Genomic DNA, 48,733 nt, shown 5'->3' with positions numbered 1-48,733 from the left:
TTAATTTAAGGCTATTATTAAAGAAAATAATAAGTGTAAAAATGATTTTTAATCTTTATTTAGCATAGGATAAATCGTGTGGATATCAAAGGAATTTAAAATAGGAATTTGAAATAGGAATTAGAAGCTAATTCTTATTTCGTAATTTTTAGAATTATTTAGACCAAAAGCCTTTTTGGAATGGAAATTCGTTGCATAAAAGTTTATTAATCTTGCAACCTTTATAAATTGCTTTTCTTAGTTCTTTTTCATATTTTTTTAAATACTTTTCATCTATATTATTGTTTGAATTACAATGCATATAATCGCCCTTTTCACATAGCTTAATAAGTATTTTAACCCTACTATCTATATCTTCAATTCTTCCATAAGCATGGTATAAATTAATACATTTTTCTACATCTTTTTCGCAGTTTTTATCGGTATTTTTCAAAGCTATTTTAAGTAAGTCATCATCATCAATAATATAATAATCCTTACAGCCCATACAAGATTTTAAATCTCCACTTTTGCAAAGATTTTCACATATTAAAGTAGCTTGTTCTATATCACCATCACAAGAAATTGCATTAAATAATAAAGCAGCTTTATGTAAAGAATTTTCACTAGCTAACATAAAGGCTTTTTTGCCTTCTTCGCTATATTTTGCCTTATCAACAATAGCAAGGCTTATGCAAGAACTAATATAACCTAAATCACAAGCTTTCTTATCGTATTCAAGGCTGGTTTGATAGCTTAGTTCATCAAAATAGCTAAATGATATATGAGAATAAAAAGCACACGCATAGCCTGAATTATCTTTATCACATAGATTTTTTGACATACCTTTTACTACAAAGGGCTTATTTATATGTAAGCCTAGCCTAATTGCTAAAATACAAGCACTAGAGTTGTTATTTTTGCACGCATTTATAACGCTTGAAAAATTACTTTTATCATAATCTTTTGCATACAAGCTAAAAATTAGACAAAAAATAATACAAATTATTCTCATCAAACTCCTTTAACAGCTCTTAACTCCTTTTCTAAAACTGATTTTGGAGTTAAAGAGATGAACTTTTTTACCATTTTACCATTGTTATCATAAATAAACATAGCAGGAACTCCATAGACTCCCCCTACTACATTGCTTAAATACTCAACATCTAAACTATCATAAATAGTTGTAAATGTTACACCTTTTAAATTCTTAACAGCCATATCCTTATTTTTCATATTTCCTAAGACAGCTATTATTTTATAATTCTTGCTTAATTCATTTAATATAGGAATTTGTTTTTCGCAAACTCCACAATCTTTAGAATAAAAAAACAACATAAAAGGCTCACTAAGACCTTTTAAAGCCTTTTCTTTGGCATTATATTTTAAACTAAGTGGCTCTTTTGAATTAAGTGTTAAAAAATACTCATCCTTACAAGCACAAAAAATCAAACATAAAAGCATTAAAATAATTCTCATAAATATCCTTTGATTTTTTCTTGTATATAATTAAATCCCCTATCACCTAAGATTTTTTCAACATAAACGCCGTCTTTTAAGATAAATAAAGTCGGAACTGCAAATATTTCATACCTTGACCAAGTTATGTCTTGCTGATCTTTTAAAAAAATCATAGCATCATAATTATGTTCATTTTCGTGTTTTTTAATAGTTTTTAAATCATCAATTGAATTAATTGCATAAATTTTTATATTATTATTTAGTGCATAATCATTAAGGCTAGCCATTACTTTAAGACAAGCAGCACAGCCATTCTCCCAAAACTCAACTATTTCAATACCTTGCCTTGTAAGCTTAATATTATTACCTTTTGTATCCTTAGCTAATATTTCAGGAGCTTTTTCATTAAGGCTAAGCTTTGCATTATCACAAGCTACAAAAAATAAAGCAAAAACTATTAAAAATAATTTATTCATTTACAATAAGACCATCTTTAATAGTGATAATCTCATCAGCTTTTTTTGCTAAATCAGGGTTATGCGTGATTAAAACTATTGTTTTACCTTCGCTTCTTAATTGTTTAAAAATATCTAAAACAATTTCTCCATTTTCTTCATCAAGATTACCAGTAGGCTCATCAGCAAGTAAAATGCTAGGATTATTTATAAGACTTCTTGCTATACAAAGACGCTGTTGCTGACCACCACTTAGCTCGCTTGGCAAATGCTCTAATCTATCAGCTAAGCCAACTTTATCTAAAATCTTTTTTGCATCGCTTTCATCAATACTAGAATGATAATATTGAGCTAGCATAACATTTTCTAAAACACTTAAATATGGAATTAAATGAAATTGTTGAAAGATTAGTCCTATTTTTTCACGGCGGATTTTTTGCTTATCAACTTCGCTTAAATGAGTTACATTAATGCCATCTAAAAAATATTCGCCCTCACTTGCATTATCAAGCAATGATAAGATATTTAAAAGCGTTGTTTTACCACTTCCACTCTTACCTACAATACTAAGCCAACGACTTTTTTCTAGTTCAAAACTAAGACCTTTTAAAACATGTGCTTTATCAAATCTTTTGTGTAAATTACTAACTTTAATAATACTCATTTACTCTCCTCTTAAATTACCTACGATATCTATGCTTAAAGCTTTTTTGATAGGAAAATATGCAGCAAGAATAGCAAAAATAAAAGAAATTAAAATCGCTATTACAAACGCACTTAATCTAAAATCAATACTAGCATTAAAAATAATTGCTCCTAAAAATTGTGCTAATAAATACCCACCAACTGAGCCAAATAATGAAGCGATTAAGGTAAGTATGAAAACTTCACTAGCAAATAATTTTACTATATCGCTTTTAGCAGCCCCTAATGCAAGGTGTAAAGCGATTTCCTTTTTTCTTGAAAATATAATTGAACTAAGAGTAGTATTAACACTTGTTGAGCTAATTATTAAGATTACGATAGAGATTAAAAACATTAAGCCTTTAATTTTTTCTAAAATTGCACCTTCTTTAATGCTAACGCTAGGAATTGTTTTAAGCTCTGCATTTTCATTATTAATACTTGCACTTAGCTTTGATAGGTTTTCAAAATTATCATCAATTATTAAAGAAGCATAAGAATATTTATCCTTTACGCCTGAAAACTCTTTAGCTGAATCTAAATTAATAAATGCCATTGCATCAATTTCATCTCCACTAGAAATTATGCCTTTTACTACGAAAGTTTTTTCAACTAATCCTAAATCTTGCTTATAGTTTAAGGTTAGCTTTGAGCCAACTTTTTTATCAATTGTATTTGCTAAATCAATTCCTAAATAAATACTATCAGCTTTGCTGTATTCGCTAGGACTTAAACTACCTTTTAAAATAGTTAAAAATTTATTGATTTTTCTAAACTCATCAAAACTAACTCCAGCAACTAAAATCTGCCTACTTGAATAACTAGGAGTAAAGTATAAATAAGGCGAAATTGCTAAGATTTTTGAGCTTGTTATTTGTGATGTTATATTATTTACATCGCTAATATTTACATAATCGCTATCTTTAGCACTTAAAATCATATTAGCACCATAGCTTTTAAGCTCTTTGCTCATTTTATTATCTATATCAAAATAAATATTTAAAAACGCATTCGCAACAGCAGTTCCCATAAAAATAGAAATTAAAATTATAAGTAATCTTTGTTTTGAAAACCCTATACTCTTTTTAACCTGAGTTATGAAAAAATTATTTCCTGCCATAAAGCACCTCTACGATTTCTAGTTTGATAAAGTTTTTTGTAGCTATTAATGAACCAAGAATTGAAATTAAACTAGCAAAAAACATACAAATAAAAATAATAATAAAATTATAAGCAATGCTATGAGAAAAGATATTTAAAGCTATTAAATCACTTACAAAAAATCCAAAAATACTTCCAAACACACTAGCGACCAAACTTACACATAAATAATCAACCATAAATATCAAATATATTTGTAAGTTATTTGCTCCTAAAGCCTTTAATAAGCCTATTTCTTTTGAGCGTCTATAAACATCGCTATTTATAAGTGAAGCTTGTGCTACGCTTGCAACTACTAATGAAATTAAAAATATTATTCCCATTAAGCCTTGAATTTTTTTAACCACTGAGCTTTCAGCATCAGCAACCTTGCTAAGCGCTTTTGCACTTGCACCTTTGTAGTCTTCTTCTATTTGATAAGCAATTGAGCTAACATAAGCAGTGCAATACCATTTATCAAACTCAACAGCATCTAAGCTATCTTTATCATGTCTTGCACGCATTGCAAGGTCGTTTTCTGGAATTGTTAGCGCTGAAACTTCGGCTCTTTCATAGGTTGGTTTTGAACCTAAAATCTCATTTAATTTATCAATATTTATAAGCAATTTATTATCATATTCGCCTAAATTATCAATAATTCCTACGATTTTAAAGTTTTTAATTCCTGATTCAAATTCCACATCAATTTGATCGCCTGATTTAAGATTAAATCTAGTTGCAAATTCTCTTCCTATATTTGCTTCTAGGATATTGCTTTCATCATTTACAAAATCTTTATCACTTTTCCAAAAAGGAAATAAGCCTGTGATTCCTGTTTTATAATCTTCTTCGCCATCAATAGGAATATTTTTATCAAAATAAGTGCCTAAAACTTTAATCTCTTTGCCATTAATTTTTGCTACTTCATCTTTAAACGGAGCAAAAGCTGTTATATTATTTCTCCAAAAGATTTCTTTTATTTTGTGTAAATCTTTTAATTCTAAATATGTTTTATTCTCAAATGGTTTAAAAGTCTTATTTCCTACTTCAATACTAAGTGCTGAGCCTTGTGGCACAACGCTAATGTTTGCACCATAATTTCTAAGCTCTTTTGTAAGCTCATTACCAACGCCTAAAGTTATATTTAGCATACAAGCAAGTAACAAACAAGCTAGAAAAATAGTGCCAAAACTAAGGAGTTTTTGAGTTAAGTTGCCAAAAATTGATTTTTTTATAATTCTTAAAAACATTGCTTCTCCTTAACTTTGATAACCATTTAATCTAAAAGGTGCATTATCGTTTGAGCTTACATATTTGCTAGGGTCTTTTTTAAATTCTTCATAGCTTTCATCAGTGCTAAAATAATAATTTATACCTTTATACATATAAGATTTTTTAGCTTTTGAGTTTAAAAATTTATCTTGATTTACAGGGTCAATTACTTCAATTTCAACAACTTCGCTAAAATAATTTTCCCCATCTAAAACATCTCTTACTTTAATTAATAATTTATTATTTTTTTCATCTACTTCGTAATTTAATGGAATTGGATTACACCCACCTGCCTTACCTACACTTGGTAAAAATAATCTTACATTACAAGCAACGCAGATTAATTCGCCTTCTTTTAAAATATATCCTAAATCCCCACAAATCATACAAGAATCAAACACGGCAACAGGAGTGATTTTGCCAGCAAAACGATTGATTATAAAAAATCTAATCTTTTTACCTGAGCTTGAAATATAAGCATATCTATGTAATTTTCCATCGCTTACTTTATCTAATTCAAACTCAAAATGAGTTTTACTCTTTGGAGTAATTACTAAAGGCTCATCTATACTAATAGGCTTAGACGCAACTAGATCATAAAATAAAACGATTATAAAAGCTAAAACACTTAAAATAAATGTAATGCTAAAGTGAGTGTTTATTGTGCTTGTAAGGTTTTTGTTTTGTCTATAAACAATATCAAAATCGCATTGTTTTTGAGTGTATTTAGGGCGAAGTTTTAAGCATAATCCAACATAAATAATGCCTAAAATTAAGCAAATATAATAATAAAACTCAGCATAATGCTTACTCTTTCCTATATAGCTTAAAAGTGCATCGCTATCGCTTAAAGCTCCGATACTTCTTGTCTTCATTCCATATAAAGCAAGTTCAGCTAAACACTCATTTATAAACATTAAAGCCAAAATAATTGCTATTAAAATACTAATTTTTGATTTTACATGCTTAGTAGAATATACAAAACTTATAAAAAATACAGCACATATAAAAAAAGCTAATAAAATAAAACCGAAATTTAAAACCCCTTCAGTATCTATTAAATTAGATTCAAATATAACAAAATTTGCACTTAATAAAAAATATCTAATAGCACACGCAAAGGCTATTAAAAATACGCTTGATATTGCAAATATTTTTATATTTCTTAAAAATACTAATAATAAAGAAATTATCAAAACACTATCGGCAATGATTAATCCTATTCTGTTTTGCTTTTCGTAGTTTATGATATAAAATGCAATATATCCAAAAATAAAACCAACAAATGCAGAAATTAAAATCTTATAAACTGAATGATTTTTACAAGCAAATGATGTAAAAAAGCTAATAACAAAAGCTTCAAGAAATAAATGTATAAAATAAATACTCATTATTGTCCTTATTTTTGTATATTTTTATAGAAAGCTAAATTAGCTTTCTATTTTTTAAGGCTTATTTATCAGGTGTTCCGGTGTATTTGAACTTATATTTTACGTTAAATGTATCAAACCACTTATCAACACCTGTTTCTTTATCTACGTGGCGACCAAAACCTTGTTTTTCAGGATTGTCAATTACAAATTCTAATTCATAGTTACCTATTCCTGTATCCATTTTAATGTTTGCACCATAGTGTGGGCCATCATCAGCTACCATTGGCATAAGTTTTCCAACTTTTGTTTTACCATTATCTAGGTTTGTTAATTTATAACCTATTGTTAAGTATGGCATCCAAAAACCTTCTGGAAAACCATTTGGATTTTCTTTAAGAGCGTGAATATCAGCTTCTAAGTGAATATCAGCTAACGATGCAGCTAAATCAATTCCTCTTGGCTCCATTTCAATTGGTTGTAAATAAACTGCTGCTATTTCCATACCATGTAATTTATAGCTTTCTGCTCCATCAATTGTTGGGATTTCAACTTCACCAGCGAATGCTGAAGTAGCTAAGAAAGCACCTGCAACTAAACTAAGCAATGACTTTTTCATTGTTTCTCCTTTGATTTGATTTGCATATAAAGAACTCCTCCTATTAATAGAAGAAGGATTATTGCCTGTAACACTAAGCTCTCATAATAAGGGTAAAGCCCTAGCCATGTAATACTTTCAAATGGCGTTGATATGAGATGTGGAGTTAAGACCTTGCCCTCAACAAGTTCCATAATTCCTTTGCCTGTAAAGACAAAACACATATAAAAAATCACAATTGAGGTTAATAAGAAAAATTGTTTTATAGGTATTCTAATAGCTCCTGCTTTAAGTAAGAAATATAAAATTACTAAAATAACTAAGCCTAATGCTAAACCGCCTATTACAGCACCTAAACCAGCACTTGAGCCTGAATCTATAAGTAATGCTTGATAAAATAATATAGTCTCAGCACCTTCTCTAAATACTGCTAAAAACACGGTCCACCATAGAGTTTTTGCGCTACCACTTGTAATTGCCATTTTTGCTTGTTCTTTTAGATTACTTGCATATTTTTTATTTCTTGCATTACTAAGCAACCAAAAGCCAACATAAAACAACAAGGCTACTGCAATTAGCATTGTAACGCCTTCTATAAGCTCTCTACTTTGACCTGAATTACTAATAAAATATGAAACAATAAACGCTGTTATAAATGATAAAATAACGCCCGTTCCTAAAGCTGAATATGCTATGTTTAATCTATCTTTATTACCACTTTGAATTATGTATGAAATTATTGCAACTACTATAATTAAAGCTTCTAAGCCTTCTCTTAAAATAATTGTAAGCGATGATATGAATAAAAACCATACACTGGTATCACTAATCTTATCAAGTTGGCTTGCAATTAATTTATTTAATTCATCAAAATTAGCTTGTAACTCTTCTTTGCTTGCCTTGCTTTTAATTAAAGCTGTTCCTTTTGTAAATTTCTCTTCTATTGCTAATTTAACGCTTGAATCAATTGCACCTATTTTACTCTCCATGCCTTTTGCTTCAAAAATATCTAAATAAACACTTTGAAGAGAATTAATACTTGCTTTTTCACCTACATTTTCATAATCTTGAACGATTTTTGTAAGTGCGATTTTAATATCAGTTGCAACTTGAGTATAATCAACATTCTTTGTTTCATCAACATATCCAACTAGCTTTAATTTACCAAGATTGCTTTCATCAATTTCCGTCATTACTTCAAATATTTCATTAAGCAATTCTTCGCTTTTTTCTCTCATATCATTTTCACTAACTTTACCACTACGAATATCACTGCCAAAACTTCTTAATTTGCTTCTCATATTGATATTTTTTGTAGCATTTATTAGTATTTCTATATTTGTATTTATATAAATTTCTTCTCTTGCTGAACCTATTGTATCAGCAGCTTTTGTGTATTCTCCAAGCTTGTTATATTGCATTGCTTCATCAAATTTTTCACTTAATAAATCATAAACATGTTGAAGTCTAGGATCAATAGAAGCAGCAGCTTGAAGACTTTCAAGACTATCATACACTGGCTTTTGCATTACAGGTTTTTGCACTTCTCCACTCGCTTCTTTTGCTAAAAGTGCAATTTCAGCAGCTTTTTGCTCTTCGCATTTAGTTCTTGCATCACTTTCATTTGAGCCAAACATCATTTCGCCTTCAATACAAGACTTTAATAAATTTTCTCTTGCATTAATTTCTGCTTTTGCTTTATCATAATTTGGATCAGATGCTACTGCTTTTATCCTAAAACCATCTTGAATAATAGGCGTTACTTCTTCTAAATCTAATTTAAGACCATAGATTAAAGCTTCAATTTTATTAATTTTTTCGCCTTTTCCATAATAGCTTCTTAGATTAGTAAATTTTCTCTCCATAAAAAAGCCTTTTTTTCCGATATTTCTACCGATTGGCCCTTCCATATTTTCAAAATGCTGAAAATATGCTTCACTTGCAAGTTGTCTTGCTGTCGCTGCATCGCCTTTTTTATAAGCTTCTAAACCTTTATCAAGCTTTTCAATAATCAAATCTTTTTCTTTAAAATAATCAACATCATCTCTAGCAATTACTGAAGTTACTAAAATACAAATAAGAAATAATAATTTTTTCACAAGTAAGCCTTTATAATTTTTTCGCATATTCTAAAACTTATAAATAAATCAAATCTAAATGATACTTATTATTTTTTTCATAATTTATCAATTAGGAATAAAATTGATAAAAAATTTTTCAAGTTATTAACCATTTTTAATATTTCGCTCTTACAATTTCGCCACATTTTTTAAAGGAGAAGAAAAATGAAAAGATTATGTTTAGTATTAGTTGCCTTTTTAGGTCTTAATTTATGTGCTGCTGAAGTTGAAGCAGTAAATACTGAAGAATGCAAAAGTGCTGAGTGCGTAAATAGCACAAGCGAGCAAACAACAACAGAAAATGTTCAAGAACAAATGGAAGTAAAAGAAGAAGTTAAGTAAAACACAAATTTCTACGATTTAGCTTAGCTAAATCGTAGTATTAATTAAAAAATCCAAGAATATACGATTTTAAATTCTCAAATCCACTAATAAAAATAATAATAATTACAACAGGAATTATGTATTTTATATAATAAAACCATGCTTTATAAATAGGGTTTTTTAATTCATAATCATTGCTAATTTCTCTTAAAGCTTCATCTTTACCTAAAACAAAAGCAACATATAAAACACATAATAATGCAGTAATTACAAATAAAATATTTCCACTCACAAAGTCAAATGTATCAAAAATATTTCTTCCAAAAATTAAAACATCATCAAGCACACCATAACTAAGCAATGCAGGAATATTTCCTAAAATAAAAATTCCACCTAAAACTAAATTAATTGAAGTTTTCTTTGAGATTTTAAATTTTTCTTCTAAAACCGAAATAATTACTTGATAAATCGGCAAACTTGTAGTAAGTGCTGCCGTAAGTAATAATACAAAAAATACAATAGCAAAAATATTTCCAAAATGCATATGAGAAAATACAATAGGCAAAGTCTTAAACACTAGCGAAGGTCCTGCATCAGGACTTAATCCAAATGAAAAAAGCGATGGAAATATCATAAAACCTGCTAAAACTGCTACAAGAGTATTTACAATGCCTGTAATTACTGCTGTTTTTAACAAATCTTCTTTTTTATCAAGATAACTTGAAAGCGTAATCATCACGCCAAATCCAAGTGATAATGCAAAAAATACTTGTCCTATAACATATAAAAAAATGCTTGGAGTTATCTTACTAAAATCAGGGTATAAATAAAACTTAATTCCTTCTAATGCTCCATCTAAAGTAACATTTCTAATAACCATAGCAATTAAGCATAAAAATAGTAATGGCATTAAGTATTTAACCGATCGCTCAATTCCATCAATAACCCCACGCCTTAAAATAATCCAATTGATTAAAACAAATACAAAAGTATAAATTGCTATCATTAAAGGAGATTTTTCAATATGATTTACATAATGTAAGCTTGTTTGCTCAGCCGTTATAACTTGAGTTAAATCTAAATTATTCGTAATAATATTTACAATATAGCTAATTACCCAAGCACCTAAAACCATATAATAAGCCATAATTGCATAGCTTCCAAAAAGTCCTAAATACCCTATAAATTGCCATTTTTTACTAAAACAATCTACACTATTTTTATGAGCGCGTCTTCCTATAATATTTTCAACCAAAATAATAGGAACGCCTACTAAAAACATAGCTATTATAAATAATAAAACATAAGCACCGCCACCGTTTTCTCCAACCATATAAGGAAATCTCCAAGTAGCTCCAAATCCTATGGTAGCACCTGCAACGGTTAAAATATATGTTAATCTATTTGTCCAAGTTTGTCTTTTCATATGTATCCTTTGTGTAAAAAGGATACATTTTATACAAAAAACAATATTAATTGCAAGTAAAACTTAAATAAATTTTACAAATAAAAATCCTAATGCAACACTTAAGATAATCATTAAAACCCCTGGAATAAAGAAAGAATGGTTAAATACATATCTTCCTATTCTAGTAGTTTTCGTATCATCCATACCAACAGCACCAAGTAAAGTTGGGTAAGTTGGTAACACAAAGAGCGCTGAAACTGCTGCAAAAGAAGCGATTATTATCTTTGCATTTTCTGGATTTTCACTAAGTCCTAGAGCAACTATTACTGATGGAACGATTGCTTTTGCTGTTGCTGCTTGAGAATATAAAAGCATGCTTGCAAAGAAAAAGGCAAATGCTAATAAGAATTGATATTGCTCTACTAGATTTTTTGCAAAATCTTTTATTTCAGCTGAATGAGCGCTTACATAAGTATCTCCAAGCCAAGCAACACCTAAAACACATACGCAAGCATTCATACCGCTTTTAAATACACTTGTATCAATGATTTTAGAAGTATTAATTTTACTAACTAAGACAATAAAAGTTGCAATGCTAAGCATTACACACATTATCGCACTATCTCTTGGAATTATTATTTGCTCAGCTTTTAAGCCTGAAAGATAAGTCGCATAACAAACTACAGCTAAAACTCCGATAATAAAAATTGCAACGCTAAGCTTTGCTTCTTTGCTAATTATTTGAGTTGATTTTTCTTTTTTTACGATTTCGCCTTTTTTTAATAATTCTTGATAATACTCATCACTGCTTAAATCAAGATTGCTAAACTTAGTTACTAAAAATGCTGTTATTATGCAAGCTAAATATGTACTAGCTACCCAAACCCCAAGCATTGCAATATAAGAATATCCAAAACCTTCTAAAACCCCACTAAGATAAACAACAGCAGCACTAACAGGACTTGCTGTAATTGCTATTTGACTTGATACAACTGCAAGGCTAAGCGGTGCTTTTGGCTTGATATTTTGCTCTTTTGCGACTTCAACAATTACAGGAATCATAGAAAAAGCAGTATGGCCTGTGCCTGCTAAAATAGTTAGAAAATAAGTAATTGTAGGCGCTAGATAATTAATCTTTTTAGGATTTTTTCTAAGGATTTTTTCAGCTACACTTACTAAATAATCAAGCCCACCAGCAAGTTGCATAGCCGAAATTGCTGCAATAACTGACATTATGATTAAAATTACTGAAGTTGGAATCTCACCAGGCTTTATCCCACACAAAACACCTAATAAAATAACACCTATTCCACCGGTATATCCAATAGCAATTCCACCAAGCCTAACGCCTATGAAAATTACCGATAAAACAATTGCAAGGTCTAAAAAACCAAAAGAACTCATCAAAACACAAAATAGCAATAATGCTATCATTAAAAACGAATTGTTTTTCATAGCCACTCCTTTAAAATTATGCAATTTTACAATTAAAAATTTTAATAATAAATAAAAATTATTAAAAAATAAAAAAGAATTTGAATTAGGAAATTAAAAATTTAAATTAAGATATTTTTAATAATAATCAAGGAATTTCTTTGCGAAATTCCTATTTTAAATTCTTAGTTTTTCATCTCATTTAAGCCATCAATATCTAACACGCCACCATTACTTGCATTGCTAACAAGCGCTCTATACATTCTAAGCCATCTTGAATTAAGTGGTTTTTGTATAGGCTTAAACTCTGCTTTTCTCTTAGCCATTTCTTCATCGCTTATTAATAGATTTATAGTGCATTTGATAGTATCAATTTCTATAATATCGCCATCTTTTATAAGTCCTATTTCTCCACCTTCAGCAGCTTCAGGCGAGCAGTGTCCTACACTAAAGCCCCTTGTTGCACCACTAAATCTTCCATCAGTAAGCAAGGCAACCGAAGCACCTAAGCCCCTACCCATAATAAGACTTGTTGGACTTAACATCTCTTGCATGCCAGGGCCACCCTTTGGACCTTCATAGCGAATTACAACACAATCACCTGCTACTACTTTTCCACTGCTAATTCCTGCGATTGCTTCATCTTGAGAATTAAAGCAAACGCATTTTCCACGAAATACCTTATCTCCAACAATTCCTGCAACCTTAATTACAGCACCTTGTTTTGCAATATTTCCAAATAATACGCAAAGTCCCCCACGCTCTGAATATGGATTTTCAAGCGTTTTAATAGCCTTACCATCAGGATTAATACCTGCTATTAATTCGCCGATACTTTCTCCACTAATAGTAAGTGCGTCTTTGCTAAAGAATTTGCTTTTTTTGCTAACTTCATTCATTATCGCATATATTCCACCGCTACTTCCTACATCTTGCATATGAGTTCCTGGCAAGCTTGGACTTACTTTTGCAATATGTGGAGTATCTTGAGCTATTTCGTGCATTAATTCTAAGTTTATTTCATCAGCATAAGCTTCTTTTGCGATTGCAAGAGTATGTAAAATTGTATTAGTACTTCCACCCATTGCCATATCACAAACTAGAGCGTTTTTAAGGCTTTTATTATTTAAAATATTTCTAATTTTATATTTTTCGCTTAGCTCTTCGCTTTTTGCAATTTCGCAAATTCTTCTTGCTGCTTTTCTTAATAATTCTTCTCTTTCAGAGCTTAGTGCTAAAATAGTTCCATTTCCTTTAAGTGCAATACCAAGGCTCTCCATTAAAGAATTCATTGAATTAGCTGTAAACATTCCACTACAACTTCCTGCCCCTGGACATGCAGCGCATTCAATTTCTTTTAATTTCGCTTCATCAATTTTGCCAACTTCATACTCTCCAACTGCTTCAAAGGCTGTATTTAAATCAATCTGAGAGCCATCTTTTAGCTTTCCTGCAGCCATTGCGCCACCACTTACAAAAATGGTCGGAACATTTACTCTTAACGCTCCCATTATCATACCTGGAGTAATTTTATCGCAGTTTGGGATTGCTATCATTGCATCTAGGCTATGAGCGTTCATCACCGTTTCAACACTGCTTGCTATTAATTCACGGCTTGGAAGTGAATAAAGCATTCCGCTATGTCCCATAGCAATACCATCATCAACACCTATGCAGTTAAACTCAAATGGAACACAGCCGTTTTTCTTAATTTCATCCTTTATAATCTCTGCGTATTTATTTAAATAAAAATGCCCTGGGATAATCTCAATAAAGCTATTGCAAACTCCTATAAATGGCTTTGCAAAATCTTCATCTTTTAGCCCAACAGCTCTAAGTAGCGACCTACTAGGTGCTTTTGTATAGCCTTTTTTAATAACATCACTTCTCATTCTTGCTCCTTTTTAAAATATTTAAAATATTCATCTTTTAAAAGACCTTTTAAATCATCTTTATGTATAAAAACTATTATCATACCATCACTCCAAGGCGTGATTTCATAAGGCGAAAAAGATATCATTATGCCATCTTGATAAAAGACTGGCAAAGAATGTAAAAAGCTTTTATTTGCTTTAACATCTTCTAATGTATCTTTGAATATGCTGATTTTTCCATCATTATGTGCTTTTAAAAGCTCATTAGCAACTAATCTAGTAAATTTATTAACGCTATTTGTATCTTTAAAAACATCAGTTCCTAAGACCTTGCCATCAAATTCACTCTCACACCCATAGCCAAACTGAGCGTGAGCACCGCCTAAATAGTCACTATGTTCGTAGCAATAAGTTATCAAATCATCTTTTAAATAATTAATATAAACTACATTTTCTATATAGTAATCTCTTTCTTTTGCTTCTTTTAATCCTTCTTCATCAAAATAAGCTTTTTCATCATAATATTTGTAAGATTCTTCACATCCTTTAAAATCAGTATCAAAGCAGTAATAATAATATTTATTTAGCACTTTAAATTCATTTTTTAGCTTTTTTGCATGAGGTTTTAACTCTTTTATTAAATCAAGGTGTTCTTGTGTTTGTTCTTTATATACACTACTAAAAGCTCTATCAACTAGCCCTGTTTTATGAAAATTTTGTTTTTCAGTATTTGAAAGCATAACATCATCATTAAATAAGATATATTTTTCATTATCTTCATAAACGTAACTAGCAGCATTTAAAATCAAACTAAAAACAACTAAAAATATAAATCTCATATCCCCTCCTCCTTTTTAGATATTTAAAGTTTTCAAATTCCTAATTCAAATTCTAAATAAAAATATTGTGTGGTTCTTCAGGCTTGCTAAGCTCATAGCCTTGAGCCTTTTCTATCCCATAATCTTGAACTATTTTTAAAATCTCTTGGTTTTTAACAAACTCAGCTACCACTTCATAACCTTGCTTGTGTGCAAAGCCTACTAGCGTTTCAAGAACGGTTCTAGCATTATTATCAACAACCAAGCTTTCAATAATAGAACCATCAATTTTTAAATAATCAAACTTGATTTTTAATAATCTATAAAAGTTTGAATATCCACTACCAAAGTCATCAATTGCTATCTTACAACCCCTTAAAGAAATTGAAGTTAAGAAATTTGATAAATCATCGTATTTATCAATACTTTCACTCTCTAAAATCTCAACACATAAAGCTTCAGGGCGAGAGCACCTTGCTAATCTGCTCTCAAATACATCTCTAGTTTCTTTATTGATAATATCTGAGTTTGCTAGGTTTATACTAAATTTTGCTTCAGGATAATTTTCTATCAAATCAAAAACTTTATTAATAACTACTTCTTGAATATTTTTATAAAGACCCACTTTTCTTGCAACATCTAAGAAAAGTCCCGGAGAAACTATATTATTATGCTCATCTCTAAGTCTTACCAATACTTCATAATAACTTACTTCTTTAGTAAGTGAATTATGAACGCCTTGACAAACTACAAAAATCTTATCATTATCAAGGGCATACCTTATTTGTGCTACTACTCTTTGCTGTTCTGCGTGTTGTTTTTCTATACTTAAACCTTCTTTATATACGCAATAAGGCTCTTTTGTTTTTATGGTTTCATAACTTGCAAGAATTGCTTGAGCAAGTCTATTGATTACTTCTTGATTTGTCTTTCTAATATCACGCTCACTAGAAATTCCTATGTTTAATTCTAAGTCTTTAAGCTCCATATTTTGATTAATTTGAAGTTCAAACTTGTTTTTCTTACCCATTATAGGATTTACATTTTTTGCTTTAAAATGTTTTTGGATTAAATCAGCTGCTGCCATTGCTTCTTCGTGATTTTTATAAACTATACAAAACTCATCAAGTTGTAAATGATATATATTTGTAGTTTTTAAAACCTCATCGTTATCTTTAACATTTAAAGCATTTTTTAAAGACCTTGCAAAAGTTTTTATAATCTCATCAATCATAATTGTTGAATAGTTAAGTCTTAAATCATTGAAATTATCAATTTTTAGATATAAAAATATGTTATTTTTATTTGACTTATCATCTTTTAATTCTTTATCTTGTAAAGCTTGTAATGATAATAAACCAGTTAAACTATCGGTATCTAACTTCTTTTGCATATTATCAAGCTTGGTTTTATAGTCTTTAATTTGTAAAATCTTTTTGGTTACATCAACCTTATTAATAAGCTCAATATTATCACCTATGCTTTTTCTGAAAATAGAAAAAAACCTTGTTTCTTTTCTACCCGTAATATCATTTTCATTATATTCTTGAATTTTGTTATGGCTTTCTTGGATAAGCGTTCCATAATCAAAACCCTTTGCATTGTCATTTAAATCAATAACACCATGTAAAGAATCATAAAAGTTCATAGCTTGAGCTTTTCTTACATTTTCGCTTTGCTCTGTTGGTGTGTTTATATTAAAGGTAAAAGTATCATTTACATACTCAATATATAAATTCTTTTTGTTTTTTGTATTAATTAAAATTTGTTGAATTGGAGAGTTTAAAAAAGCCTTGTATAAAATATCTAAAGCCCTTGTTAAATCAAGGCTATATTTGAAAATAATAAAAGTAACAAACACAAGTAAAACAGCAAAAATAGCACCAACTAATATTAACTGCTCGTTTGTAGTTTCTAAATGTTCTATCTTTGTTAATACTTGAAGTTTTAATTGAGTTAGAATATTTTCAAAATCTGTGAAATTTTTGATTTCTTCTTTTTCTTCATGAAGTTGTTTAACACCATGCAATAATTTTCTTGAAAGAATTAGATAGGTTTTTTCTTCATCAACTGCTTTTATCCTATCTTCTAATAATTTTATATCATCGGTTTTTATTTTACTTTCTTGTTTTAAGCTTGCTATTGTGTTTTTATATTCTAAAATTAAATTATTATTATTTTCAATCAATGTATCGAGAAAATCAACATAGTTTTTAATAGAACTAATGCTTATTTTAGTTGCAAAAATAAATTCCAAAACATTTTGCTTTACATCAATTAATTTAGATTGAGCATATAAAACGTTAAAGCTTTTAAAATCACTTCCACTAGTTCCTAATAAGCTATTAAATTCTTTTACATAATTTTTTAATTTTTCTAAACTCTGTGATAATTTTTCTTCTTCTGCTTTGTTTAATTGCCTATTTTCTTTCAATAAAGCTATTAATTCACTTGTTTTAGTATCAATTTCACTTAATTTTCTTCCACTACTTTCAAAATTTGCATAAATACTTGGTCTTTCAATATTTAACATTAACTCTTGATTATCAAGCATAATTTCATGAATATGATTGTTTATATCGTAATTTACATCAATTTTATGAAGTTTTGTAAAAAATATTCCTGTACAAACAAAAATACCAACCATTAAAGCAGTTATAAAAATCTGTAAAATTCTTTGAACGAAAGTTTTTATTTCTATATTTTTATATTCTCTATTCATTATTATTCCAAAATTTTAGGTCTTTTTCCTTCTAAAGTTTTTAAAAACTCAACTATATCATCTACATCTTCATCAGGCATAATTATTCCTAATTGACACACCGACATTGCTCTAATCATATCGCTAAGATTTACAAAAGCTCCTATATAAGTGTAAGGCTCGGTTATTGTAACATTTCTTAAAGTTGGAACTTTTACTTTTCCATCACTAACATTACAACCTACTGAAAAGCTTTTATTAATTTCTGCCATTATATTTCCGCCAAAATTATTTCCATTATGGCAAGATGAACATCCGTAAAAGTTAAATAATTTTAAACCCCTTTTAGCCTGCATACTAATTGCATTTTTATCGCCTTTTAAATATAAATCAAAAGGAGAATCTAGCGTAACAAGAGCTTTTTCAAATTCTACTAAAGCATTTACTAAATTATCGTAATTAGCACTTAAACCTATACTATTAAATAATTTTTGATAAGCAACATTAAATTTAACCCTATTATTAAATTCTTTAGGAGTAATATCCATATCGGTTTTTAAAGTTCTTTTTACTTGTTCTTTTAGATCAGTTATGCTAGCGTCTTTAAAAAATAGATTTGAATAAGCTATATTTAAAACAGTAGGAGGATTGTTTTCATTATCTGTGTTTATACCTGAATTATTTGTGCCATTACCACTTAAGTTTAGATTATGACAGGAATTACAAGAAAGCTTTTTTGGGCTTAAATTAACATCAAAATATAATTGCTTTCCTAAATTAGCCAAATCTTTATCATAAGGAATACTAGCAATTGGTTTATAAACATTCTCATCAGCAAATAAGGTTAATAAAAGAGCAAAAATAAAAAATATTTTATTCATTATTATCCTTGCAATCTTTGCAAACGCCTTTTACTAAAACAGAGCTAACTTGAATTTTATCAATACTTGGAAATGCTAAATCTTGTGTATGATGACAAATATCACAAACAAATAAAGCATTATTACCCTTATTTATTTGATAATAGCCCTTGCCATCAAGCTCAATTTTATTTATTAATTTTGCCTTTTGAAACTGCTCCATTGTCCTATAAAATGTAGTTTTATTTGCCTTTGTTTTGAAATCATCAAAACACATAGGCTCTTTAGCAGCTAAAAGCTCATCTAACAATAAAATCCTAAGTTCTGTAATACCGATATCGTGTTTTTTTAATAACTTAACTGAATTCATCTCGTGAATAATAGCAAAAAAAATTAAAATTTAAACCTAATTTATTTTTTGCAACTAAGTTGCATTTAAGCAACTATTTACTACACTAGCAACTTTAAAACATTAATGAAAAGGAATTGCAATGAAGAAACTATTATTAAGCTCAATTGCTTGCATTAGCTTACTTGCTAATAATGTAGGCGTTAGTATTTTGCCACAAGCAGAAATCGTAAAAAAATTACTCCCTAATGCAAAAATAACAACCCTAATGCCAGCAGGCGCAGACCCTCATACTTATGAGCCAAAGCCAAAGCAAATGCTAGAATTAAGCAAAGCTCAAGTATTTTTAGGAATAGGAGTTGAGATTGAAGAAGTTTGGCTTAAAAGATTAGCTGAAAACACAAATATAAAAATAATTCAAATTGATGAAAATATCAAAAAAAACACATATTTTCATAAAGAATTAAACGAACATCACCATGAACACGATGATGACGCTCATAATGGAGTATTTGATGATGTTAATGTAAAGAATAGAGATTTAAGTGATTGGATTGGAGCTTGGCAATCAATTTATCCTTACGCTTTAAATGGTGATTTTGATGAGTATTATAAATTAAAAGCAGAAGATAAAAAAGACAAAAGCAAAGAAGAATACAAAAAGTATTATTTAGATGGTTATAAAACAGATGTTGAAAAAATCATAATCACAAAAGATAGCATTGAGTTTATTCAAAACAATAAAAGCATAAAATCTAATTACAAATATGTAGGATTTAAAATCTTAACCTACGAATCAGGAAAAAAAGGCGTAAGATATTTATTTGAAGCGACAAACGATAAAAGTCCGTTTAAATATGTGCAATTTAGCGACCACAATATTAAACCTACGAAAGATTTAGAGCATTTTCATATATTTTTCGGAAATTCTAGTCAAGAAGAATTGTTAAAAGAAATGATTAATTGGCCTACATATTATCATAGCGATATGTCAAGCGATGAAATAAAAGAAGATTTAATTCATCATCTAGCACACAATCACAAACATAAACACCATCATCACGAGCATTCAAGTATTGATGTGCATATTTGGACTGACCCTATTATCTTAAAGCAACTTGCAATCAATTCAGCAAATGCCTTAAAACAAATTTATCCAAAAGATGCAAAAAATATTGATGAAAATCTAAAAAAATATGAAAAAGAATTAGATGAATTAAACTTAAAAATATATGATTTAACAAAAAATGTGAATATAAAAGGCTTTATTAGTTCTCATCCTGCTTGGGGTTATTTTGCTAAAAGATATGGCTTAAATGAATATACTTTAGAGCTTGAAGGAAAAGATATAAAACCTAGCGAATTAGCAAAAATCATAGAAATTGCAAAAGACAAAAAAGCTTGCATAATCTTAAAAGCACCACAATTTGATGATAAATTAGCTAAAAGCATTCACAATGAAAGTGGATTAAAAATCATTGAGATAAACCAACTTTCAAACGAAATATCAAAGGAGCTTTTAAACTTTGCTAAGATTATTAACGATAATTGTTTTAAGCATTAATATATACGCATGTGCTTTGTGTTCTTTATACACACCAACAGCACATGTAAGCTTTAAAGGAAATTCCATTTCTTGGGAATTTTCTTCAAATTTTTCACAAACCTTGCTAGATGGCTACGATACAAATAATGATAAAACTTTAGATGAAAACGAATTAATCAAGGTTAAAGCTGCTTTGCTTGATTATTTATTGCCTAGAAAATTTTTAACTACTTTAAAATATTATGATTTGCCTTTTGGAGAAAGCATTGATATTAAGTTTATTGTAAAAGATATTAAAGTAAGTTTTGATAAAGAACTTATTTTAGAGTATTTTATAGATTATGATTTTACTCCGAAAATTGATAGGGTTTTGGTTTTAAGCGTTGAAGATCTTGATGGATTTTTTAATTTTAAAATAAAAGAAAACTCATATCAAGTAAAAGATTTTAGCATTAATGAAAACATAAATTTAAACGCTGTTTATTATGAATTTAAAGCACCAACTTTTATTCAAGCTACAACTACAAAAATTGAAGAAAAATCAAAAGAATTTGAAACAGGAATTAGCATTTATGAAAATATGCTTAAGTTTTTAGCTGCTTTACAAAGCAAGATGATTTCTTTATTAAAAGATAATAGCTTGCTTTTATATCCTATTGCTTTAATTTATGGCTTTTTGCACGCACTCTTACCAAGTCATGGCAAAAGCATAACAGCAGCTTATTTTATGAACTCAAAAAAACAAATATTATTTTTTAGTCTAAAAGTAGGATTTATTCATTTAATTAATGCTTTTATTATCGCTGGGTTTTTTTCTATTTTTAGCTTGTTTAATCTAAGCAAAATTTCAGGATTTTTAATAAGTTTATTAGCTTGTATTTTGCTTTATTTAAAATTATCAAAAAAACAAAGCGTAAATATAGTAGAAAAACCAAATAATATAAAAAGCTTTAAACTAGCAAATAATAGTAAAATCCTAAAAGTAGTAAAAAACGAAAAAGCACTTGATAATTTCTTGGCTTTTAGTATAGGATTGCTTCCTTGCCCTGGACTTATTTTGGTTATTGGTTTTATACAAAGTTTAGGTGCTGTTGCTTTTATAGCAGCAATTTTGATAGCACTTGGAATGAGCCTTGCTATATTTTTGAGTGCATTTATTGTAACTAGATTTAAATTTAGTAAGAAATTAGAAATTATAAGCTTAATTTTTGTTATATTTGTTGGCTTATATATAGGATTTTTTCAATGATAAAAGTAAATGATTTATGCTTTGCATACGATAGTGAAGAGATTTTAAGCAATGTTAGTTTTAGTATAGAAGATAATGAATTTGTAGGAATTATAGGAGCAAATGGCGGTGGAAAAAGCACTACCTTAAAATTATTATTAGGCTTATTAAAACCTAGTAAAGGTAGTATTGAAATTACAACGGATAAATTAAGCTATGTTCCGCAAATTGCTCAAATAAATCCTAGCTTTCCTATTAATGTTTTAGATGTTGTTTTAATGGGAACTATTCATAAATATTCTTTCTTTTTTAATACAAAAGAAGAAAAATCAAGAGCCTTAGCATTGCTTGATGATTTAGGTTTAAGTGGTTTAGCAAATAAAAAATTCGCAAGTCTTAGTGGCGGACAAAAACAAAGAGTATTAATAGCAAGAGCTATGATGAGCGATTCAAAAATTTTATTACTTGACGAGCCAACTGCTAGCATTGATGCTAAAGGGCAGATTGAAGTATTTGAATTGTTAAAAAAACTTAATCAAAAAGGCATAAGCATAGTTTGTGTTTGTCATGATATAGCTTTAATTAGCACTTATGCAAACAAATTAATTCATATATGCAGAACTTGTCATATTCATAAAAATACAAAGGGAATTGATAATAATAGGTTGTTGCATTTAGCAGCACATAAAAATAATTTATGTGAAATTGATATATGGGAAAATTATGGAATATCTAAATTATAGTTTTATTCAAAACGCAATTATTTCGGCAATTTTAGTAAGTATTGCTTGTGGGATTATAGGTGCTTTAGTGCTTACAAATCGTCTTGTATCAATGGTTGGTGGGATTACTCACGCAGCTTATGGTGGGCTTGGGATTTCGCTTTATTTTGGAATTAGCACAATGCTTAGCACCTTAGCTTTTGTAATAGCTTGTGCAATACTTATTGCATATTTATCAAAAAATTACAAAAATCAAGATGCTGTAATAGGCGTGGTTTGGGCTTTTGGAATGAGTGTGGGGATATTGCTAAGCGATTTAAGTCCTAATTCAAATTCCGTAGTTTTTAGCTATTTATTCGGAGCTATTTTAGCGGTTGAAAGATTTGATATTTTGATTATGATAATAGCTGATATTGCTTTTATTTTAATGGCGTTTGTATTTTATAGACAATTAATAGGAGTTAGCGTTGATAGTGAGTTTTGCAAGGCAAATGGAGTAAATGCAAATCTAATTTATTATATGCTAATAATTGCGTCTGCTATTTGTATAGTAATTAGCTTAAGGGTTGTTGGAATGGTTTTAATACTTGCTTTACTTTGCATTCCTAGCTATATCTCATCTATGTTTTGCACTAGACTTTCGTCTATGATGGTAGTTTCTGTTATCTTATCTCTTATGTTTTGCCTTGGCGGACTTGTGCTTAGCATTGCTTATGAATTAAGCAGTGGGGCTTGCATTATTTTGCTTGCTTGCTTTTGCTTTTTTCTTGCTTATTTGTTTAAAATATTTAAAAAGATTTAAGGAATTTGAAATAGGAATTTCTAAATTCAAATTCCACTCAATTTCACTTTTAATTCCTTTGTTTTATGAATAAAATTCAAATCTTTTTTGCTTTTTGTTTTTGATTGATTTTTTGAAAGGAATTTGAATTCGGAAATTCCGAATTCAAATTCTAAGATTAAAATGTATATCTAATAGTAGAGTTTATCTCATAATCGTTTGTAAGACTTGAGCCAAAGCTTCTTTCTATACTTAAATTAAGTCTTAGATTGTCATTAAATTTATATGAACCGCCTAAGCTAACAAAACCACGATTATTGCTATCAAGTTTTACGCTTGAACTTGCATTTATTCCTTTTACTAAATCATTGATTAAAATATTTGCTGTATGTTTTTTAGTATCTAATATCGCACCAACTCCAGCTCTAAAAGTAAAGTCATTTACACTATATCCAGCAAAAACTTGTGGTTTAATAATTAGTGGAACATAAGATTTTGTGCTGATTGTGTTTTTGCCAATTTGTGCTTCATATTTTCCTACATAACCTGTGATTAATTCTAAACTTGGCTCTAAATAAGTGTTTTGATAAACATTAAATCTATATCCACTCTCAACACTTGCTAAGAATGAGTTTTGAGATTTGATACCAGCTTTATCGTAGCCTGTGTGAATATATTTAAGCACTAAATCAGCAAAATATCCATCATTGCTAATATAACTTAAATATCCACCTACATTAAAGCCTTTTGATTTTGCATTTGAATTTACTTTATCATAGCCAAATAATGCACCCGCTATTAAATCGCCGTTATTAAAATCTGTTTTTTTATCAGCACCGATTTGGGTTGAGTAGTAGTTAAAATGGCTATTATCATTGCTAAAACGACCGCCATAAGCTCTAAACCATACGCCTAAATCTTCATTTAAGCCACGAATTTCTCCTAAACGCTTGTTCATATTATTAATGCTTACATTTAAAGAACTTAAAACATCGCTTGAGATTTCGCTTTTTTGCTCGTTTATAATAACGCTTGCAATTTCATTTGCTATTGCTTGTGCTTGTGCTTTTACTTCAGGAGTTGCTGTGCTTAAATCTCCGTTATTTTCTGCACTTAAGGTAATTAGTTTGTTTGCTAGCTCTTGCGTGCTTGCTTTATAGTTTTCTCCCATTTCTTCTTTAGACTTCTTGCCTACTTCTGTATTATTTGCGATATTTCCTTCAAGCTCTTTTAAATCTTGATTTAACTTATCAAGTTCTGCTTGAGCTGTTAATAAATCTTGCTTTGCTTTTTCAAGATTCTCACTTGCTGTATCTAATTCAACTTTTACATTAGCTTGATTTTGCTTAGCCACTAAAACTGCTGCTTGAGCTTCTTCGTAAGTTTTCACTGCCGTATCTAACTTAGCCTTTGCTTCAATTTGTTTTTTTGTGTTTTCTTCAATATTTGCTGCAGTAGCTGCTAAAGTTTGATTTTTAACTTCTAAATCAGCAGTAGCTTTGGTTTTATTATTAGTTGTGTTTGTTTGGTTGTTTTTAATATTAGTAACTTGTAATTTAGCACTATCTAATTCACTTTTTGCAAGGTCTTTTGCTCCTGCTAAAGGTGCTATTTCATTATCTGATTTTTTTAAAGCTTGTTCCGCAAAATTTTTTGCTTGTAGTTTTTCTTGTAATTGAGTTTCAATTAATTTTTTACCTTCTTCATCTGCAAGATTATATTTTTCCAACATTACTTCATGATCTTTTCTCGCATCTTCATAGGCAATTTGCAAACTTTTTCTACTTTCTTTCTTCTCGCTTAAAACTTTTAAAGCTTCATCGTATTTTGATTGTTTTTCTGTTACACTTAATTTTGCTTTTTCTAATTCAGTATTAAGCAAATTTAAATCTTCATTGCATTTCGTAATACTAGCTTCTAATCCAGCTATTTCCGAATTTAAATTCTCTTTTTGAGTATTTAAGGTATTACCTTGACTTACTAAACTTGTATGTTCTCTTTCAATTAAATTTTTTGCGCTTTCTTTATCCCCAGCATTAATTATTGCTGCTGTTATGTTTTTTCCTGCATTTTTATACGCTATATCTTTGTTTTGATATGTAGCATTAGCTACATTTACACTTTCTTGTTTTTGCGTTATTAAAGAAGTTTGCTCTTTAATTTTATTCTCTAATTCCGTTTTTTGACTTAAAAAAGTTTCTAAACTATTACCTACACTATTACTCTCTATTGCATATACATTAGAACCAAGTAGTGCCACTGCACAAACTGATGAAAATAATACTTTTTTCATAATTTCTCCTTGTTAAAAAGTTTTTAAAAGTTTAGCACTTTTTTTGTTAATCAGTTTAGGATTATTATTAAAAAAATATTGCTTAGTAATAAAATTTATTATTTATTTATTTTAATTGTTGTTTTATTTAATGAAAAGCTACAATTTAAATTACTTTTTTGATATTCAATATCATCAATTTTTTGCATAAAACCATCTTGAGTTTTTGTGAAATTTTTCTTTTGGAATATGCTTTTACACTCAATTATATCCTTTAATAAATCATCGTAATACCATTTTCCAAAAAACTTCTCATTAAAGCTTTTTTTAGTATAACATTCGCCGTCAAAACAGATTTTTTCATTAATTTTTAGAGTATTTACATATTTTCCTAGTGTGTATAAATCAAGGCTTAAATCACCTTTATGATTTCTTAAAAAGCCTTGCCCTTTAAACTTTATCAAAGGACTTTTTAGAGTAATATTAATCGTTGTGCTAGGCGTTTGCTTAACACAAGAACTAAGGTTTAGGGCTAAGATAAGCCCTAAAAATAATTTAATATAAAGCTTTAAATAAAGCTTATTTGCCATTTAAAAAATCCCTTAGATTATTTACCATCATTCCTACAAGTCTTGTTACACACTCACAAGCTGTCCAAGCAATGTGCGGAGTAATTATAAGATTTTGCTTTTTGCTAACTTTTAGCAATGGATTATCAGCTCTCATAGGCTCAAACTCAACCACATCAAGCCCTACTCTAATATTTTTATTATCAATAGCCTTTGCAAGTGCAGCTTCATCAATTATTCCACCACGACCAAGATTTAGCAAATACGCATCATCTTTCATCATTGCTAATTCTTTTTCGCCTATTAATTTATAAGATTTATCGTTAAGTGGAGCGTGAATGCTGATAACATCGCTAGCTTTTAGCAATTCTTCAAGGCTTGTTTGTTTAAAATCAGGATTATTATTCTTTCCGCTAAGGCTTGTATAAACTACATTTGCTCCAAACATTTGAGCTATTTTTGCAACATCTCTTCCAATTGCTCCAAGTCCAATTATTCCCCAAGTTTTGCCTTCTATTGTGTGAATTCTTCTTGAATAATCGCAAAATAACTCACTCTTAGACCACTCATTATTTTTGGTATATTCATTATAATAAAGCGTTTCATTCATTAGGGCTAATAATAGTGCATAAGTATGCTGAGCAACACTTTTTGTGCTATATCCAGCTACATTTTTAACTACAACTCCAAGCTCTTTTGCAGCATCTAAATCAACCGTATTCATACCCGTTGCACTAATTAAAATTAGCTTTAAATTAGGACAATTTTGCATTACTTCACGGCTCATTTTTATTTTATTAATCACTGCTACCGTAGCACCATTTAGCCTTTCTAATACTTCGTTTTCAGCGCTTTTATCATATACAACAACTTCGCCAAATTCTTTAAAAGCGTCAATATTTTCTCCACCTAAGGTATTTGCGTCTAAAAATACAATCTTCATTAAATCTCCTTTTTATAAATTAAAGCTTGTTTTAAATCTTCTTTATTTACTTTAAAACCTAAGCTAATTAGATTTTTTACATCGCTTGAAGCTAAAATTAATTCAGCAATTTTGCTAGTATCTAAAGTATTTGAAAAATCACTTAATTTTGTAGGAAGATTAATTTCTTTATAAAATTTCACTAATCTTTCATATTCATCATAGTTTTTCTCAAGCACTAATTGAACCAACACACCAAAAGCTACTAATTCTCCGTGTAAAAACTCTCTTTCAACTAATTTATCATAGCTTATCGCATAGCAAGTTGCATGTGCAAAAGCACCATTGTATTCAATATTTATTGAGCGTGAAACATAGCCAGTATTTACGATGATTGACATAACGACATTTTTAAAACTCAAATCATCATTTAAAGATTTTGCGTATTCGTAATTTAAATCCTTGCATAAAATACTGCAAATCTTGCCTAAGTGATTTGAATAATTTACTCTTATATTATTTGCTTTTGCGTATTTTAATTGCAAATCAAACTCATAAAATTTAGCCATAGTATCGCCAATACCTGCTATTAAAAATCTCTTAGGAGCGTTTTTAATGGTTTCTAAGTCTATGAAAGTTTTTAAAGGTGGATTTTTAAATAAAGCTAATTCTTTAAATTTCTCATCTTCATAAATCACCGATAAAGCAGACACCGCAGCACAAGTTGCAGCAATTGTTGGAATAGTTATTATTTCTAAATTAAGCTTATTTGCTATATATTTTGAAGTATCAATAACCTTACCGCCACCAATAGCTAAAACCAAATCAAAAGATTTTCCTTCACACTCATTTAAGATTTTATTAATATCTAAATACGAGCATTCTTTAGCATGTGTTAGATAAAAATCACTAGTTAAAGCATAATCTAATTTATGCTTAAACTTAGAATAAGCAGTATTACCTGCTATTATTAAAATACTTTTGTATTTTTGTAATTCCTGTTTTAAATTCTCTTTTATATCTGTATTAACTACAAAAGAAGTAAGAGATAATATCTCTTGCATTTTTTACTCCTTTTTATTTAATAATATGGCCTACGAATTTTGCGTAATTATCAAGTATTGCATTGCCTTTTCTAAAGCCGAGTCCGCAAGCTTCGTAGGCGAAAAATACCCCTGCTTGATAAAACTCTTCATTATAATGATTAAGTTCTGCAAATTCTTGATAAATATAGCCATTATTTTCATACTCGCCGTTACTTTTCGTAATAATTTCGCCATTTTTATCAAAAATCGTAATATTTGCACCTTCTCTTCCAAAGAATGGTTTTTTAACTTGCTTTGTATTTTCTAAAGGCACAAAACTTGTTTTTAATAAATATTTATGATTTGGATAAAGCTGCCATAAAAGCTCTAAAATAGCTTTGCTTTGAAACATCAAGGTATATGCTGGATTTAGAATGATTGCTTTTTGATTTTTAATGATTTTTGTTAGCAAGTGTGCTAATTCGCTTTCTTCAATAGCTATGATTTCCCAAGGAATTAGCATAAAGCAAAACTCATAATTTATATCACCTAAAAACACTCCATCTTCGCTAAATTCTACATCTTCAATATAAGCAAACTCACACTCATACCCAGCGTCAATTGCCATTTGCATAAGAAGTCTTGTAGTAAGCTCTTCTTCAGCGTCTTTTACGCTAGTAAATAGGATTTTCCAGCCTTCATAAATTTCATCAAAATTACTCACATCTTCATCTAAAGTTACAAGTCGTTTAAAATTATCAACAATAGCTTCATAAGTATGATTAAACTGATTAACTTCTTTTAGATTATTAAGCCTAAGTTGCTCAAATTGTAAAATCGCAGTTTCAAAAAGAGCCGTAGGAGTGTTTGCATTAAACTCAAGCAATTTTATAGGTAAATTATCAAGCCCACCAGCTAAGTCAAATCGCCCATATAAATGCCAATGAACATCGTTTTCCCAAGACATTTTCACAATTTCGTGAAGATTAAAAGGAATGCCAAGCTTATCTAAAAGATTATTTGATATTGCGTATTCACCAGCATTTGCAAACATATCATAAAGCTCATTGCAAGCTTCATAATAATTATTCGCTTCTTTTTCGCTAATTACTATTAATTTATCATCAACATAAGGCGAACCATCAGCATCAGTATGCCAAGTAAAGCCCATATTTTCTAAGTTTTCTTTAGGTAATTTATTTATGTTTAAAAATTGCATTATTTTTCCTTGTATTTGATAAAGTTTAGATTTTAGCAAAGATTTTTAAAAAAGAATTTGAAATAGGAATTTGAATGCTGTAAGGCTTATTTTTAGGCTTAGCATTTACCCTATTTTTGGCTTAAAATTAGCTTAAGAGTTAGAAATTTTACTTGATTTTATGAATTTGGCTTTGTATTTTCTAATTTTAAGCTTTAGCTAAGGTTTAAAATGCTTATTTTATAGGGATTTTAGAACTTAAAAAATACTTAAAAATAGAAAATACTAAGAAATTCAAAAATCTTTATGAAGAAATAGAGCTTTAAGCTATGAAATTTCATTTTTGCTTAGCATTTGCTACTTTTTTAATAATTTTATTTTAAATGCTTATTAGATAATATTAATCATTGTTTTTTATAATCATTTTTTATTAAATCTTTTTAACAAAAGTATGGAAGAATTAAGGGTTAGAAAGACACTTCCCCGCATTAGGGGATTGAAACCAAATCAAGTTTGTGTTGTAGTCTAATTCCCAATTTTTTTGTTAGAAAGACATTTCCCCGCTTTAGGGGATTGAAACTTGGTTAACTGTATAGTTAAATGTTGGAGCATATGCGTTAAAAAGACATTTCCCCGCATTAGGGGATTGAAACTTCATCAAACACAAATGGATTTTTTAATACCTTAATGTTAGAAAGACATTTCCCCGCTTTAGGGGATTGAAACCCTTTTTAAGTAATTGTTTAAGAGTATTTAAATAGATGTTAGAAAGACATTTCCCCGCTTTAGGGGATTGAAACCGTTTTTATCTCATCAATAAACACTTTTATAACTATGTTAGAAAGAGATTTCCCCGCATTAGGGGATTGAAACCTTGTGGTTGAAGATTTTAGCCTTGAAAAGCTTTTGTTGAAAAGACACTTCCCCGCATTAGGGGATTGAAACTTGATGAAGTTTAAAATAAGTATCATCGCTATCTAAATGTTAGAAAGACATTTCCCCGCTTTAGGGGATTTAAATTTAAAACTTCAATTCTGTTTCATAGCCTATTTATTTAAAAATTACTTCAAAATATTTTCGGTCTTAGATTTTAAGACTATCTTTTAGTAAAGTGAAAAATATTTATAAAACTAGGAGAAATTATGAAAAAAACAATTTTATTATCAAGTGTTGCGCTGATGTTTTCTGCTTGTGTGAGTGATTATAGTATTCCTGAAATACCACAACCTACTAATAATCAAAGTTTCTTAGAATATTTAAATAATTATGAGTATCCAAGTTCTTGCTTTGGACATGGACCTCATGCGTATTGCACCAAAAAACCTATAAGAACTATTTATTCTAAAGGCAATGAAGTATTATTACAATATGACAACCTTATTCTTAATGACCAATCGCTAAATTTATACCATCATGCTTATAGATATTGTCAAGGTATAGGTGGTAAAAGTGTAATTAAAAAAGAAGTTTTTAGCTCTATGTTAAGACATAAGCCAGCATTGTTTAATGCTGATAATCCACAAGTTGATGAGTTTGTCAAAATAAAGGATAATTATTCGCCTTATGAGATTTCTGATGGATATTTTGAATGTAAAGCAGGGGATAAATCATTTGAAATTACGCATAAATTTGGAGAATATGCTTTTGTAGATGATAGTGATAGATTTATTGGCGAGTATAAATCTGAAGTTACTGCTTTATTTGTAATTAAATTCCAAACTCCACAAAATGCTCCTTATATAAATACAGATGATTATTATCGCTATGTAGATGAAAGAGATGATAAAATAACTTGGGTAAAAAAAGATGCAGGTATTGATAGAAGCACAAATGATAAAAGATTTTATTATAGAATTTTGCCACTATATCATATTTGTAAAGCTAGATATAATGGAATTCCTTATATTGTAGGAGATACTACTGAAAATAAAGTAATGCTTTTAGGGGATTATTTATTAGAAAGTGTTAAATATGACAAAGGCATAAGTGAGTTTGGAGATTATACTATATCGTGTGTTTCTAATGCTAAGCCATTTACTTTCAAAAAGACATTTAATGGGGAATTAGAAAGATATGTAAATGAAACTAAGGTTAAATATCAGACTTATTATAGTATGCCTGCTGCTTATTATGAAGTAGTTAGTAGAGCTGAAGACTTAAGTCAATATGAAAAAATTCCGTTTGAACAAAGGGCTTATATAAACAAACTAATACATGAAGCATATCCTAAAAACTACGCACTAACTAGTAGTCTTTATCATAATATATCTGCTTATATATTAAGAACTCCTAATCATTCTAATGGATATATAGGAATTAAATATTTTTCTAAAGTGAATAATGAATTTAATGCCTTACATACCTATAAAATAGAAGATAATCAAAAGCGTTACATAGGATTTGTTGGTGCAAAAGATATAGAAAAGGCTAAAGAAGTGGTTGAAAAAAATTCAGATAATATCATCAAAAATTGTTCATTAAATCTAGATAATTTTAAAATCGCAAACTATACGGTGTATTGTCAAAATAATGTAATTTACATCAAAAACGGCGATAAGATACATTATGTAAAGAAAATATAAGCTAAGCTAAAGCTTGGCTTTTTGGAATTTAAAATAGGAATTTGAAATACTATAAAGGATTTTTATGACTAGTACTCAGATAATGTTAATAATAGTAGGTTTGGGCTTATTGATATTTGGTTTTTTTGCCTTGAATTATTTAAAAAGCATAAAAAAGAGAAAATAAATTTCGTTTGTTTATAAGCTAGGTTTTAAGGTTATATTTAGCTTAAACAATACTTCCCCGCTTTAGGGGATTGAAATCAAGGTATTTTTAAAATTTTCATCAGCTTTTCTAACTGCTAAAAGTTGTTTCCCCGTTTTAGGGGATTGAATGCTTTGCCCCCCACATTTAGAACAAAATACACAAAATAAATTCAAGAATTTAAAATAGGAATTTCAAATCATTTTTCATCAATATAATTTATATAATAGTAAAAGATTTTTTGACTAAAATACGGCAAAATATCCGAAAATCAAAGGAGTAAAAATGCTAAATATTATATTTTTTAATCTATTTAAAACGATAAAAGATTTTGGGCTTTTAGGGGTGTTTATGTCGTTTTTTATCTTTAAAGGCTGGTGGATTATAGCTAGGATTTTGGGTTTTGCTGTGCTTTGTATCGTTTTTACTGTATTTATGAGCTTATGCCAAAAAGACTTCAAACATTTTGGGGCTTTTGGGGTTTTTGAACAAGTTTATAGTATTGGGTTTTATGTATTTGCTATAGGACATATCATGAATTTTTATGATGGTTCAAATGACTATAGGATATATTATGTAAGCGTAATAATGATTATCTTAGGGCTAATCGGAAAAATTATTTTTACTAAACTAAACGAGATAGTATAAGATTTTTTGACTAAAAGCCACTAAGATTTCAAAAAAACTAAAAAAGATAAAAGGCAAAAAATGATTAGTTTATATATATTTTTGGGTTTTATTTTTGTAGGACTTGTGGTTTGCTTTATCTATAAAAGTGAGCTTGAAAATTACAAAGATTTTTTGATGATTTTGGCTGTTTTTTGGACAATGGCATGTCTTGTAAATATCCTTTATATGGAGCAAATTAAACCCAAAAATAACAAAAACACGCAAAAAATCATAAGCAAAAAACTAGATATTATAGAACAAAATCTAAGCGAAATAAAAGAGCTTTTAAAGGAGCAAAAATGAAAGCGTTAATAAAAATACTAAAAGAGTATCAAATAACTATCTTTGCAATAGCTTTTATGCTAAGCCTTGGGATGGTTTATGAGTATTATTTACCACTAGAATACCACGATAGCGAGTTTGTAAAAAGTGCTGTTGTTGGGGTAATATTGCTAGTAGCTTTGCTTACAGCTATTAAGATTTAGATTATAAAAACACTATAAATTAAGGAGAAAAAATGGCAACAAATGTAAATATTTTATACACTTATTTTGAGATTTTAAAGATTATTTATAAGCATAAAGATGGGGTTAGTAGCTCGTATTTTATAAACAATCTTGGCATTTCTAAACAAAACTTTAGCAAGTATATAAATCAGATTTTAGATAGTGACTTTGGCAAGTTTATAGAAGTGGATATGAGTAGCAAAACCCGTATCTATAAACCCGCACTTAAAAGCTTAGATGAAGTTATCAAATACTACATGGGGCATAGATATACTTATGATGAGTTTTTAGCGTTAGAGAGCTTTAAGGTTTATTTAAAACAAAACGATGAAAAAGAGCTTTTAACAAAATTTAAGGCTAATTTCATAGCTATTGACAATCCCTTGCAAGATGAAAAGCTAAGCAAAATAGAGTTTGATTTTATTTTAAAATGTCTTAAATCTCTTATAACAGGACGCAAAATCAACATTGATTACATAGATGAAGAAATAAAAGGTGCTATATTTTTAAAGGTGATTTATTCTGATAAAAACTGGTATATTTTAATAAAATTTGATGATAGATTTGAGTTAAAACGAGTAGCCTTCATAAAAGAGCTAGAAATCACAAAAGAAAGATATCTAAGTCTAGAAATCCCAGAAGGACTAGATAGAAAAATAAAAAATCTTAGCAATTCTTTAAGCCTTTTTGAAAAGGCTGAATATGAAGCTATACTAGAAATTAGCCCTAAAATTGCAAGGTATTTTCAAAAAGATATAAAAAAGTTTTTCAAAACCCAAAAGATTGTAAATGAAAATCCACTACAAATTAGCATTATCTATTCTCAAGAGCTTGAGATTTTAAGGTTTGTTAAAACTTGGCTACCTGATATAAAAATTATCTCGCCAAAGTCTTTACAAAAGGCGTTTTGCGATAATCTAAACGAAGCTTTAAAAAGCTATGAAAAGGATGAAATATGATAAAAAGTGAGCTTGAGTTTGATTATTTTAGGATTTATACTGAGTGCGATATTGTGCCTAGTGATGCTACGGATTACGAGTTTTCACATGAATTTTTATTAGGAGACTTAGCTAATTATATAAAGCTTTATAAAAACAATGATAAGTTTTATATTAAGATTTTTTCTAGAATATTTGAAATAGAGCAAAGAAGTTTTAATAAAGCCGATGTTATAAACAATCTAAAAAATATTCAAAATGATTTTTTTATTTACCCAAAAAAGGATCAAAACTCTACTGATTATCGCTATTTATATGCTTTGTTTGCTAATACTTCCAAGCCTTTAGAAAGTGATTTTAATGATACGCTAAATATTGCTTCATATATGCTTAGAAATTCTCATACATTAGATAAAACTAGTCAAAATCATTTGATTACAAAAAGTATTGAAATGCTTGTGGATGTTCGTGGATTTTATTCTGATTGCTATTTTTTTGATCAAAGAATTAGAATAATGATGGTTTATTGTCTTTTGATTTATTATATCTTGCGAACAAAAGATTATATAAAGCAACTTGCTGTATATAATGGATTAGAAGATATTATAAAAATACGAAAAGATTTGCTTGAATATGATGTAAGGTATTTTTATAAAAACCCTATTTTACAATCAAGACATGAATTATATGCGATATATGAATTAATGGCGAAAAATTATCATATAATACATCTTTATGAAGAGATGAAGACTCAAACAAAAGATATTGCAAAAATAGCCGAAATAGAATTAAGCGAAAAGAAAGCAAATCAATATAAAAATCTAAAAACAATGATTAATTGGATTGTTATATTAGTTACTATTATGGGGGCTTTGCCTGCCATAGATTCTGCAATTAATATTTATAATAAATTCTTTAGATAATCTCGTATTTTTTGACTATGTTTAAATAAATTCTCCTTACATTTTTAATCTTAAGGAGAATTTATGAAAAAATTATTTTTAGCAAGTGTTTTAAGTAGTCTTATGTTTGCAGCAGGTCCTTTTGGGCTAAATATTGGTAAAAGCAATGTTGAAGATGTAAAAAAGCTAGATTGTAAATATAGAGAAAGCTACTTAATAGATGGAGTTTATCCGAATGATGGTAGGTTTTTAAGTTTTGAGAATTGTCATTTAATGGATAATCTTAAAAATGCTGAATTTGCCTTTGATGATGACGGGATTTTGGTGTATGCAAGGCTAATTTTTGATGATAAAAACTCTTATAATGAGCTTAAAACTTCACTAAATAAAAAATATAAAATTACAAAAAGCGTAGAACCTTTTGTAGGCGATAGGCTAAGCGAATATGCTTTAAAGGGTGAAAAAATCAAGCTAAACTCACCACATATGAGCTTTTCGGTGTATTTAGAGTATGAGCAAAACGACTTTTCAAAAAGAGTTAAAAAAGCTCAACAAAAAGCAAAAGAGCAAAAGCAAAATGCTACTACAAATATGCTTTAAGGAGGACTTATGAGAAAGTATATTTTAGATTTTTTACTAGTTCTTACTCTTAGCGTGGGAGTTTGCTTGGATTTTGCTAAGCTTGGATTTAGCTGGAATTTATTTAGTGATGCTTTGCTAGTGATTATCTTAGCTGGTAGTTTTTGGACAAATTATGAAAAAGACAAAATCATAAAAGAGCTAAAATCTTTGCATAATTACTAGCAAACAAAATTGGCAAAGCCTAAACTTTTAAACAAGGCTTTGCTTTATTTGGAATTTTTTAATTTCCGATTTTAAATTCTTTTGAAGTTTAATTACAATAAATTTATAAATGTTATTATTGATTTAAAAAGGTAGTTTGATGAAATATATAAAATTAAGCGTAAAGGGTATAAATATCAAGCCTTTGCATGAGTTTAACGGTTCGGCTGTTCGGGGGACTTTGGGCTGGGCGTTAAAAAGGGTTGATGAGAGTGTTTTTGAGATGTTTTATAACAAAGACAACGCTAGTTCAAAATACCGCCTTGAGATTGATTTTAATACTTATGATTTTAGTATTTATCTTTTTAATGAGTGCGTAAAATATACACCTTATTTTGCTTTGGCGATTGAGCAAATGAGAGCTTTAGGGCTTGGGGTAAATAGACAAAAGTTTGATTATGAAAAAATACTTTTAAACGATGAGCCTTTTATGGGTAATAAAGGCGAAGTATTAAATAAAGATATAAAAAGCATTGAGTTAAATCCACAAAGCCACCACAAAAATATAAAAGTGATTTTTAAAACCCCGTTTATGATAAATGATAAAAACGCTGATTTTAATCCACTAAGCTTTTTTATTTCACTAAAACGCCGTATAAATGAGATAAATGGCATAAGTGAAAAGGTGTTTTTTGATGATAATTTTTCTTATAGTCAAAGTTTAAGCGACTATAAATTACTAAGATACTCAAATAATCAAGGTAGAAAAATGAACTTTCATGCCAAAATAGGTGAAGTGGAGTTTATAAATCTTGATGATGAATGTGTAAAGCTACTTGAAATAGCAAATATCACAGGGGTTGGAAAGCATACGGCTTTTGGTTTTGGAAAAATAATTTTAGAAAGGATATAAATGAGTGATTATCTAGTTTTGGTTGATATAGCTGCTAAACAAGAATATATCTTTAGCTCAAACAAGCTAAAAGATATGGTAGGTGCTAGTGAGATAATAGCGAGAGCGACTGATGTTGAAATAATAAAGGAAAATTGCAAGGAATTTGAATTTGATAAAAGCAAGATAAAAGATGGTTTTAGTGGTGGTGGGAATGCTTATTTGTTTTTTGATAAGCTTGATGATGCGAAAAAATTTATAGAAAAATACAGCCTACATTTACTTAAAACTTATCCTAGTTTAGTGCCTTATCTAGTGCCTTACGAAATGAGTGGGGATTATCAAAAAGATATCGCCGGTGCTAAAGATGAACTAGATAAGATTAGAAACAGCTTTTATCCACTTACGCATTCACTCAATATCGGTTTTGAAAGATTATGCCCTAGCTCAAATATCGGTGTAAATGATGATGGAGAGATTAGCAATGCAACAGCTAGCAAAAGAAAGATGGTAGAAAATGCCAAAAGATTTAATAAGTATTTGGACGCTAAAGGCTATGAGTTTAGCAACGAGCTAGATAAAATTTATATTCATAATAATGCTTTTATAAGCGTGGTACATTGCGATATTAACGCACTTGGAGAAAAGGTTAGAAAGTTAAAAAACAAAGAAGAGTCAAAAGAATTTTCTAAAAAAATTGATGAGATTATGCAAGAAGCCTTTACTCAAATGATAGATAAGCTAGCTAGTCGCTTAGATAATGATGGTTTTGAGTTTAAAGATGTAAAAATCACTAAGGATGATTTTAAAAAGGATGATGAGTATTATTTACCTATTAGACCGATTATTTTAAACGGAGATGATTTTACTTTTGTTAGTGAGGGTAGGCTTGGGGTTTGGCTTAGCAAGACTTTTATAGAAGAGCTTGAAAAGGCTTCAAAGAAGCACTTTAATGGTGGTTTATGTGCAAGTGCTGGTATAGCAATATGTAAGGCTAAAACGCCTTTTAGTAGAGCATATAATCTTAGCGAAGAATTAGCTAGCAAGGCAAAAGCACTAGCAAGAAAAAATAAAGATAAAGATAAAACCGATAATAAATCAACATTGTCGTTTTTAATTCTTTCTAATCAAGTTAAATCGGGATTAAATTATCTTGAAAATGTTTATACAAGCGAAAGAATTAGTGGAGAAAACAAATACATAAACGCTGAAGGCTATGTAATAAACAATAATAACAATTTTAAAGAATATGAGCTAAATAGACTTTTAAAACTCATAAATATACTTAATAAAATGGCAAGGTCTAAGATGATGAAGATTAGAGATTTGTTGTTTTATGAAAACGATGATAATCTCATAAAATATATTGATATTTATTGTGAAAATGAAGTATTTAAAAAAGATGAATTGCTAGATGGTAATAAGATAAAAAATGAATATCAAAATATGTTGCTTGATGCGATAGAACTAAGTGCATTTTACCCACAAAAGGAGAGTAAATGAAATTAAAAATAAAACTTCTTAGTAATACGATAATCACAAATGGAAGTGGTGATGCTTTGATAGATTTAGATTGTGATTATAACGAATACGGTTTGCCATATATCAGTGCAAAACGCCTAAAAGGAATGCTAAAAGATAGTGCGAATGAGCTAATTTCTATGGGTTGTTGGACTGAAGATAAAAAAAAGGATATTTTGAAGCTTTTTGGTAATGAAAACGAGGAAGGTATTATAAAACTAAGTGATGCAAAGCTTGAAAATAGTGAGATTTTAGAAAAGCTATCAAGTGATTTTAATCAAGAAATAATAAAAAATTCGTTCTCAGTGATACTAAACCAAACAAGCCTTGATAAATCCGGTGTAGCAAAAAAAGGCAGTTTAAGACGCTTTAGGGCTTATGATAAAGAGCTTGTATTTGAAAGCGATATTGAATGCAATTATAATTTAAAAGATAAATTAGAACTAATTTGCCTAAATCTTCGCTACATAGGGCATAAAAGAACCCGTGGCTTTGGCAAAGTAAAATGTGAGATAATAGATAGCCTAAGCAATGAAAAAGCAGCTCAAACAAACGAAACTCATAAAGACATTATGATATTTACTTTACTTGATGATGTGGTGCTTACAAGTCTAAGTGGCGATGAAAACACTGTAGATACTAAAGGGTATTTAAGTGCAAGTGCTATAAAGGGAGCGTTTAAAAAGCTTGGAGTGGAGTATAAAAATCCTCAAAATGCTTATTTTTATGATGATAAAAATATCTTTTATCCAGCACCGATGAATCTTAAAAAACTTAAATATGAAGATGATTTTGTGGTGTTTAATGAAATTACAGAAAAAAACAATGATAAGAAAAAATCAAGCATAGGTGGATATGTTTGCATAAAAAACGGCATTTTAACTAAAGCAAAAATTAGTACCACAAACAAAACCCATGTAAGTTTGGCCGATAAAGAAAATATGAGTAAAGCTGAGCGTGAAAAATATGAAGATGACACAAATCAAATAGAGCTTGAAAAACACAAAGACAACAAAAAGTATAAAAACAAAATCTTTTCATATACAGCACTTAGAAAAGGACAAAAATTTGCTATAAAGCTAATGTATGATGAGGATTTTAGTAAACTTGATGGCAAGGTTTTAAGGCTTGGCAAGAGTGCAAACTCTCAGTATGGTAGGGTAAAAATCAGCTTTAAAAGTTCTCAAGATAAAGAAACTAGTTTTAATGGAGAGTTTTATCTAGTAGCGATTAGTCCGATATTATTAAGAAACGAAATTGGCGGATTTGAACCTAGTTTTGATGCTTTAAAATCGGCTTTAAAAGATATTGAGGAATGTGATTTGGAATTAAAAGAAATTATTATTTCAAGATATGAAAAAGCACAGTTTTATAACAATTCTTACAAGTGCAAAACCCCGCAAGTAATGGGTTTTAGCATAGGAAGTGTGCTTAAAGTAAGTGGGAATTTACATTCGGAAATTGTGCAGCTAAAGACTCAAGATAAATTTGGTTTTGGGTGGCTTAAAGCTTATAAAGGTTTTAATGATTTAAAACTAGAAAAGGATGAAGAAGATAAACAAACAAACGAAATTTCACAAAACGAACCAAAAAGACCAAGCAATGATGAGCTTAAAACAATAGAGATAACTTTAAAAAATATTTTAAAGCAAGATTTAGAGCAAAGGGTATTTTTAAGCAAAGGGTATAAAGACTATGCTATCCAAGATGAAAATTATAAAAAGCATGGAGAGACATTTAGTGCAAGTGAGCTAAGTAGAATGCAAAGTATTGCAAATGCTTTTGAGTTAGATAAAGACTTTAAAATGCAGTTTAAAGAAAAATATGAAGAAAGCGCCTTTTATAAAAAAATGCAAGATAAAGGGCTAAGGCTAGAAAAAATTGATATTAAAAAAATAATGCAAAATGAAACTAAAGACGAAAAACAAAAATCAAATAAAAAACAAAAATCAAATAAAGAAATTTATTATTTTTATAAAGATTTTTACACCGAAGAAATGTTTTTTAGTATAGAAAAAAAAGTGCTAATCAGCAAGATAAAACAAGCTAGAAAAGAGCTAAAAAAGGATGAAAAATGAGCCAAGAAGTGCATAAAAAACTAAGAAAAAAGATATTTTATAAAGGTATTTTAGAAAATTTATCAGCCTTTAGCATAGGCTCAAAGGAAGGTGATTTTATAGACAGCTTGTGCTTAAAAGATAAAGACGACAAGCCTTATATAAGTGCTACAAGCCTTGCTGGAGTGCTAAAAGCTAAGCTTAAAAATAATCCACTTTTAGGCGATAACGATAATAAAAGTTTGGTGATTTTAAGTGATTGTGAGTGCGAAGAAAAGCCTAAAATGGGCATTAGAAATAGTGTTGCTATAAATAGTGAAAATGGCATAGCTAAAAACGGAGTTTTATTTGATTATGAAGTGGTTTTTAAGGGTGCTGAGTTTAATTTTGAATGCCTTATAAATATCTATGAAGATGATTTTGCTAATGAGATAGAAGAGTTTGAAAAGGCTATAAACTCAGAGCTTTTAGTAGGTATGAAAACTATGAGTGGTTTTGGGGAGTTTGCTATGAAAAAACTTTTTAAAACCGAGTTTGATTTTAGTAAAAACGATGAGTTTAAAAGATATGAAAAGTTTTTAAAAGAGCCGTTTTATGAAAACGCTGTGGAGTTTAAGCAAGATAAAAAAGATTTTGAAATAAAACTAGAGCTAGACATCACTAACTCGCTTTTAATAGGTAGTGTAAATAATGATGATGAGAAAGCAGATATTGCGAGTTTGTGTGAAGATGGTAAAAGTATAGCAAGCGGGACGAGCTTTAAAGGAGCTATTAGGCATCAAGCTTTAAGAATAGCAAATACTTTTGATACTAAGCTTAGCAAAGAGTTTGTAAATGAGCTTTTTGGCTATGTTGATGGCAATACAGCGAAAAAATCAAGAGTTAGAATAAATGAAAGCGAGATTGATAGCGTTTTACCTCCTAAACTTCATCAAAGAAATAAAATAGATAGATTTAGCGGAGCTACCATTGATGGGGCGTTATTTGATGCTAAGGCTATTTATGGTGGAAAAATCAATCTAACTATAGAGGTTTTATCACAAAAATTAGAAGATGAAAAAAATGAAAATTTAACAGATGAAGAAAAAGAACAAATTAAAGCAAGAAATGAAGAAAAATTAAAAAGGTACGAAAAAGAAAAAGCCTTAATGCTTTTTGTAGCAAGGGATTTGTGTGCTGGATTTTTAGCTGTTGGTGGTGGCAAAAATGTCGGTCGTGGAGTGTTTAAAGGTGAAAAAGAAAATTTTAAAGTTCGTGAAAATAATAAACCTTTAGAAATTGAGGATATTGAGAAAATAGCTAAGGAGTTGCTAAAATGAAAGAGCTTTTAAAAGATTTTAATGATGCACAAATCATAGTATGGACTAAAGATAAAGTGCTTTTTGGCAGTATTAAAAATAGTGAAATGAAATTTAAATTTACAACTCCGCAGATGGATGAAATTTTAGAATTTCGTATATTTAATGAGAATAAAGAACTTTATTGGTGGGGCGAAAATAAATTTAGAAAGTATGAATTTGATAAAGAACAAATCAAAAGCAATACTCTTATGCTAGGTAAAGTTGTAAAGTGTGAAAACGGCTGGAGCAAGGTAGATGATGGTAGGGGTGGGAAGTTTTACTTACCGCTTGAAATGCAAAAAGGTAATGAAATCATCATAGAAAAATACGACATTGTGGATTATCACAAGGAAACAAACCAAGCTTATATAAAAGGCTATGCGATAAAGGGTTATAAGATAAAGGAGATAAGATGAGTTTTAGTATTATGAGGGAAGCTTTGGCAGACATTGGCAAAAAAGGTGGATTAAGCAAGGATTTAAGAGATCAAGTAGAAAAATCAGTAAAAAATGCTGAGGAACAAAAAAAGCAAAAGGAGAAAAAATGCCAAGAAGAGTATAAAAATCATAATAATAAATGGCAAAATGAAGATGGTAAAAGTTCTGAAAAAGCTACAGCTCCTTACAATTTTATCCCGCTAAATCATAAAAATGAGTTTGCTAGTTTTGATAAGCCTAATGATTTTAATAAATTTGATGGGGTTAGTGGTGAAATAAATTTAACAATTACTACAAAAACACCATTTTTTATAGGCGATAGCGAAAAGGAAAGTGATAAAGACTATAAAGATTTTTTTATGGTAGATGGCAAACCACAAATCCCAGGCTCAAGCCTAAGGGGAATGATAAGAAACCTTGTAGAAATAGTAAGTTATGGTAAGTTTGAGATCTATAATAATGATAAATTTTATTATAGAAATATGGCAGGAGAAAAAGATGACACTCTTAAAAAACAATATCTTAAGATAATGTCAAAAAGAACTGAAAGAATAGATGATGATGGAAAAAAAAGAGTTGTGTTTAGAGCAAATGCAGATATGGGGTATTTTGTAAAACTTGGTTTTAGAAAATACGCTATTTATTCTATTCCACAAAATGCTTATAAAAAACATAGTTTTTATGATGGTTCAGCAAAATTTAAAGATATTTTTAACGACAATTCTAAAAAACAAGATTTGCTTAAATGGTGCAGGGTTATAATTAATAAAAATATGCAAATGCTTGAGTATGAAGATAAAATTGATGTTTATACAGGGACTTTAGGAGATAAAGTTAATGAGAGCTTTAACTCTTTAAAGTCAGCAAAGAAAACTTATTTTTCTTTTAAAAAATACACAAAAGAAAATTTAGAAGAATTAGTATTAAGTAAAAAAATTAAAAAAATAATTCTTAATTACAACGATATAAAAACTTACAATGCAGATAACGATAACAAACCCCAAAGAAAAGCCTTTTTAGATATTGTAAAAACGGCAGACAATGGAGATTTTAATGGTGCGATACCTTGCTTTTATACAATTTATGAAGGTAATGTTTATTTTGGGCATACTCCGTATTTTAGAATACCTTATTTTAAAAGTGTAAAAGAACATATACCTGAGTATGAATTTGGCGAAAACGAGTTTGATTTGGCTGAATGTATTTTTGGTAAAGAAAGTGCTTTTGCTACAAGGGTATTTTTTGAAGATGCAAAATTAAGCGAAAATCAAGGAGATGTATTTGCTGAAAATAAAAGAAGTGCTGTTTTGATGGAACCAAAGCCAACATCATTTAATATGTATTTGGAAAATAAAGTTGGAGCGAAACTTTCACAGATTAAGCATTATAACGATGAAGTAAATATCCGTGGATATAAAATGTATCATCATAAAACTAAAATAAGTGATAATTTAGGTAATGGTAACGATAATGTAACAAGCAAAATACACGAAATAAATTCTAATGTAGTTTTTAATGGCAAAATAAGATTTACCAACCTAAAAGACTATGAATTAGGTGCTTTGATGTTTGTTTTGAACTTGCCAAAAAATTGTTTTCATAAGCTTGGAGGGGCTAAACCACTTGGGCTCGGAAGTGTTGAAATAAAGGCTAATTTAAGTGTGTATGATATGACTGAAAGTTATAAGAATTTGTTTTTAGAAGATGATGAGTTTAAGTTAAGCTTGAGCTACAAGACAAAAGATTATGTAAAAGAGCTTCTAAAAAACTCTACAAAGGCTTTTGAGACTGAAATTCTAAGGCAAATTGGTTCAAAAAATACTAGCTTATGGGAAGAGCCAAGACTAAAAGAACTAGAAATAATGCTAAACTATGAAAAATCAAAAAATATTGATAGCGATTATATGCATATGAATGATTTTAAGCATAAGGATAAAGTTTTACCAAAACCAAGTGAATTATAAAAAGCAAGGCTAAAAGCCTTGCAAAAGGTGTAAAAATGAGTGAAATAAAAATGCCAAATAGAAAAGGACTTCAAATTATCAAAAAAGTTAATAACAAAAGCAATAAGGATAATAAAATGCAAAATGAGAATACACAAAATCCTCAAAATATAAGCCAAATCAATGAAAATTTGCCAAAAGAAAATACAAAAGAGCAAAAATTCATCAATGGATATAAAGTGATAACATTTATAGGTAGGATTGATGATAAAAGTCCTAGCTCTAATTATACAATATCAAAAAATATAAAAATCCCAAACCTAATTTTAGAAGGTGGGGCATTTTTAAATATGACAACTTGCTTGATAGAAAATTTAAAAGATAAAAATACAGATTTTGTTTTTTTTGCTACAAAGGGCGTTAAAGAATCTTGTGAAAATCTTTTATATAATCTTAAAAATGAACAAAAAAGCATAGAAGATTTTGATGAAAATAAATTAGATGATTTATTTTTAAGGCTAACGCAAATTATAAAAGATACTCGTGATAAAAATATTATTATAGATATTACTCACGGGTTTAGGGATACCGCTTTTGTATCACTTTTATCAGGTCTTATGCAGTATAGCTTTAACGGTGCAAATCATATAAATTTTATTTATGCAAAAATGATGGGTGAGGATAATTTTCAAATCGTAAGTTTGGATAATTACTCAAATACTATGAGGCTTTCATTTGCATTGACTACTTTTTCTCAAAATTTAAAAGTAATATATTTTGATGATATTAATGATAAATTTTATATAGCTTTAAAAAATTTATCAAATAGTTTGTTTGAAAATAAGCTTCAAGCAATAAAAGAAAATTATTTAAGACTAAAAAAAGAAAAAGAAAAGATAGAAACTAACAAACAAAGCCCACTTTATCCACTTTTGCCGATGATAAATGATATATTTAACGAGCTTAAAGAATTTGAAGAATTTAACTTTGAAAAAGCCAAATATAATAATAAAATAAAAATCACTTCTCACGCTAATGATTTTTTCATTTTAGCTAAATTGTTTTTAAATAAATCATATTCTTTAAATGCAGCTGGATTTATACTTGAGGGACTTCAGTATGGTTTTTATCTTCATTTTGCCGATGATGATTTGGATTTAAAACATTATTTTAAAACTCAAGCTTCAGGTATGACTATTAGAAATCTATATGAAGGCTACAATGAAATAAAATCAGATGAAAAAGTAGCAGAATTTATTAAAATTATCTTCAATACTAGAGATGGTATAGCTGATATTAGAAATAGCATGTCTCACTGTGACCCAATATTTAATCATGCTAAAATCCCAGAGGCTATAAATAATTTATTAGAAAAAACCAAAAAAATATTTACTGAAGAAGGTGGATTAGACAAGCTTAGTCAATATAAAAAAATCATAAATTCACAAATTAAAGCAAACATACAAATTATAAAAAATAAACAAAAATCAAATTGGAAAAAATCAAAATGATTTGTATGCACCTATTTTTCTCGCACGAGCTAAGCGAGGAGCAAATAAACGATGCTAAAACTAGTCTAAACGTAGCAGAGTTTAAAGCCTTGCCAAAGGATTTGCAAACTAAGTTTTCAAATGTTCCACCTAGCCTTGATAACTTAGATGATTATGCAAGGGATTTTTATGAATACATTGATAAAAATGCTAAAAAAGATGATTTTTTGCTTGTTAGCGGTGATTTTGGTTTATGCTTTAAGCTTATAAATTATGCTAAAGCAAAATCATTAAAATCCGTTTATGCCACCACAAAAAGAGATGTTATAAAAGATGAAAACGGCATAAAACAAAGTATATTTAAACATGTAAGATTTAGAGAATTTTAGCATTTTGACTAAAAACAAACATTTGATTTGGCTACAAAAAGCCAAATCAAAAAACAAAATCACAATTTTAATTTATTTGTATTTTCGTAGCCGTTTTGTCTATTTTGCAAGATTTCTTTGACCTTACTTATTAAAAAGTGTTTATGTTGTTTTAGGTTTGAGAGTGCCGATTTTAAAAACACAAGTTCAGTAGTATCAAGACATATTTTAAGCTCTTTTATAAGCAGCTCATAATCCATTCCGCACTCTAAATGAACAAATGCATTCCTAACATCAGAAACCTTTGCTCTTGCTTGATTTAAGAGTTTTATATGTTTGATTACATCAATGCTTAGCTCGTTGTATCTTTCAATTTCTGAGAATACATACCAGAAAACTATTTGCTTATCATTATTGCTAAACTTACCACCAAAATCATCTAAAAAATACTTATATATACTTAAATTTATTCCCTCTTTTAACATAATCGCCGAGTTTAGATAATAACTCTTATCATAAAAAAGCTTTGCAACAATCAAAAAATTTTTAAAATCCACAAAATGATAAGAATTTGCCTTGCTTTTTGTGATGTTTAATTTATCAAAGCCAAATCGCTTAAAAATATTTAAAATATGCTCCTTAAAAGGCTTAAAAATACTTGTTTTACTTATGCTAGTAGTTATTGTTATGATGGTTTTATATGCACTTATAAAACGCTCATAATTTCCAAGCAACAAAAACTTAGAAAAATCCTTAAACGCTAAAAAAAGCGGCTCTTTAGTATCTAAAAACGGCATTTTTAGGGTGTTTTCAAACTCATTTAAAGCAAACAAAACATTAGAATAGCTCTCATCAAATTCATTTTGGATTTTGCTAACTTGCACCTTGTTTTTAAGCTTTAAAAAATCCAAAAGCTCTATATTATAATACTTTACAAGGTTTAAAGCTTTAGCTAGATGATGGTTTTTAAGGTTGTTGATTATGAAAATATACTGAGTTTTAAGCTTTAAATGATTTGAGATTTGAGAAAAAAGTTTTTCATCGTTTGTTATTTTTATGAGTTTTTGTCCCATGTGATATTTGTGAGTTTTTTGGGTTTTTTCAGTGCAAAAAATATTGACTTTTATATCAGGATAAAGTTTTTTTAAAAACCCTATTTCGCTTTCGCAATTAAACTCAATATCTTCATATTTATATATACATTTTTTAGATTTTTTGCGAGCATCGAGCGATAAGAATATACACTCAATGTTTTTATGCTTTAAAAGCTTTGGCTTTGCTTCTTTTTTGGCTTTTAGATTTGCTAAAATCTCAGCTTGTTTTTCTTTATCTGGTAAAAATGGTTTAAGCTCATTTAATATATCAAACATATGTGACCTTTAGTACTTATTTATAATCATCGTTTTGCTTTTCTTGTGTGTCTGTTTTATCACAATATTTAAAGTATCTATGACAAATAAAAGTAAGAATTATTATGCCTATATATGATTTCATTTTTTATCATTTTTATCTTTTTGATATTTTGCAAATAACACAAAAAATATTGCAAAACTAACACCGACAATATGCGGTATAAACATATACCAATCACTCATTTTTAACCCTTATCTTGCTCTTTTTCTATTTTTTTTATTAATCTATCATTCAAATATGTATGAATATACACAGCACATATCAAAGCTAAACCAGTCAAAATCAGCTCAATCATTTTTATCTTTATCCTTATTTCTCTCTTCTTTTCTCTCAATTATATAGATTGCGATACTACTTGCTAACACAAAGGCACATAAGCCATAAACAATAATGTTTGCCAATAATTCCATAATCTTTCCTTACAATCTAAACCTACTAAAACCAGCGAAACATACCTATGCTTTTTGCATGTTCATATCTTTTTTCCTAGTTTTTTGTATTCTTTTTTTATCACTTTGTCTCCTTTTGTGTTTTAGTCGTCTTCATCTATTTGTATTGCTTTTTTGAAAAAGTGTAGCACCACAAAGCCTAAAATCACTGGAACAACGATATCTACAATCAAATCAATCATCGCTTTTATCTTTCTCTCTTTTCTCTTTTTTCATCGTTTTTAGATGCTTTAGTGTATAGTGTAAAAGCACTAAAAGCCCCAAGCCAATTATCCCAAGAAACACTTGAATATTTGTCATTATCGCTCCTTTTTCTCTGGCTTATAAAATATCGCATAAATTAGACAAAACGCAGCTAAACCATACACTATAAACTCTCCTATCATTTGTTGCATTCTCACTCCTATAACTTATCGGCAAATTCTTTTAGCTTTCTGGCAAACTTTTCGCCACCTATTGCAGCTATTAAAAGAACTATCGCAATAACCCATAAAATAATATCTACAAGCAAATCAATCATCTTTATCCTTTTTTTAATATCCAAAGGCATTTGCCTGCAAAAGCTAAGCAAATGTTTAATCCTTTAAATACTCGTTTAGCTCCTTGTTTGCCATGCTATTAAAATAAAAATATAATGCAACAGCTACTAAATTTACATTCAACACCACAGCAAGATTAAAGCCAAATGCTAGTGAAAACACCACGCTAAAAAGATAATAAGCAAGATACATTGCACTTAGGATTTTTGCTGCGTAAAATACAGCGAATTTAATTTTGTGAATTTCTTTCATTTTTTCTCCTTTAATTGATTTTGGGAGATTGTAAGAAAAATTAGTCGTATTTTTAAAGACTTAAAATTTTAGCTCAGATTATTGCGAAGTAATATTAAAGATAAAAATATAATCTAAATCTAAATCATTTGTATATTTTACGGAAATAAATTTCATCTAAAAAATAGCTAAAACAATATAAAAGTATTTTTTTAATCTGATTTATAAAGAAATTAAATCCCCTAAAGCGGGGAAATGTCTTTCTAACAAAATACGGACTTTATGCCTTAACAGGGTTAGCACTTGTTTCAATCCCCTAAAGCGGGGAAGTGTCTTTCTAACAACTAGACGATAATAAATATTTTATTAAAATGTTTAA

46 protein-coding genes are annotated in these 48,733 nt (G+C 28.9%); 21 read left to right on the top strand and 25 right to left on the bottom strand.

Annotated features, from left to right (window positions below; all coding sequences use genetic code 11):
• Positions 1-154 precede the first annotated feature (154 nt).
• The 9 genes from AVANS14531_RS07335 to AVANS14531_RS07295 form a co-directional block, all read right to left on the bottom strand.
• Complete coding sequence (locus AVANS14531_RS07335) at positions 155-994, bottom strand: hypothetical protein (RefSeq protein WP_336611886.1); 840 nt, start codon at positions 992-994, stop codon at positions 155-157.
• Positions 994-1,458 carry a TlpA family protein disulfide reductase gene (locus AVANS14531_RS07330; protein WP_336611885.1) on the bottom strand — a complete coding sequence of 155 codons (465 nt, stop codon included), beginning with the start codon at positions 1,456-1,458 and terminating at the stop codon, positions 994-996. The genes AVANS14531_RS07335 and AVANS14531_RS07330 overlap by 1 nt, the downstream gene beginning before the upstream one ends.
• A complete protein-coding gene (locus AVANS14531_RS07325; protein ID WP_239817486.1) occupies positions 1,455-1,916 on the bottom strand; it encodes a TlpA family protein disulfide reductase in 462 nt (153 codons plus the stop codon). The genes AVANS14531_RS07330 and AVANS14531_RS07325 overlap by 4 nt, the downstream gene beginning before the upstream one ends.
• A complete protein-coding gene (locus AVANS14531_RS07320) occupies positions 1,909-2,559 on the bottom strand; it encodes an ABC transporter ATP-binding protein (RefSeq protein WP_239817487.1) in 651 nt (216 codons plus the stop codon). Before AVANS14531_RS07320 ends, AVANS14531_RS07325 begins: the two co-directional genes overlap by 8 nt.
• Positions 2,560-3,699: an ABC transporter permease gene (locus AVANS14531_RS07315; protein WP_239817488.1), complete on the bottom strand. Its 1,140-nt coding sequence runs from the start codon at positions 3,697-3,699 to the stop codon at positions 2,560-2,562.
• Positions 3,686-4,969 (bottom strand): ABC transporter permease, encoded by a 1,284-nt coding sequence (locus AVANS14531_RS07310; protein ID WP_336611884.1) that lies wholly within the window; start codon positions 4,967-4,969, stop codon positions 3,686-3,688. Before AVANS14531_RS07310 ends, AVANS14531_RS07315 begins: the two co-directional genes overlap by 14 nt.
• A 9-nt stretch (positions 4,970-4,978) precedes the next feature.
• Entirely contained in the window at positions 4,979-6,382 is a 1,404-nt protein-coding gene (locus AVANS14531_RS07305) for a Fe-S-containing protein (RefSeq protein WP_336611883.1), read from the bottom strand.
• 61 nt (positions 6,383-6,443) lie between these two features.
• Entirely contained in the window at positions 6,444-6,980 is a 537-nt protein-coding gene (locus AVANS14531_RS07300) for an iron transporter (RefSeq protein WP_239817491.1), read from the bottom strand.
• Positions 6,977-9,085: an FTR1 family iron permease gene (locus AVANS14531_RS07295; RefSeq protein WP_336611882.1), complete on the bottom strand. Its 2,109-nt coding sequence runs from the start codon at positions 9,083-9,085 to the stop codon at positions 6,977-6,979. Before AVANS14531_RS07295 ends, AVANS14531_RS07300 begins: the two co-directional genes overlap by 4 nt.
• A 159-nt stretch (positions 9,086-9,244) precedes the next feature.
• Between AVANS14531_RS07295 and AVANS14531_RS07290 the strand changes: the two genes are divergently transcribed.
• On the top strand, positions 9,245-9,421 hold the full coding sequence (locus tag AVANS14531_RS07290; protein ID WP_239817493.1) for a hypothetical protein: 177 nt from the start codon (positions 9,245-9,247) through the stop codon (positions 9,419-9,421).
• 40 nt (positions 9,422-9,461) lie between these two features.
• Here the strand turns inward: AVANS14531_RS07290 and AVANS14531_RS07285 are convergent, their stop codons facing one another.
• From AVANS14531_RS07285 to AVANS14531_RS07255, 7 genes are all read right to left on the bottom strand, one after another.
• Positions 9,462-10,829 carry a sodium-dependent transporter gene (locus AVANS14531_RS07285; RefSeq protein WP_336611881.1) on the bottom strand — a complete coding sequence of 456 codons (1,368 nt, stop codon included), beginning with the start codon at positions 10,827-10,829 and terminating at the stop codon, positions 9,462-9,464.
• A gap of 63 nt (positions 10,830-10,892) precedes the next feature.
• Positions 10,893-12,215 carry an anaerobic C4-dicarboxylate transporter gene (locus AVANS14531_RS07280; RefSeq protein ID WP_336611888.1) on the bottom strand — a complete coding sequence of 441 codons (1,323 nt, stop codon included), beginning with the start codon at positions 12,213-12,215 and terminating at the stop codon, positions 10,893-10,895.
• 215 nt (positions 12,216-12,430) lie between these two features.
• Entirely contained in the window at positions 12,431-14,137 is a 1,707-nt protein-coding gene (ilvD, locus tag AVANS14531_RS07275) for a dihydroxy-acid dehydratase (protein WP_336611880.1), read from the bottom strand.
• The gene (locus AVANS14531_RS07270) at positions 14,134-14,958 is read right to left on the bottom strand and encodes a DUF3298 domain-containing protein (protein WP_336611879.1); all 825 of its coding nucleotides are present in this window, start codon (positions 14,956-14,958) and stop codon (positions 14,134-14,136) included. Before AVANS14531_RS07270 ends, ilvD begins: the two co-directional genes overlap by 4 nt.
• A 52-nt stretch (positions 14,959-15,010) precedes the next feature.
• Complete coding sequence (locus tag AVANS14531_RS07265) at positions 15,011-17,659, bottom strand: GGDEF domain-containing phosphodiesterase (RefSeq protein WP_336611878.1); 2,649 nt, start codon at positions 17,657-17,659, stop codon at positions 15,011-15,013.
• 2 nt (positions 17,660-17,661) lie between these two features.
• A complete protein-coding gene (locus AVANS14531_RS07260) occupies positions 17,662-18,519 on the bottom strand; it encodes a cytochrome-c peroxidase (RefSeq protein WP_336611877.1) in 858 nt (285 codons plus the stop codon).
• Positions 18,512-18,868, bottom strand: a complete 357-nt coding sequence (locus AVANS14531_RS07255; RefSeq protein ID WP_239817498.1) for a transcriptional repressor — start codon at positions 18,866-18,868, stop codon at positions 18,512-18,514. The genes AVANS14531_RS07260 and AVANS14531_RS07255 overlap by 8 nt, the downstream gene beginning before the upstream one ends.
• Positions 18,869-18,989: 121 nt before the next feature.
• Between AVANS14531_RS07255 and AVANS14531_RS07250 the strand changes: the two genes are divergently transcribed.
• The 4 genes from AVANS14531_RS07250 to AVANS14531_RS07235 are packed head-to-tail and all read left to right on the top strand — an operon-like array spanning position 18,990 to position 23,145.
• A complete protein-coding gene (locus AVANS14531_RS07250; RefSeq protein WP_336611876.1) occupies positions 18,990-20,411 on the top strand; it encodes a metal ABC transporter solute-binding protein, Zn/Mn family in 1,422 nt (473 codons plus the stop codon).
• Complete coding sequence (locus AVANS14531_RS07245) at positions 20,374-21,642, top strand: hypothetical protein (protein WP_336611875.1); 1,269 nt, start codon at positions 20,374-20,376, stop codon at positions 21,640-21,642. The genes AVANS14531_RS07250 and AVANS14531_RS07245 overlap by 38 nt, the downstream gene beginning before the upstream one ends.
• A complete protein-coding gene (locus tag AVANS14531_RS07240; protein WP_239817501.1) occupies positions 21,639-22,364 on the top strand; it encodes a metal ABC transporter ATP-binding protein in 726 nt (241 codons plus the stop codon). The genes AVANS14531_RS07245 and AVANS14531_RS07240 overlap by 4 nt, the downstream gene beginning before the upstream one ends.
• Positions 22,345-23,145: a metal ABC transporter permease gene (locus AVANS14531_RS07235; protein WP_442862406.1), complete on the top strand. Its 801-nt coding sequence runs from the start codon at positions 22,345-22,347 to the stop codon at positions 23,143-23,145. The genes AVANS14531_RS07240 and AVANS14531_RS07235 overlap by 20 nt, the downstream gene beginning before the upstream one ends.
• A gap of 157 nt (positions 23,146-23,302) precedes the next feature.
• Here AVANS14531_RS07235 and AVANS14531_RS07230 read toward each other — a convergent pair whose 3' ends face one another.
• The 5 genes from AVANS14531_RS07230 to AVANS14531_RS07210 all read right to left on the bottom strand — a co-directional run bounded on the left by AVANS14531_RS07230 (position 23,303) and on the right by AVANS14531_RS07210 (position 29,131).
• Entirely contained in the window at positions 23,303-25,417 is a 2,115-nt protein-coding gene (locus AVANS14531_RS07230) for an autotransporter outer membrane beta-barrel domain-containing protein (protein WP_336611874.1), read from the bottom strand.
• A gap of 98 nt (positions 25,418-25,515) precedes the next feature.
• The gene (locus AVANS14531_RS07225; RefSeq protein WP_336611873.1) at positions 25,516-25,986 is read right to left on the bottom strand and encodes a hypothetical protein; all 471 of its coding nucleotides are present in this window, start codon (positions 25,984-25,986) and stop codon (positions 25,516-25,518) included.
• Positions 25,976-26,908, bottom strand: coding sequence for a D-2-hydroxyacid dehydrogenase (locus AVANS14531_RS07220; RefSeq protein ID WP_336611872.1), 933 nt, complete (start codon positions 26,906-26,908; stop codon positions 25,976-25,978). Before AVANS14531_RS07220 ends, AVANS14531_RS07225 begins: the two co-directional genes overlap by 11 nt.
• Complete coding sequence (locus AVANS14531_RS07215; RefSeq protein ID WP_239817506.1) at positions 26,908-27,951, bottom strand: iron-containing alcohol dehydrogenase; 1,044 nt, start codon at positions 27,949-27,951, stop codon at positions 26,908-26,910. The genes AVANS14531_RS07220 and AVANS14531_RS07215 overlap by 1 nt, the downstream gene beginning before the upstream one ends.
• A gap of 13 nt (positions 27,952-27,964) precedes the next feature.
• Positions 27,965-29,131: a glutathionylspermidine synthase family protein gene (locus AVANS14531_RS07210; RefSeq protein WP_336611871.1), complete on the bottom strand. Its 1,167-nt coding sequence runs from the start codon at positions 29,129-29,131 to the stop codon at positions 27,965-27,967.
• 1,121 nt (positions 29,132-30,252) lie between these two features.
• Between AVANS14531_RS07210 and AVANS14531_RS07205 the strand changes: the two genes are divergently transcribed.
• The 16 genes from AVANS14531_RS07205 to csx20 all read left to right on the top strand — a co-directional run bounded on the left by AVANS14531_RS07205 (position 30,253) and on the right by csx20 (position 45,743).
• Complete coding sequence (locus tag AVANS14531_RS07205) at positions 30,253-31,692, top strand: hypothetical protein (RefSeq protein ID WP_336611870.1); 1,440 nt, start codon at positions 30,253-30,255, stop codon at positions 31,690-31,692.
• Between the two features lie 469 nt (positions 31,693-32,161).
• Positions 32,162-32,524, top strand: coding sequence for a hypothetical protein (locus AVANS14531_RS07200; protein WP_336611869.1), 363 nt, complete (start codon positions 32,162-32,164; stop codon positions 32,522-32,524).
• 60 nt (positions 32,525-32,584) lie between these two features.
• A complete protein-coding gene (locus AVANS14531_RS07195) occupies positions 32,585-32,848 on the top strand; it encodes a hypothetical protein (protein ID WP_336611868.1) in 264 nt (87 codons plus the stop codon).
• Positions 32,845-33,030, top strand: a complete 186-nt coding sequence (locus tag AVANS14531_RS07190) for a hypothetical protein (protein WP_336611867.1) — start codon at positions 32,845-32,847, stop codon at positions 33,028-33,030. The genes AVANS14531_RS07195 and AVANS14531_RS07190 overlap by 4 nt, the downstream gene beginning before the upstream one ends.
• Positions 33,031-33,062: 32 nt before the next feature.
• A complete protein-coding gene (locus tag AVANS14531_RS07185; RefSeq protein WP_336611866.1) occupies positions 33,063-34,010 on the top strand; it encodes a WYL domain-containing protein in 948 nt (315 codons plus the stop codon).
• Positions 34,007-34,912 (top strand): hypothetical protein, encoded by a 906-nt coding sequence (locus tag AVANS14531_RS07180; RefSeq protein ID WP_336611865.1) that lies wholly within the window; start codon positions 34,007-34,009, stop codon positions 34,910-34,912. The genes AVANS14531_RS07185 and AVANS14531_RS07180 overlap by 4 nt, the downstream gene beginning before the upstream one ends.
• 63 nt (positions 34,913-34,975) lie before the next feature.
• On the top strand, positions 34,976-35,491 hold the full coding sequence (locus AVANS14531_RS07175; protein WP_336611864.1) for a hypothetical protein: 516 nt from the start codon (positions 34,976-34,978) through the stop codon (positions 35,489-35,491).
• A 9-nt stretch (positions 35,492-35,500) separates the two neighbouring features.
• Entirely contained in the window at positions 35,501-35,695 is a 195-nt protein-coding gene (locus AVANS14531_RS07170) for a hypothetical protein (protein ID WP_336611863.1), read from the top strand.
• A 139-nt stretch (positions 35,696-35,834) separates the two neighbouring features.
• Positions 35,835-36,587, top strand: coding sequence for a CRISPR system precrRNA processing endoribonuclease RAMP protein Cas6 (gene cas6, locus AVANS14531_RS07165; protein WP_336611862.1), 753 nt, complete (start codon positions 35,835-35,837; stop codon positions 36,585-36,587).
• Positions 36,588-38,069, top strand: a complete 1,482-nt coding sequence (locus AVANS14531_RS07160; RefSeq protein WP_336611861.1) for a Cas10/Cmr2 second palm domain-containing protein — start codon at positions 36,588-36,590, stop codon at positions 38,067-38,069.
• Positions 38,066-40,165, top strand: coding sequence for an RAMP superfamily CRISPR-associated protein (locus tag AVANS14531_RS07155; RefSeq protein ID WP_336611860.1), 2,100 nt, complete (start codon positions 38,066-38,068; stop codon positions 40,163-40,165). The genes AVANS14531_RS07160 and AVANS14531_RS07155 overlap by 4 nt, the downstream gene beginning before the upstream one ends.
• The gene (locus AVANS14531_RS07150; RefSeq protein WP_336611859.1) at positions 40,162-41,463 is read left to right on the top strand and encodes an RAMP superfamily CRISPR-associated protein; all 1,302 of its coding nucleotides are present in this window, start codon (positions 40,162-40,164) and stop codon (positions 41,461-41,463) included. Before AVANS14531_RS07155 ends, AVANS14531_RS07150 begins: the two co-directional genes overlap by 4 nt.
• Entirely contained in the window at positions 41,460-41,900 is a 441-nt protein-coding gene (csx19, locus tag AVANS14531_RS07145) for a type III-D CRISPR-associated protein Csx19 (protein WP_336611858.1), read from the top strand. The genes AVANS14531_RS07150 and csx19 overlap by 4 nt, the downstream gene beginning before the upstream one ends.
• Positions 41,897-43,885 carry a TIGR03986 family type III CRISPR-associated RAMP protein gene (locus tag AVANS14531_RS07140; RefSeq protein WP_336611857.1) on the top strand — a complete coding sequence of 663 codons (1,989 nt, stop codon included), beginning with the start codon at positions 41,897-41,899 and terminating at the stop codon, positions 43,883-43,885. The genes csx19 and AVANS14531_RS07140 overlap by 4 nt, the downstream gene beginning before the upstream one ends.
• A gap of 35 nt (positions 43,886-43,920) precedes the next feature.
• Positions 43,921-45,375, top strand: a complete 1,455-nt coding sequence (locus AVANS14531_RS07135; RefSeq protein ID WP_336611856.1) for a hypothetical protein — start codon at positions 43,921-43,923, stop codon at positions 45,373-45,375.
• Entirely contained in the window at positions 45,372-45,743 is a 372-nt protein-coding gene (gene csx20, locus AVANS14531_RS07130; protein ID WP_336611855.1) for a CRISPR-associated protein Csx20, read from the top strand. The genes AVANS14531_RS07135 and csx20 overlap by 4 nt, the downstream gene beginning before the upstream one ends.
• 59 nt (positions 45,744-45,802) lie before the next feature.
• Here csx20 and AVANS14531_RS07125 read toward each other — a convergent pair whose 3' ends face one another.
• The 4 genes from AVANS14531_RS07125 to AVANS14531_RS07110 all read right to left on the bottom strand — a co-directional run bounded on the left by AVANS14531_RS07125 (position 45,803) and on the right by AVANS14531_RS07110 (position 48,375).
• Positions 45,803-47,092: a hypothetical protein gene (locus tag AVANS14531_RS07125; protein ID WP_336611854.1), complete on the bottom strand. Its 1,290-nt coding sequence runs from the start codon at positions 47,090-47,092 to the stop codon at positions 45,803-45,805.
• A 330-nt stretch (positions 47,093-47,422) separates the two neighbouring features.
• On the bottom strand, positions 47,423-47,545 hold the full coding sequence (locus tag AVANS14531_RS07120; protein ID WP_336611853.1) for a hypothetical protein: 123 nt from the start codon (positions 47,543-47,545) through the stop codon (positions 47,423-47,425).
• 213 nt (positions 47,546-47,758) lie between these two features.
• Positions 47,759-47,884 carry a hypothetical protein gene (locus tag AVANS14531_RS07115; RefSeq protein WP_336611852.1) on the bottom strand — a complete coding sequence of 42 codons (126 nt, stop codon included), beginning with the start codon at positions 47,882-47,884 and terminating at the stop codon, positions 47,759-47,761.
• 275 nt (positions 47,885-48,159) lie between these two features.
• Positions 48,160-48,375: a hypothetical protein gene (locus AVANS14531_RS07110; RefSeq protein WP_336611851.1), complete on the bottom strand. Its 216-nt coding sequence runs from the start codon at positions 48,373-48,375 to the stop codon at positions 48,160-48,162.
• Positions 48,376-48,733 lie beyond the last annotated feature (358 nt).

Origin of the sequence: Campylobacter sp. Cr9 (assembly GCF_020138295.1) — a bacterium.
In the GTDB taxonomy this organism is placed as follows: Bacteria; Campylobacterota; Campylobacteria; order Campylobacterales; family Campylobacteraceae; genus Campylobacter_E.
The sequence above is the reverse complement of the archived record's forward strand: the minus strand, read 5'-3'. Positions and strand labels throughout refer to the sequence as shown.

Bases quoted from the DNA above. Each gene is read 5' to 3' on its own strand.
- AVANS14531_RS07250 (WP_336611876.1), top strand. From the start codon at position 18,990: ATGAAGAAACTATTATTAAGCTCAATTGCTTGCATTAGCTTACTTGCT.
- AVANS14531_RS07325 (WP_239817486.1), bottom strand. From the start codon at position 1,916: ATGAATAAATTATTTTTAATAGTTTTTGCTTTATTTTTTGTAGCTTGT.
- ilvD (WP_336611880.1), bottom strand. From the start codon at position 14,137: ATGAGAAGTGATGTTATTAAAAAAGGCTATACAAAAGCACCTAGTAGG.
- AVANS14531_RS07270 (WP_336611879.1), bottom strand. From the start codon at position 14,958: ATGAGATTTATATTTTTAGTTGTTTTTAGTTTGATTTTAAATGCTGCT.
- AVANS14531_RS07260 (WP_336611877.1), bottom strand. From the start codon at position 18,519: ATGAATAAAATATTTTTTATTTTTGCTCTTTTATTAACCTTATTTGCT.
- AVANS14531_RS07265 (WP_336611878.1), bottom strand. From the start codon at position 17,659: ATGAATAGAGAATATAAAAATATAGAAATAAAAACTTTCGTTCAAAGA.
- AVANS14531_RS07240 (WP_239817501.1), top strand. From the start codon at position 21,639: ATGATAAAAGTAAATGATTTATGCTTTGCATACGATAGTGAAGAGATT.
- AVANS14531_RS07300 (WP_239817491.1), bottom strand. From the start codon at position 6,980: ATGAAAAAGTCATTGCTTAGTTTAGTTGCAGGTGCTTTCTTAGCTACT.
- AVANS14531_RS07175 (WP_336611864.1), top strand. From the start codon at position 34,976: ATGAAAAAATTATTTTTAGCAAGTGTTTTAAGTAGTCTTATGTTTGCA.
- AVANS14531_RS07170 (WP_336611863.1), top strand. From the start codon at position 35,501: ATGAGAAAGTATATTTTAGATTTTTTACTAGTTCTTACTCTTAGCGTG.
- csx19 (WP_336611858.1), top strand. From the start codon at position 41,460: ATGAAAGAGCTTTTAAAAGATTTTAATGATGCACAAATCATAGTATGG.
- AVANS14531_RS07205 (WP_336611870.1), top strand. From the start codon at position 30,253: ATGAAAAAAACAATTTTATTATCAAGTGTTGCGCTGATGTTTTCTGCT.
- AVANS14531_RS07140 (WP_336611857.1), top strand. From the start codon at position 41,897: ATGAGTTTTAGTATTATGAGGGAAGCTTTGGCAGACATTGGCAAAAAA.
- AVANS14531_RS07190 (WP_336611867.1), top strand. From the start codon at position 32,845: ATGAAAGCGTTAATAAAAATACTAAAAGAGTATCAAATAACTATCTTT.
- AVANS14531_RS07115 (WP_336611852.1), bottom strand. From the start codon at position 47,884: ATGACAAATATTCAAGTGTTTCTTGGGATAATTGGCTTGGGGCTTTTA.
- AVANS14531_RS07150 (WP_336611859.1), top strand. From the start codon at position 40,162: ATGAGCCAAGAAGTGCATAAAAAACTAAGAAAAAAGATATTTTATAAA.
- AVANS14531_RS07155 (WP_336611860.1), top strand. From the start codon at position 38,066: ATGAAATTAAAAATAAAACTTCTTAGTAATACGATAATCACAAATGGA.
- AVANS14531_RS07225 (WP_336611873.1), bottom strand. From the start codon at position 25,986: ATGGCAAATAAGCTTTATTTAAAGCTTTATATTAAATTATTTTTAGGG.
- csx20 (WP_336611855.1), top strand. From the start codon at position 45,372: ATGATTTGTATGCACCTATTTTTCTCGCACGAGCTAAGCGAGGAGCAA.
- AVANS14531_RS07330 (WP_336611885.1), bottom strand. From the start codon at position 1,458: ATGAGAATTATTTTAATGCTTTTATGTTTGATTTTTTGTGCTTGTAAG.
- AVANS14531_RS07200 (WP_336611869.1), top strand. From the start codon at position 32,162: ATGCTAAATATTATATTTTTTAATCTATTTAAAACGATAAAAGATTTT.
- AVANS14531_RS07220 (WP_336611872.1), bottom strand. From the start codon at position 26,908: ATGAAGATTGTATTTTTAGACGCAAATACCTTAGGTGGAGAAAATATT.
- AVANS14531_RS07135 (WP_336611856.1), top strand. From the start codon at position 43,921: ATGAGTGAAATAAAAATGCCAAATAGAAAAGGACTTCAAATTATCAAA.
- AVANS14531_RS07295 (WP_336611882.1), bottom strand. From the start codon at position 9,085: ATGCGAAAAAATTATAAAGGCTTACTTGTGAAAAAATTATTATTTCTT.
- AVANS14531_RS07255 (WP_239817498.1), bottom strand. From the start codon at position 18,868: ATGAATTCAGTTAAGTTATTAAAAAAACACGATATCGGTATTACAGAA.
- AVANS14531_RS07315 (WP_239817488.1), bottom strand. From the start codon at position 3,699: ATGGCAGGAAATAATTTTTTCATAACTCAGGTTAAAAAGAGTATAGGG.
- AVANS14531_RS07110 (WP_336611851.1), bottom strand. From the start codon at position 48,375: ATGAAAGAAATTCACAAAATTAAATTCGCTGTATTTTACGCAGCAAAA.
- AVANS14531_RS07305 (WP_336611883.1), bottom strand. From the start codon at position 6,382: ATGAGTATTTATTTTATACATTTATTTCTTGAAGCTTTTGTTATTAGC.
- AVANS14531_RS07195 (WP_336611868.1), top strand. From the start codon at position 32,585: ATGATTAGTTTATATATATTTTTGGGTTTTATTTTTGTAGGACTTGTG.
- AVANS14531_RS07120 (WP_336611853.1), bottom strand. From the start codon at position 47,545: ATGGAATTATTGGCAAACATTATTGTTTATGGCTTATGTGCCTTTGTG.
- AVANS14531_RS07285 (WP_336611881.1), bottom strand. From the start codon at position 10,829: ATGAAAAGACAAACTTGGACAAATAGATTAACATATATTTTAACCGTT.
- AVANS14531_RS07335 (WP_336611886.1), bottom strand. From the start codon at position 994: ATGAGAATAATTTGTATTATTTTTTGTCTAATTTTTAGCTTGTATGCA.
- AVANS14531_RS07160 (WP_336611861.1), top strand. From the start codon at position 36,588: ATGAGTGATTATCTAGTTTTGGTTGATATAGCTGCTAAACAAGAATAT.
- AVANS14531_RS07235 (WP_442862406.1), top strand. From the start codon at position 22,345: ATGGAATATCTAAATTATAGTTTTATTCAAAACGCAATTATTTCGGCA.
- AVANS14531_RS07280 (WP_336611888.1), bottom strand. From the start codon at position 12,215: ATGAGTTCTTTTGGTTTTTTAGACCTTGCAATTGTTTTATCGGTAATT.
- AVANS14531_RS07180 (WP_336611865.1), top strand. From the start codon at position 34,007: ATGATAAAAAGTGAGCTTGAGTTTGATTATTTTAGGATTTATACTGAG.
- AVANS14531_RS07185 (WP_336611866.1), top strand. From the start codon at position 33,063: ATGGCAACAAATGTAAATATTTTATACACTTATTTTGAGATTTTAAAG.
- AVANS14531_RS07320 (WP_239817487.1), bottom strand. From the start codon at position 2,559: ATGAGTATTATTAAAGTTAGTAATTTACACAAAAGATTTGATAAAGCA.
- AVANS14531_RS07125 (WP_336611854.1), bottom strand. From the start codon at position 47,092: ATGTTTGATATATTAAATGAGCTTAAACCATTTTTACCAGATAAAGAA.
- cas6 (WP_336611862.1), top strand. From the start codon at position 35,835: ATGAAATATATAAAATTAAGCGTAAAGGGTATAAATATCAAGCCTTTG.
- AVANS14531_RS07290 (WP_239817493.1), top strand. From the start codon at position 9,245: ATGAAAAGATTATGTTTAGTATTAGTTGCCTTTTTAGGTCTTAATTTA.
- AVANS14531_RS07310 (WP_336611884.1), bottom strand. From the start codon at position 4,969: ATGTTTTTAAGAATTATAAAAAAATCAATTTTTGGCAACTTAACTCAA.
- AVANS14531_RS07230 (WP_336611874.1), bottom strand. From the start codon at position 25,417: ATGAAAAAAGTATTATTTTCATCAGTTTGTGCAGTGGCACTACTTGGT.
- AVANS14531_RS07215 (WP_239817506.1), bottom strand. From the start codon at position 27,951: ATGCAAGAGATATTATCTCTTACTTCTTTTGTAGTTAATACAGATATA.
- AVANS14531_RS07210 (WP_336611871.1), bottom strand. From the start codon at position 29,131: ATGCAATTTTTAAACATAAATAAATTACCTAAAGAAAACTTAGAAAAT.